Consider the following 57,671-nt stretch of genomic DNA (forward strand, 5'->3'; position numbering starts at 1 on the left):
TTTGATAATTAAATTATATCAAAGTAGGAGAGTGTCTTTTAGTAGGTAATGTCATAAAGTAATATGACAAATGTCATAAAAAATAGACTTAAAAACTTGTTTTATTTAGAAACAAAGATTTTAAGTCATCCTGAATAGTTATTTCATATCTTTTATTTCAATAATAGTTGAATCAGTGTTATCGAGAATAGCTTTAACTACTGACTCTGCTACTTTTTCAACAGGAAGAGGATAAACTTTTTTGAAAAATGTTATACCTAATTTTGAGAAGAATTTAATCGGAAGTACATTGAAATAAGAGGTAAGTCTACCTTTACCGTATATAAGTCCTGGGCGTACTATTAGATAATTTAGTTTTGAATCTTTTACTAATCTTTCTCCAGCAACCTTGCTTTCAAAATATTGTTTGAAGCCACCGTTTGCAGAAAAGTAGATGAGTTTATTGATGTTGTGTTTTTGACATAATTTAATTGTCTGTGCCACACTTTTTGTATTTAGTTTTGAATATAGATATTTATTTTTAATTGTTCCGATTAAATGAATGCTGATATCGTAGCTTTCTTTAATCATTGTATTGTTAAGGTCAAAAATATCTCCACGTATCCAAGTGGCATCTTCTTCAGTGATTAAGTGATTTTGTGTTTTAGATAAGTAGCTAACTTTTACTTTGTGTTTCTTAAATTCTTTAATTAATGCCTGACCTACAAAGCCATTGCCACCGATTAGTAATATATTCATAAGTACCTCATATTTAATTATTATTTGTTTTAAATAGTAACATAACTTGATTCTCAAGTAAATTTATTTAAACTAATGAATAAAAGATGATATAATAGTATCAATTTAAAAAGGAGTGTGATTGAATGAAAGTAGGTTTAGTATTAGAAGGTGGAGCAATGAGAGGACTATTTACAGCTGGTGTCCTTGATGTGTTCTTGGAAAATAATATAGAGGTTACAGATATCGTAGGTGTTTCGGCAGGAACACTGTTTGGAGTGAATTATGTTTCTAAGCAACCTAAAAGAGCACTTCGTTACAATGTTAATTATATAAATGATAAAAGATATATGAGTTTAAAAAGTTGGATAAAAACAGGGAACTTGATTAATAAGGATTTTACATATTACAGACTTCCTTTTCAATTAGATGTATTTGACAATAAAACGTTCAAAGAGTCTAAGACTAGTTTTTATGCGACAGTAACTAATATTGAAAATGGAGAAGCGGAATTTATAAAAATCCATGATCCATATCTGCAAATGGAGACGTTAAGAGCGACATCTGCATTACCATTCATTTCAGAAATAATAGAAGTAGATGGGAAAAAGTATCTTGATGGAGGAATAGCAAACAGCATACCGATAGATTTTTTTGAAAAACAAAATTACGACAAAATAATTGTTATACTAACAAGACCTATCACATATAGAAAGAAAAAATCAACAAGTATACAATTTAAAATGTTCTATAAAAAATATCCTCATCTAGTTGAAAAGTTAGAAAATAGATATAAAGATTATAATGAAACGGTTGAAAGGATACTTGAGTTAGAAAAGCAAGGGAAAGTATTTGTTATAAGACCTAGTGAAGATATTACTGTAAAAAGGCTTGAAAAAGATACAGAAAAACTTAATCATGTTTATAATTTAGGGGTAAAAGATGGAAGTACTATAATTCAAGATTTAAAACAATATTTAAATTATAGAGGAGAAAATTAAAATGAAAGAAGAAATTAAAATTAATCCAGAAGAATTTGAAAGAAAATCAAAAGAAGATTTAAAAAAAGAATTATCAGATCTTGAGTACGCTGTTACAATGGAAAGTGCCACAGAAACACCATATACAGGGCAATATTGGGATAGTTTTGAAGAAGGAATTTATGTGGATATAACAACAGGTGAACCACTGTTCTCATCAAAAGATAAGTTTAAATCTAGTTGTGGATGGCCTAGTTTTTCTAAACCAATAGAAAAAGAAGTTACTAGGTACTACAAAGATAATTCGCATTATGTGGAAAGAATAGAGGTTAGAAGTAGAGTGGGGAATGCACATTTAGGGCATGTTTTCCCTGATGGTCCTACTGAGTCGGGTGGGCTTAGATACTGTATTAATAGTGCGTCAATAAGATTTATTAAGAAAGAAGATTTAGAAAAAGAAGGGTATCCGGAATTGGTAAAAATATTCGAATAATTGATAAAAAAGAGAAGTAAATGATAGATGATATCGTTTACTTCTCTTATTTTGAAGAAAATAATACTGTTTTTTATAAAATTCCACTTCTAAAACATAAGTGACATAGCCACAGTATGATAACAGTTTTTTAAAACCTTGAAACAGACTTTAAAAATACAAACCTTAAAAGTTAACGTTTTCATAGTTTTTACAAAAGGATTTTCAACACAATTAATAGAGAATTGACTATTAATTTAAGGTCGAAATCTGACTATTTAAAAACTGTATTAGCACTTTTGTACACAAATTGTACACATTTTGAATGAGAAAAATATTGTCTTAATAATATGCTTGAGGTACACTAAGAGTGTAACAAATAGTTTAATTAATAAATTTATTTATCACAATAATAATAAAAAATTTTAAGGAGTGACATTAATATGACAACAGTTGCAGAAAAAAAAGCATTCGTTGGTGGTAAATGGCAAACAGAAGTAGACTTAGTAGATTTTATTAAATCTAACTATACAGAGTATAGAGGAGATGCATCTTTCCTTGCTGGGCCTACTGAAGCTACTACTAAATTAGTAGAAAAATTTAATGATTTAATGCGTCAAGAACGTTTAGCTGGTGGAACATTAGATATGGATACTAGTATTCCTTCAACTATCCTTTCTCACGGACCAGGATACATCGAAAAAGATTTAGAACAAGTTGTTGGTTTACAAACTGATAAACCACTTAAACGTGCTTTAATGACTTTCGGTGGAATTAACATGGCTGTTAACAGCTGTAAAGCATACGGATATGAAGTAGATGAAGAAGTTATCAAAATTTTCACTGACTACCGTAAAACACACAACCAAGGTGTATTCGATGCTTATACACCAGAAATGCGTTTAGTAAGAAAATCTGGTGTTATTACAGGACTTCCAGATGCTTACGGACGTGGACGTATTATCGGGGACTACCGTCGTGTAGCTTTATACGGTGTTGACCGACTTATCGCTTGGAAAAAAGAAGATTTAGCTAAAATCGGAGCAGACGGTGTTATGACTGAACACGTTATCCGTGACCGTGAAGAAGTTAACGAACAAATTCGTGCTTTAGGTGAATTAAAAGAATTAGCTAAAATCTACGGATTCGATATTTCTGAACCAGCTACAACAGCAAAAGAAGCTGTTCAATGGTTATACTTCGGTTACTTAGCAGCTATCAAACAACAAAACGGAGCTGCAATGTCAATCGGTAACATCGCTACTTTCTTAGATATTTATATTGAAAGAGATTTACAAGATGGAACAATTAACGAGTCTCAAGCTCAAGAATTAATTGACCACTTAGTATTAAAATTACGTTGCGTTAAATTCGCTCGTACTCCAGACTACAACCAATTATTCTCAGGAGACCCAATCTGGGCTACATTAATCGTTGGTGAAATGTTAGATGCTGAAAGATCATTAGTAACTAAAACTGACTTCCGTTTCATCCACACATTAGATAACATGGGTAACTCTCCAGAGCCAAACTTAACTATCCTTTGGTCAACTAAATTACCTACAGGATTCAAAGAGTACTGTTCTGAATCTTCAATCAACCACAGTGCTATCCAATATGAAAGTGATGAATTATTAGCAGATTACCTAGGAACTTGTGATAAATCTATCGCATGTTGTGTAAGTGGTATGACTACTGGTAAAGATATGCAATTCTTCGGAGCTCGTGCTAACTTAGCAAAAGCTTTATTATACACAATCAATGGTGGACGTGATGAAAAATTAGGTATCCAAGTTGGACCTAAAACTGAACCTCTACGTGGTGTATTAAACTACGATGAAGTTTGGGCTAAATTCGATGTATTCATGGAATGGTTATGTAAACTATACATCAATACATTAAACGTAATCCACTATATGCACGATAAATACTCTTACGAAAGCTTAGAAATGGCATTACACGATACTAAAGTTAGAAGATTCATGGCAACAGGTATTGCTGGATTCTCAGTAGCAGTAGACAGTTTATCAGCTATTAAATATGCTAAAGTTACTCCAATCGAAGATGAAACTGGATTAGCAGTTGATTACAAAATTGAAGGTGAATTCCCAACATTTGGTAACAACGACGATCGTGCAGACGAAATCGCAGTTGAATTACTTAAAGTGTTCATGACTAAACTTAGAAAACACCCAACTTACCGTGCAGATGAAACTACAACTTCTATCTTAACTATTACTTCAAACGTAGTATACGGTAAGAAAACTGGTAACACTCCAGATGGACGTCGTGCAGGAGAACCATTCTCTCCAGGTGCTAACCCAATGAACGGACGTGACCAAAGTGGAGCATTAGCTTGCTTAAGTTCAGTTGCTAAATTACCATACGAATACAGCCGTGATGGAATCAGTTTAACTGCTGCATTCACACCAAGCTCATTAGGTAAAACTAAACAAGATCAAATCAAAAACTTAACAGCAATGATGGACGGATACTTCAGAAAAGGTGGTTACCACTTAAATACTAACGTATTCAATAAAGAAACATTACTTAAAGTTATTGAATCTCCAGAAGATTATCCAAACTTCACAATTCGTGTATCAGGATACGCTGTACGTCTAATCAGTTTAACTCCAGAACAACAACGTGACGTATTAAGCCGTACAATGCACCAATTCATGTAATTAAGTAAATAATTAGAAAGAAGGTGGAGGCTATAAGCCTCCACTTTTTTAGATTAATAAAATAAAAACATAAATGTAAAAGTGTTTACACAGTAGCGATGAATACGATATAATTAAACTATAGAATGGCAAAAGGAGGAAATCGCATATAATGGAAAAAGTAGGAATGAATTCTGTAAAAGAGAAAAAAGAATTAACAGCTAATGTTCACTCAGTAGAATCTTTCGGAAATGTTGATGGCCCTGGGATAAGATATGTAGTATTCTTTCAAGGGTGTATGTTAAGATGTAAATACTGCCATAATCCAGATACTTGGAAGATGCATAATCCTGATGCTAAAGTTATGACAGTGGATCAATTAACAAAAGAGATAGTAAAATATCGTGATTTCTTTGAAGCTAGTGAAGGTGGAGGAGTTACAGTTAGTGGTGGAGAATCACTTCTGCAAATTGATTTTATCTTAGAGCTTTTTAGAAAACTAAAAGAATTGGATATTAATACATGCGTTGATACATGTGGAGGATTCTATGTTAATGCACCTAGCATGAATAAAAAAGTTTTGGAATTAATTTCACTAACAGATTTATTCTTAGTGGATATTAAACATATTGATGATGAGCATCATATGCGTTTGACAAAACGAACTAATAAAAATATAATTCAGTTTACTAATTTCTTAAGTGAACATGGGGCGAAAATGTGGATAAGACATGTACTTGTTCCAAAGTGGACAGATGATGATTATTATCTACAAAAACTTCGTGAATATATAGATACATTACACGGAGTTGAACGTGTAGAAGTATTACCATATCATGACATGGCAAAATTCAAGTATAAAGAATTAGGAATTGATTATGAATTAAATGATATTAATCCACCAACAAAAGATCGTATAAAAAATGCTATCGATATTCTAGGTGCGCGTGATGATATAAGCTAATAAAAAATAAGTGAGTAATTCAAAAGTTGTAATTTCATTGAAATCAATTTTTGAATTGCTCACTTTTATTAATTAGTGTGAAGCAGTTCCCTCTAACATAGATTTAATGTATGCTTCAACATCGCTATTGCTTGATTTTACATTATATTCTTCAAATAATTTTTTAAGAGCTTTACTTACAATTGTAGAGTCTTTTTTAACAGCCTCTTCTGCAGCTTTTTCTGCTAAAATAGGTTTCATTTCATCAAATGAAGAATCTTTTTCATCAATAACTTTGATAATATGATATCCAAATGAAGTTTTAACTACGTCAGAAACTTTATCTTTAGATAATGCATATGCTGCATCTTTGAATTCTTTTACAAATGAATTATCTTCTTTAGATGACCAACCTAAGTCTCCACCGTTAGAAGCATTTGCAGTATCATTAGAGTTTTCTTTTGCTAGAGTAGCAAAGTCTCCACCATCCTTAAGTTTTTTAAGAACGTCCTCAGCTTTCTTCTTAGCTTCTTCATCGCTTAATCCATTTGGATTTGATTCGCTTTTAACGCTAACTAAAATGTGTGCTAGGTGATATTGGTGTTTATTTTTTTCATAGCTTTCTTTTAGTTTATCATCATTTGTTCCAGCGTAATCATTGATTAATAATGTCTGAGCTGATTTTACTTTTAATCCATCTTTATATTTATCAAGTGTAAATCCTTGTTGTTTTAAAAGTTGTTCAAATTTATCTTTTCCACCATATTGTTCTTGTGCTTTTTGTAGTTGTTCATCTATAGCTTTTTGATCAATTTTATTTTTATATTTATCTAAAAGTACTTTTTGAATCATCATACTTGTAGCAGTTTTTGAAAGTTGGCTAGCTCCAATGCTTTCAACTATGTCTTTTTCAGTTACATCTCCTGCTTTACTAGAAATATATTTAGTTCCTCCAGCAGAGCATCCTGCTAAACCTATAACAGAAATACTTAGTGCTATAGGTAAAATAGCTTTTTTAAACTTTTTCATTAAATTTTGTCCTCCTATATGTACATATGTATTAATATACCATATTTTTCAATATAAAACAACTATAGAATCGGTGAAATCAACCTTGCAAAGGCTTCTTTAATTTTAATTAATAAGCTTCTTTGTTGATACCTTGAAAAAGAAATTAAGGTAGATTTTTCTATGTCATTTAAGAAATAATTTCTAAATTCTTTTGTTGTTTTATGATCATACATAAATGCATTAAGTTCGAAGTTTAGCTTAAAACTTCTATAGTCAAAGTTTGCACTACCTAAGCTTGCAACCTCATCATCAATTATAATCATTTTAGTATGAATAAATCCATTTTCATAGATATAAGTTTTAGCACCTAACTCGGCGAGTTCTCCTATAAATGAATAGGTAGCCCAATAAACGAAAATATGATCAGGTTTATTTGGAACCATTATTCTAACATCAATACCAGATAATATCGCCATTTTAAGAGCATCCATTACACTTTCATCGGGGATGAAATAGGGTGATTGGATATAAATATATTTTTTTGCTCTTGAGATCATATATAGGTAGCCATATTTAATTTTTTGTATTTTATTGTCTGGTCCACTAGAAACCAATTGAATTGGCAAATAATTATCCACATGGGTAGCAACGTGGTCTGAAGTTAATTTTAGCTGATCTGATTTCTTAGTAGTTTGAGAATTCCAGTCATCAATGAACCGGTATTCTAAAGAACCTACCGCTTCACCTTCTATTCGGAGGTGAGTATCTCTCCAATATCCAAATTTCTTATCTAAACCTAAGTATTCATCACCAACGTTGAATCCCCCTGTATATCCGATATTACCATCAATTATAACGATTTTTCTATGGTTTCTATAGTTCATACGAAAATTGATAAGGGGTAATTGTGATTTAAAGAATTTTTTAATCTTTGCATTATTTTTTGTAAGTTTTCTTAACGAAGAGATGCTGAGTTTTCTTGAACCGATATCATCATAAAGTATATATACATCGATACCCTCTAATAGCTTTTGCTCTAAAAGATCAAAAAGTTGCTTACCAATTCCATCTTTCCTTAGAATATAGTATTGGATGTGAATATAATTCTTCGCGTTTTTTATATCTTCAAAAAGTAATCTAAATTTTTCTTTTCCATCTGTAATAATCTGAACACGGTTATTTTTTGATAAAAATGACTTATCAGTCTCAAAGTTTAATTCTATTAGATTTCTGTGTTTGTATATTACTTCTTCATTTTTGGTTATTGCATAAGGTACAGTTCTTTTTAATAAATTTTGTTGATATACAATTTTCTCCTCATCTGAACAAGGGAAGATTTTTTCTCTGTAGATTGGTCTTCCGAATATTAGATATAGAACAAATCCCAGATATGGTATTAGAAATAGCACTAATATCCATGCCCAAGAAGATGTTGTTGTTTGATATTCTATAAACACAATAGAGAATGCTAATAATGTATTGATTATTAGAAATATAGTCAGTACAATATCAAAATTTATATCATTAAAAATAGAAGTTATATAGTAAAAAATACTAGAAATATTAATACTTAATAATTGTAAATTTATATAATTCATAATATATCACTCCTAACTTAATAGTACCTTAAAACTTTCAAAAAGTCTATTGATAAAGCTTATAGGTAAGTAATTTAATTTTATACTATTAAATTTAAAATAACACTAAAATAGAAAAAACGAACAATGTTGAATATAAAGTAATATTTGTTATTTAAAATAATTTATAATATTTTAGTGTTATGAGTTGAATTTTTATAAATTTATATTATAATGGAATAGAGAACAAAAAAGGAGAATGTTATGCCTAATAATATTTTAGAAGAATTAAAAACGAAATTTGAAGATTTTGCAAGTGAGTTAGAAAATATTGAACCTGAAAAAGTTGATTTAACTCAAATTGATAGATTAATTGCATTAGTAGAAGAATTAGATAACGAAATTAAAACTATAAAATAATAGTAGAAATGGATAAGCTGAAGTGGGAGTGTTTTGCTTTTACTCAGCTTATCTTCATGAATGAGGATATGATGAAAAAGAAAAATGGTATAAAAAAATTAAATGTCTTACTTACAATTAAAAAAATTGGTATTAATGGTGAGGGGATAGGATATTATAAAAAGAAAATTACTTTTGTAAAAGGTGCTTTACCTGATGAAGTTATTGTTTGTGAAATAGTAGAAGAGACACCAAAATATATTATTGGAAAACTTGTTAAAGTAAAAGAACCAAGCCCACATAGAGTAGAAATTAAACGCGAGTATGCAGAAAGTGGTGCCTATGGCTTAGCTCACGTTAGTTATGAAAAGCAACTTGAGTATAAACGTATAATTTTATTAGATGCTTTTGATAAATATTATAGACTACCAAAACCTGATAAGTTAGTATTAAAAACATTAGCGAGTCCTGTAACAGAAGGGTATCGTAATAAAAATCAATTTCCACTAGCTGTTAGAAATGGGCGAGTTATTGCAGGGTTATATAAAGAAGGTTCTAACGATTTAGTTGAAATTAATGAAGATTTAGCATTACATGAGAATGGTAATAAAATAACAAACTTAGCTAAGAAGTTACTAGGAAAATATAAAGTAGAGATTTCTACAAATAAAAAGAATTATGGTGTGAAATATATTGCGACAAGAACTTCATTCTATAATGGAGATGTTCAAGTAACATTCGTAGCTAATACTGATAAGATTAAGAATATGGATAAGGTCGTTAATGAACTTAAGCGTGAAAGAATCGTTAAAAGTATAATATTAAATATCACTAATGATAAAGATCACCTGGTAATGGGAACAGAAAGTGTTACTTTATATGGTTCAGATTATATCGTTGAAAAAATTGGAGATATTAAGTACGAACTTTCAGCTAAATCATTCTTCCAATTAAATCCACCAGCAACTAAAAAACTTTATGATAAAGTAGTTGAGTTTGCTGCGCTGAAAGAAACAGATGTCGTTTTAGATGCATTCTGTGGAGTTGGAACAATTGGACAGTATGTCAGCCGTAATTGTAAAGAAGTATACGGTGTTGATATTATTCCAGCTGCAATTGAAGACGCTAATGATAATGTTAAATTAAATAACTTAAAAAACTGTACTTATGTTGCAGGAGATGCTAATAAAATAGTACCACGTTGGAAGAAAAAAGGAATCAACTTCGATGTAGCAATAGTAGACCCACCTCGCGTAGGTCTTGGACCACTAGCTAAAAACTTATTAGCGGTTGATGCTAAGAAGATTGTCTATGTGAGCTGTAATCCATCTACATTAGCACGTGATTTAAAAGTTCTAACAAGAAAATATAAAATTAGACGTATTCAACCAGTAGACATGTTCCCAGGAACAGCGGCAGTTGAAGCGGTAGTTGAATTAGTTAGAAAATAGTGAGAAAAATAGGAGATTATGAAATTAGAAGAGTTTAAAGCAAATATTGAGATAATAAATAATAAACTAGAAAGTAGAGAAAATTTTTCAGAGGAATTTGATAATTTAAACTTGCTAAATTTTGAAGTAACTAAAAGTGTACATTTGTAAATGATGTGAGAGAAAAAAAGCTAAAAATAAATACCTGATATGATAGAGTTACAGAGAAACTAGCTTCTCTGTAACTCTTGCCTTTTCTCAACAGGAGTTAGCCACCCTAAAGTCTGAATAGGAAGTCGATTAGAACGATATAGATATTTCTTCATTTAGTTAATAAGGTCATCATAAGAATAAAAAGATAAGTATTTATAAAAGCGCTCATTATCATTTCTATGACTTCTTTCAACTTTACCATTATGGCATGGAGTTCTAGGATGTCTATTATATCATTTGTTAAATTTTAGTTTTGCATATAGTTCAATTATAGAAATATTAGGATTTCATTTAATTAGATTTAATTCTTCTGAGGTATGAGCATTTGGATGTTGAGAATGTGGTTTGTGAGACTTATCCATAAGTGATTCTTTAGTTCCATCATATTTTTTATTCTAACGCATTAAAGATGCTTTAGAAACTTTGTAACGTCTACAAATAAAGTTAATAGAGTTTTTATTTCTATATGTTTTTACCGCAGCTAATCTTGTTTCTAAAGTATGAGGTATATATCGTTGTGTTTTTTGTAAGTCTTCTGTTATAATAGTTTTCATAAGAGTAAATTCCTTTTTTGATTTGTCGTAATTTCATTATACAGGATTTACTCTTCTTTTTTTATATTTTGTCTCACATCAATTGTAACACTACAATAAAACTCAAGAGAAATGAGAAAATGCAATTGACAAAATGTCAGTTATGTGATATTCTTTAAATAGGAGGTATAAAATGCGAGATGTGAAAGAACCGGAAATACGACGTGCTGAAATTATGGATGCTGCAATGCTACTATTTATAGAGCAAGGGTATACTAATACAACAACTCAGGATATTGTTGACAAAGTAAATATATCAAGAGGCTTGCTGTACTATCACTTTAAGAATAAAGAAGATATCTTATATTGTCTTGTGGAACAATATTCAGATAAATTATTGAAAGATATTCATGTTATTGTCTATGATGAAGATAAAACTGCCATTGAAAAAATTAGAGCTTTTATAGATGCCACAATTATATCTTCGGAAAATATTTCAGCAGAGGGAACAGCGTTACAAAAAACAGTTGATCTTGAAGAAAATCGATATATGATAGATAAGTTATCCCATAAGATTATTGAAAAACTGACAATATATTTTGAAAGGATAATAAACCAAGGAATATCAGAAAAAACACTTTTTGTAAAATATCCGTCTGAGACAGCGGAATTTCTTATGACAGCTTATGTTTTTGTTTCAAATAATATAAGTATAATATATTCAAAAAAAGAGTCTGTCAATGAGTATTTAAACGCATTTAAGATAATGCTTGAACAAAGCTTAAATGCAAAAAAACTCTTTAGCAATTGAAAAAGAATAGAATGTTTGTAAAAATAATAATGTTCCGATAGCTAATGCTAAAAAAGCTATCGGTATTATTTCAAAGAATAACTGACAAATTGTCAATGGAGGTAAAAGCATGTTAGAGATAAATAATTTTAGTAAATTTTATGGAGACAAAAAAGTTGTTGATAACCTATCCATTTCAGTACAGTCTGGAGATATTTATGGATTCATTGGTGCAAATGGAGCCGGAAAAACTACAACAATAAAAGCAGTAGTTGGGATTCATGATTTTGAGAATGGAAGTATAACGATTGATGGGCATTCCATTAAAGAGGAGCCTGTTATTTGTAAAAAAATGATGGCATACATTCCGGATAATCCAGACTTATATGAACATATGACGGGATTTCAGTACATCAATTTTATTGCAGATTTATTTGAAATTTCTACTGAAATACGCAGAGAAAGAATTCAAAAATATAGTGATTTATTTGAAATGACTAAGCATCTTTCGGGGATGATATCTTCATATTCACATGGTATGAAGCAACGAACAGCGATTATTTCTGCACTGGTTCATTCTCCAAAGTTACTAATTTTAGATGAACCTTTTGTAGGACTTGATCCAAAAGCAGCTTTTCTACTAAAGAAAGTAATGCACGAATGCGTGTCAGATGGAGGAGCTATTTTCTTTTCAACACATGTTTTGGATGTTGCAGAAAAATTATGTAATAAAATTGCAATTATAAAAAATGGAAAGTTAATTGCAAGCGGAAATACAGAAGAAGTCAAAGGTGATAAAACTTTGGAAACTTTTTTCATGGAGGTACAAGATAATGAGCAAAATTTGGATACTAATTAGAGCCCAATTGATAAATTTTTTTCCAATCAACGAAATTAGAGAGCCGAGAAATAAAAAGCAAAGCTCTGTTGTTATTGCAAGTTTTGGAATAATAACTCTTGCTATATTTTTCTGTGTCTATAATATTATGACAGCCAAAACACTGGTACAAGTTGGACAGCAGGAATTGATACCGGCTTATATGGTTGCGGTATCAAGTTTTTCAATATTATTTTTGACAATATTTTATTCTAATGGAATTTTATTTGGTAGTCGTGATATAGAAACGCTTTTATCGCTACCTTTAAAAAGCTCAGACATTATAAGTAGCAAGTTTATGTTTATGTATTTATTGAACTTTTTAATAGGATTCATATTTATGCTTCCGGGGGGCATTGTTTGGGTATTAAACGGAAGCTTAAATGTATTACAGATTATATTGTATTTTATCTCCATGATTTTTGTTCCATTGATACCTATGTGCATAGCAGCATGTATGGGAATGATTGTTGTTGCTGTTTCATCTTATTTTAAGAGGAAAAATGTTATTGCTCTAATCTTTTCATTTGCAATGATAGGCATAATTGGATATATTGCAGTGTCAGCTATGAAATCAGGTAATGAAGACAGCATTGAGATCATGCTTTCTAAGCAAATTACAGGACTGTACCCAATATCCGGGTTATTCGTGCAACACACAAATTTTCCAATGTATATTGGAATGGGATTATTTATTGCTTTTTCAACAGCAGTTTTTTATATATTTGTAAAAATTGTTGCGATGAAGTATGGATTGCTTAATACTCTTGCTAAAACAACATCAAGATATTCTGATAACAAAAAATCTTATAATAGAAAATCGATATTTCTTGCCTTGTATAAAAAAGAAATGGGACGCTTTTTAAGCTCGTACATGGCGGTCTTGAATGCAGGCCTCGGTGTAATACTTTTATGTGTTTTTAGTATATTTTTGCTTTTTAATTCTGTAGAACAAATAGGAGAGTCTTCAGGGATAGAAAATATAAATGAATATCTCTCAAATTTTGCTCCATTATTTATTGCATCTATGCTCTCGCTCAGTTGCCCGGCAGCTTCAGCGATATCTTTAGAAGGAAAAAACATTTGGATTTTGCAAAGCTCTCCTGTTAAGGTAAAAATGATCTTAAATTCCAAGATAGCTGTAAACCTTACACTTCATTTGATTGGGTATATGATTTCCATATTTGCATTTACGCTAAAACTTGATATGAACTTTATTCAAGTTATTAACCTAATAATTGTTCCTATATGCTATTCGATCTTTATAACAGTGATAGGAATTTCCCTAAATAAAAAGTATCCAAATTATGAATGGGAAAGCGAGATGATGGTTGTAAAGCAGAGCATGCCTGTTATTGTGTCTGGACTTATTGGGATAATTGCACTCATTACACCAATTCTTCTTAATTGGTTTTTAAATCTTTCGATAACACCAGTTTTGCAGATAATATCAGTTACTTTACTTGTTATTTCAAGCGAAGTTTATATAAAAGTTAGCAAGTTAAATTTTATTTAGTTCAAGGAGGAAAAATGGTATGAAAGATGGACTGTTAAAAGATGTCTTGGTGTTGATATTAATGATTGTTGTAATATTTATTATTTGCATATTTCTCCCAGAGAAAGTTCCTGTTCATTTCAATGCAAAAGGAGTTGCAGATTTATTTGCTAATAAATATTATCTTCTGTTTGCTACGGTTATTCCGTATTCTGCTTATTGGAAATTTATGCGAGGAAGGAAAAATAAAAAGGCTAAGTAAATATGTATCCATATTTACAAATAGTATCTGTGATAAGAGCAACTGTTTTAAGAGATAAGTATGTACCGGGGCAACAGATGCCTCCCATAAGGACTTTAGCAGAGAGGGAAGAATGTAATCCTGCAACCGTCCAAAAAGCATTAAAAGTTCTTGAGAAACAGGGGTTGATTGTTAGTCGTGGAAGTAAAGGATTTTTGGTTATTGAAAGTGAGAAGAAAATAATTGAGTTAAGAAATTAGAATTTTAACAGGCTAACAAAAATATTGTTTAAAAAACTATATGCCTTAGGATTTTTCGGATTCTGAGATTATCAAACTATTTGATAGAATAGAAACTTAAAAAATGAATAAAAATCAATTATGTGTGAAGAAGATAAAGATACTGACTATTTAGATTATTGATAAAATGGAGGAAACGAATATGGAAGAATCTAAACATCTAATGTTAGAAATACCAAAGAAACAAAATATTCCTCTTTTCTATAATCTCTATAGTAGGTTATTGTTTCAGATGCAAGCTGAAATACGCAAGCGTAGCTAAAGGAGTATTCTTATTCTTCCGTTTTAGAGGACTTCGTATGCCAAAGTGTAGAAGTCCTCCTTTTTTTGCCTGAAAAACAGTCGGCTAAAAGAAACGGAGGACTTCAAAATGAAAAAAGAATATTATCTATATGTAGATGGACAAAAAGTCAAAGTCAGTGAGGATATATACAAAGTCTACTGGCGGGAAAGAGAACATGAAAAGTATTTAGAGTGGAGGAGGTGTATTAGTGGATAATGATTGGAATGGATTGGCTGATTTGATAGCCAATCTGATTACAAAGTATGCTGGAGTTTTAGATTTAGATAACCTTCCAAATCCAACTCCAGTAAAAAATATAGAAGATAAAAATAAATTTGACATGGCAAAGACATGGATTGAGAAAAAGAAATAAAAGTGATATAATATACTTCATATATAAGTCAAAACCATAATTGGTAAAAATATAAAGATATAGAAAAAGGATATTGAGGTTAATGCTATGTCAAAAGAAAAAATAAAAGTATACCTCTATACAAGAGTATCTACATAAATACAGATAGACGGTTATTCTTTAGAGACACAAAAATCAAGAATGAAGGCTTTTGCTCTCTATAATGATTATGAGATTGTTGGTGAATACGAAGATGCAGGTAAGTCTGGAAAATCTATAGAAGGTAGAGTTCAGTTTACTCGTATGATGGAAGATATAAAATCCGGAAAGGCTGGAGTGTCTTTCGTTCTTGTATTTAAATTATCGAGATTTGCAAGAAATGCTGCTGATGTACTTTCGACTTTGCAAATAATGCAAGATTTTGGAGTAAATCTTATTTGCGTTGAAGATGGAATTGATTCATCTAAAGATGCAGGTAAATTGATGATTTCTGTTTTATCAGCAGTGGCTGAAATAGAAAGAGAAAACATTCGTGTCCAAACAATGGAAGGCCGTATTCAAAAGGCAAGAGAGGGTAAATGGAATGGTGGATTTGCTCCATAGTTCAAATTTATGAAGAGAAACAGGCGAGTGGGCAATGGCTAAAATCCATTACTTTTAAGCTACCTATTATTGATGAAAATCTAAATATAAGTTTGGACAATGATGAGTAAGTTGAAGCGGTAGTAGAATTTATTAGAAAATAAATTTTAGAGGAAAAATATGGATAGTTTTGAACAATTGAAACAAGAAATAATGGAAGACAGTGATAATAAAAAATACACGGATGAAGGAATAGAACCGTTATTTTCTACACCTAGTACAGCTAAAATATTAATAGTAGGTCAAGCTCCTGGTATTAAAGCTCAAGAGAGTAAAATCTTCTTCAATGATAAAAGTGGGGTTAAACTTCGTGAGTGGATGGGAATAGACGATGAAATATTTTATAAGTCTGGTTTAATAGGTGTAGTACCGATGGATTTCTATTATCCTGGGAAAGGTAAGAGTGGAGATTTACCACCACGAAAGAACTTTGCAACTAAATGGCATGCTAAAGTTTTGGAACTCATGCCTAATCTTGAACTTATTATTCTTGTAGGAAAATACGCACAAGATTATTACTTGGGAAATGATAAAAAAGAGAATTTAACAGCAACAGTGTTTAACTATGAACAGTATTTACCACGTTATTTTCCAATTGTTCACCCTTCACCATTAAATTTCCGTTGGCATAATAAAAATCCGTGGTTTATCGAAAAAGTAGTGCCGGAATTACAAAAAAGGGTGAAGGAAATATTACAGAAATAAATTTTTAAAAAATAAAGGCTGAGATAATTTGAAGACTCCATAGAAATTATGGTTTCGAATTACCTCAGTCTTTTTAATTTTCTATTATTTCAAACCTAGTCTGCTCACCGTAATATATAAGCAGTGAAGATAGTATTGTTTTTAACTGTTCTAAATTATCTGTTTTTAAATTAATTTCTGCCTTACCAGAGATTACATTAAAAGCATCACCACTTTTGACGGATATTATTTCTATATTTTTATATTTTGTAGTTTTTCTTACAAATTCACCAGCGATAACTGTTGTATCAATGGCTTCATGAGGTTCAGCACCGTGTCCACCTTTACCATAAATAGTAACTAAATATGTATTCATAGCTATTGTTCCTCCTTAAGATTTTTTATTACATTGGCAGAATCAAATGCTAGTGTTAAGAATATTGAAGCTGTTTGTTTCATTACTTCTTCTTCAAAATCGAAGTTTGGATGGTGGTGTGGATATTTAGCGAAGGTAGAATTCCCTGCACCGATTAAGAAAAATGCTCCGGGAACTTCTTCAACATAATATGCAAAATCTTCTCCAATCATAAGTGGTTCAATTTCCAACTGTTTAATATCCGGAAGAATCTTAGAAGTTGCTTTTTGAATTTCTATTGTTCCTTTTTTGTGATTTATAAGAGGTGGATAACCTCCGTAATAAATAAATTCTATATTAGTGCTAGGATATTCATTTTCTAGAGCTTTGCATAGATTTTGAAATTTAGTTAGCACCATTTTATGAAGTTCTTTGTTGAAGTGTCTGATTGTTCCAGTAATACTTGCTCCTTCAATAGAACTCTCTAATTTTCCTAAAGTGATGACAAGAGTCTCTCTCGGTTTAGAAAATCGTGAAACTATTTGTTGAGTCATACTAACAAATTCTGCAGCAATGATATTAGCATTTTCCTTAGTGTTGATTTTTACTTCAAATCTATCTGCAGCAGCACACAGTTCTTTATAGCAATAACCGATAGTTCCAAGTGGAAGTGGTGTCCAAAGATGAGCTCCAAATATTGCATCAACACCTTGTAAACAACCAGCATCTATCATAGGTTTTGCTCCACCTGGAGCTTGTTCTTCACCGTATTGGAAAACTGCAACAACATCGTGTGGGAGATCTTCTTGATGATCTATTAGAACTTTACACGTTGCAAGCAATGCTGTTGTGTGACCATCATGCCCACAAGCATGCATTACGTTGAGGATAGTAGATTTATATGGAGTATCTTTTGCATCGTTTATAGGGAGAGCATCAAAATCTGCTCGAAAAGCAATTGTTTTTGAAGAATCTTGTCCCTTAATTCTTGCAACTACACCATTTAAGCCGACATTTGTTTTAATATCAGTGATTCCAATCTTTTCTAAATATTCTTTAATGAATTTTGCTGTATTTTTCTCGTTAAATGAAACTTCAGGATGCATATGCATATAGCGACGAAGTTTAATCATTTCTGGATAAAATTTTTCAAGTTCATCTTGTATAATTTTTTCAATCATAAAAACCTCCAGATTACGTTTATAAATTATAAGTTTAATTATAGCATAAATATTATTATTAAATAGAGAATTGTTAAAGAAAATTTTTTTAATTCTATTTTTTGTTATACTATGTGTAAAAGGTTATAAACGTTACGAATAAAGAAGTACTGAAATTTGAATGAATTATAAATTACTAAAACTATTCAGGTGGAAAGTTATGATAAAAATTATTATAGCTACATTCTTATATAGTAGGCTTTATCTCGGCTGCGATTGCTAGTGCGAGATGGGGAAGAAAAGGATGAGGATGAGAAAATGTAGCATGAAGTCATTGATTAGTCATCAAGGAGAAATTTCACTGATGGGAGTAACTCAGAAGTACAAAGTAAAGAATATAAATAATCGCCTAAATCTTTAACAATCGCCTAAAACTATGGTATATTTAGGCGGAAAACAAAGGGTTTGATTCAAAATTTTTATGAGAATTCATAGACGCAGTGGTTTATTGATATGTAAATACAACTTTATAAAAGCTTTTTTAGAATTACTCTATTATTTGAGAAATTAATAAGTTTGTCTAGCTTTTTGGCGAATTTTCTTTACCCTTGACATGTTTATTGAATTTATAATATAATTCATATATTATTTAATTTTATTTGTAAAGGAGATTGAAAATGAAGATTAACTTACCTTTTAATGAAAATATTTTACCTAAACGATTTGGGAAAGAAGCAGAACCTGGTAATGTTATTAAGAATAATCCAGTACGTTCATTTCCGTTTGAGATAACAGAGTTGCCAGAAGGAACAAAGTATGTAGCTATTACATTAATAGACTATGATGCTATTCCAGTTTGTTCGTTCCCATGGATTCATTGGCTTGTCACTGATATAGAGGTAGTGGATAATAAGGTTATTATTCCTGAAAACTATAGTTTAGACTATAAAAATTCTATTAAACAGGGGAAAAATAGTTTTTCTAGCCCACTATTGGGGATGGATTTTACTGAAATTGATTCAATTTTTGTTGGACCAACACCACCTGATAAGGATCATAGATACACAATTGAAGTTTTCGCATTATCAGATAAAACAGGTTTAGAGGGTGGTTTTTACTATAATGAATTATTAGATGCAGTGAATCCAATCACATTAGATAGAGCTGCTGCTGTTGTTATTGGTCAATTTTAAATTAAGAATTATCATTAACATTTGAAATCAAAGGACTTTTAGAAAAATTGTAGTAAATAATAAAGAAATCTATTAGTATTTTATTATCTAGCTCTTTTTAGGATACTGGGAATGACAACATTGAAGTCTCAACTTAAGTTTCAGTTAAAAAATAGTTTTAGGTTAAATTCCAGTTTTTTATTTGAACTGGAATTTACTTTGGGAATTAACAACTTCGAAAAAATTCAAAAAAATAGAAAAAAACACTTTCAAATTGACTATTCATGTGATATAATTATGAAAGTTTGAATATAAAAAAAGGAGAAGAAGAATGGCAGAAAAAACAAGAGTAAAACCAATTCTAGATGTTCATGAAAAGCCTAACTTAGCTCTATGGGTAACGTTAAGTTTACAACACTTATTCGCAATGTTTGGAGCGACGGTGTTAGTGCCGATTTTAACAGGATTACCAGCAAGTACTGCTTTAACGACATCAGGTATTGGAACGCTTACGTATTTATTAATAACTAGAGGTAAAATTCCTGCGTATTTAGGATCTTCATTTGCCTTCATTAATCCGATTATTGTGCTTTCAACTACTCACAGTGTTGAAACAGCAATGCTTGGTGCATTTTTAGCCAGCTTAGTTTATGGTGTTGTAGCAATGTTAATTTATAAATTTGGTGTAAATTGGCTACTTAAACTTTTACCACCGGTAGTAGTTGGACCTATTATTATTGTTATTGGACTTGGAATTGCTCCTACAGCAATAAATATGGCTATGTACAAAACTGTAAACGGAGCTAAAGTTTATGATTTAAAATACTTCTTAGTAGCTCTTATCACATTAGCAGCAACAATCTTCTGTTGTGTAGCTTTAAGGGGATTTGCTAAACAAATACCAGTACTATTAGGGATTGTGTTTGGATATATCGTTGCTGTAATTGCAGGATTAGTTGATTTCCAGCCAGTTATCGATGCTCCTTGGTTTAGCTTACCGAAGTTCACTATTCCATTTGTAACATATGTACCTGAGTGGAATGTAGCAGCATTAGCAATGGTACCTATTGCTATAGTAACTATTAACGAACATATCGGTCACCAAATGGTATTATCTGAAGTAGTAGGAAGAAACTTCTTAAAAGATCCAGGATTACACCGTTCAATTTTAGCTGACGGAACAGCGATGATGTTTGCATCACTTTTAGGTGGTCCACCAAGCACAACATATGGTGAAAACATTGGAGTTCTTGCCATTACTCGTATCTTTTCTGTATTCGTGTTAGGAGGAGCAGCGGTATTTGCACTTATCTTAAGTTTTGTAGGTAAGTTTTCTGCTCTAATCTCTACAATTCCATCACCGGTTATGGGTGGTGTATCGATTTTACTATTCGGTATAATCGCTTCAAGTGGACTTAGAATGTTAGTAGATGAAAAAGTAGATTTAAGTGTCAACAGAAACTTAGTAATTTCATCAGTAATCATCGTTTTAGGTGTAGGTGGAGCAATGTTGAAATTCGAAAGCATTAACTTCGAACTTCCAGCAATGGCTCTTGCAGCAATCAGCGGTGTGTTATTAAATGCATTCTTACCGAAAGAAGATAAAAAATAAATAAAAATTTAAAGGGTTAGTCGACAATAGTTTGACTACCTCTTTTTTATCTGATATAATTTACTAGGTGTATAATATTAGTAAAAAATATTAAAACTACAAAGTAGAAATAAAATATAAGGAGAATGAAATTGAAAAAACTATCAGCAATTTTATTAGGTTTGCTTGGGATGGTAACATTGTCAGGTTGTTCAGCGTATGACAGATCTGGAACGTTTTATGAAACATTCGTAAAACCGATGGATATATTCTTAGCAAAAATTTATGAGTATACAGGAAGTTGGGGATGGTCAATTGTAATTATTACGTTGATTATCAGATTATTAGTACTTCCGTTTATGTTAAATAATTATAAAATACAAAATAAATCAAGAAAAGGACAAGAATTAGCTCGTCCAGAGTTAGACGTAGTTCAAAAGAAACAACAAGCTGCCAAAGAAAAAGAAGCAAGAGCTATATCTAATGAAGAAAAAATGCAAGCGCGTAGCGAACTTATGGAATTACAAAGAGAACAAATGGCTATTATGAAAAAATATGGTGCGATGCCATTAAGTCTTGGTGGATGCTTACCAGTTCTTATACCAGCGCCGTTCTTAATGGCGATTTTCTATACGCTGACTAACCCGCTATATTCAGCAGGAATTATTGATTCTACATTCCTTGGAGTATTCAGTCTTGGTACTCGTTCATATACATTACCATTAATCGCATTTGTTGTGTATGCTATTCAAACAAAATTACAGATGAGTTTAATGCCAACACCAAGTCAACCAGGTCAAGAACAAATGCAAAGCATGATGCAATGGCTATCACCGATAATGATTACAGTATTTTCATTCTGGGTAGCTGGAGCGGTAGCTGTGTACTATATCGTAGGGGGATTATTCATGATATTCCAAACTTACTTAGGACATGCTTTATATCCACCGTATAAACCAGAAAAACAAAAGAAACAAGCATTTGATCCAGAAAAAGTTACATTAGTTTCTAATAAGAAAAAACGTAAATAATAGATTAGATCAGTGAATATCAGTATTTAAGTTCACTGATCTAATTTTTTTGAAAAAAAAGTAAGAAAAGTTATCAATATAGTTGACGTTGGGGTATATATATGTTAGAATTGTATTGTTGTGTAGCTCCTAAATAGCTACTACAACCGCACGTATAAGGTAAATAAGAGAGAAATCCACCTTGTATGGCGAGTCTTAGTAAAAAATATTTAAGGAGGTGCAGATATGTACGCAGTAATTAAAACAGGTGGGAAACAACTACGTGTTGAAGAAGGACAAACAATCTTAGTTGAGAAGTTAGCAGCTGAAGTAGATTCTACAGTTACTTTTGACGAAGTAGTATTAGTAGGTGGAGAAACTACAAAAGTTGGTGCTCCTTTAGTAGCTGGTGCGACAGTAACAGCTAAAGTAGTTGCTCAAGGTAAAGGTAAAAAAATCACAGTATTTAAATACAAACCTAAAAAGAACAATCACCGTAAATTAGGTCATCGTCAACCTTTCACTAAATTAGTAGTTGAAAAAATTAACGCTTAATCATGATTAAGGTGGAAATCGTAAAAGAAGTTGAATTTATTAAACAAGTAACAGTTGATGGGCATGCTGATTATGCAGAGCATGGTTCTGATATAGTTTGTGCAGGTGTTTCTGCTGTTGTATTCGGTTTAATAAATGCAGTAGATGAACTAGATGAAGATGTAGAGTTTGACATTTCGGCTAACGAAGATGTGACTGGACATATAACATATAGATCGTTAAAATCTACAGATAAAGAGCAACTTCTACTAAATGCAATGTTAGTTGCATTAAAAACAATTGAAGAAAATTATTCAGATTATATAACTATTGAAGTAAGAGAGGTGAAATAGACATGATGTTACAATTAAATTTACAATTCTTCGCATCTAAAAAAGGGGTAGGTTCTACTAAAAACGGACGTGACTCTGAATCAAAACGTTTAGGTGCTAAAAGAGCTGATGGTCAGTACGTAACTGCAGGTTCTATCTTATACAGACAACGTGGAACAAAAATTTGGCCAGGAACTAACGTAGGAAAAGGTGGAGATGATACACTATTTTCACTAGTTGACGGAGTTGTACGTTTCGAAAGATACGGACGTAGCCGTAAAAAAGTTTCTGTTTATCCACAAGCTTAATAAGCATAATAAAAAGAGGTGTTTACATTATATGTAAATACCTTTTTTATTTTTGAGAAAATATTATAGTTATAAGGCTTTGATATTAAGTAATTAATGTAAACATTTGTAATAATATTTTAATATTTCTAGTTTCAGATTTTTGTTGTACTTTTAAAATTTATATGGTAAAATTTACTTGTGTGTTTAATGATACACATAACATATACTAGGAGGACAAAAAAGTGTCAGCGCTTTTGCAAGAAATTTTATTTTCATTTTTAGGAGGTCTGGGATTATTCCTATTCAGTATCAAATACATGGGTGACGGACTTCAATTAATAGCTGGAGAAAAAATGCGATATGTTTTAGACAAATATACAGCGAAACCTCTTATGGCTGTTTTGGCTGGGATTATAGTTACGATACTTATTCAGTCAAGCACAGGAACAATTGTAATAACAGTTAGTTTAGTAGGGGCTGGTTTATTAAAAACGAAACAAGCAATCGCTATTGTTATGGGGTCCAATATCGGAACAACATTAACATCGTTTATTATTGGTTTTAACATTTCTAAATATTCACTTCCTTTAATATTTTTAGGAGCAGCGTTTTTATTCTTTACTCGTGCTAAATTGGTAAATAATATAGGTCGTGTTATATTTGGTTTTGGGGGTATTTTCTATGCTCTTAAAATGATGTCAACAGCTATGGGGCCGATGAGAGATATGCCGTGGTTTCAAAATATTTTAACGCACATAAATGATAGTGCGGTAGTTGGGGTAGGAGTAGGTACATTTTTAACTGTTTTAATTCAATCATCAGCAGCGACTATCGCTATATTACAAAACTTATATGCTGATGCTGCCCTAAACCTACACGGAGCATTACCAGTTATATTTGGAGATAACATCGGAACAGCTATTACAACTGCTGTGCTAGCTATGATAGGTAGTAATATTGCGGCAAAACGTGTTGCGGCTTCTCACGTGTTATTTAACGTTATTGGTACTATAATATGTTTAATAGCAATAGTTCCTTATGAAGCATTTATTCAATATTTAGAAATAACATTAGGTTTAGAACCGAAAATGACTATTGCATCAGCACATGGTACATTTAATGTTTTAAATACTATATTACAATTTCCATTCATTAGTGTCTTGGTTATTATTGTAACTAAGATTATTCCAGGAGAAGACGAACAAATCAAGTACAGTACACAGTATCTTGATAAATCACTTATTGCAAGTGCGCCTGCAGTTGCCTTAGGTCAAGTGCAAAAAGAATTCGTAGAAATGTTAATCTTATCTAAGAAAAGTTTACGTAACTCAGTAGAATACTTTATGAATCGTGATGAACAACTTCGTGAAAAAGGTGAGACTTACGAAGATGCAATAAACACCTTTGATGAACAAATGACAGACTACTTGACTCTATTATTTAGGGAAAAACTTAGCCCTAAAGAAGGGTTAATAGCTTCAACATTATTAGATGGAACTCGTGATATAGAAAGAATCGGAGACCATGCTAGAGATATCGTACTATCAGTAGATTATCAAATTAGAAAAAAATTAAAATTCTCTGATGGTGCAAAAGCAGAAGTACAAGAAATGTATGAGCTTTGTAATGATATAATTTTAAAAACTATTAAATCGTTAGAAGAAAACAATATAGCTGTTGCTGGTGCGGCGTTAGCAGCATGTGAAAATATTTATGCTTTAGAAAAAGCTGCGCGTAAAAAACATACTCAACGTATGAAAGACGGAGATTGTGAGATTCCAGCAGGTGTAGTTTATATGGACTTAATCCAACACTTTACTCGTGTATGTGAACATACTAGAAACATACTAGAAAAAGAAATTCAAGGAAGCATGTAGCTATGTCTAATAAACAAAAAATATATATTATATTATTTGTTATAATGCTTTTAATAATTTTAGTTTTATATAAACTATATCAGATACAATTAGTTTAAAAAAAGATAAACGAAAATATAGAGAAGTCAACTGTATTTCTACTATGTTTTCGTTTTTTTCTTTGTAAATGATAGTATTCGTGATATAATAAAGTAGTCGATTTATATAAAGTTTAAGAAAAAATATTGAAAGGAAATAAACATGTTTCAAGATAAAAAAGTTTATACAACACAATGGGCTGGAAAAACACTAACAGTTGAGTTAGGCGAGATGGCTCGTCAAGCTAATGCAGCGGTAGTAGTAAAATATGGAGATACTGTTGTATTAACAACAGCAGTTGCTTCTAAAGAAGCAAAAGATGTAGATTTCTTCCCATTAACAGTTAACTATGAAGAAAAAATGTATGCAGTAGGGAAAATTCCAGGAGGTTTCCTACGTCGTGAAGGTCGTCCTGGGACTGAAGCAACATTAGCAGCACGTCTTATTGATAGACCGATTAGACCATTATTTGAAGATGGTTTTAGAAATGAAGTACAAGTTATTTCAACTGTATTATCAGTTGAGTATGATTGTGATCCTGTAATGGCAGCAATGTTAGGAAGTTCATTATCATTATCTGTATCAAATATCCCATTTAAAGGACCGATTGCCGGAGTTACAGTTGGATATGTTGATGGAGAATATGTAATTAATCCAACAGTTGAACAAATGGAACGTTCTACAGTTGACCTAAAAGTAGCTGGAACGATTGATGCGATTAACATGGTAGAAGCAGGTGCAAAAGAAGTTTCTGAGGAAATTATGTTAAAAGCCATTATGTTTGGTCATGAGGAAATCAAACGACTAATTGCATTCCAACAACAAATTGTTGATGAAATTGGTCAAGAAAAAATGGCAGTTGAGTTAAAAGTGATTGATGAAACTATCTATAATGAAGTTCTTTCAATGGCATTATCTCAAATGAAAGAAGCAATTGCTATTAAGGATAAACAAGAGCGAGATGAAGCTATTTCGGCAGTAAAAGAAAAAGTTCTTGAAATTTTTGAAGAACGTGCTACAGCTGAAGATGAGCTTGATATAGTTAAAGAAGCAAAATTATCATTAGATAAAATTGTAAAAGATGAAGTTCGTCGTGAAATTACTGAAGATAAAGTTAGACCAGATGGACGTGCATTAACAGAAATTAGACCATTAGCTTCAAGAGTAGATGTGCTTCCAAGAACACACGGTTCTGCATTATTTACTCGTGGACAAACACAATCGCTAGGTGTTGTAACATTAGGTAACTTATCTGATGAGCAAATTATTGATGATTTAACTCAAGAAGAAAACAAGAGATTTATGTTACACTATAACTTCCCAGCATTCTCAGTTGGTGAAGTAGGATTCAGTCGTGCTCCAGGACGTCGTGAAATTGGACATGGTGCATTAGGAGAACGTGCATTAGCTCAAGTGATTCCTTCTAAAGAAGATTTCCCATATACTATCCGTATTGTATCTGAAATCTTAGAATCAAATGGGTCAAGTTCTCAAGCTACAATTTGTTCAGGTTCGATGGCATTAATGGCTGCAGGGGTACCAATTAAAGCTCAAGTAGCTGGTATTGCAATGGGGCTAGTTAAAAAAGATGAACACTACACTATTTTAACAGATATCCAAGGTATGGAAGACCACCTTGGAGATATGGACTTCAAAGTAGCAGGAACTTCTGAAGGTATTACTGCACTTCAAATGGATATTAAAATTGATGGACTAAGTGAACAAATCTTAAAAGAATCTCTAGAACAAGCACGTGTTGGTAGATTACAAATTTTAGAGCATATGAACAGTGTAATTGCTGAACCTCGTAAAGAAGTTTCTACATTTGCACCAAAAATCAAAATTATTAAAATTAAACCTGAAAAAATTAAAGATGTTATCGGTTCAGGTGGTAAAGTTATCAACGAAATCATCGAGAAAACAGGTGTTAAAATTGATATCGAACAAAATGGAGATGTATTTATTTCTTCACCTGAAATTGAAGGAATTAATAAAGCAATCGAAATTATCGAAAATATTACTCGTGAAGCTGAAGTTGGTGAAATTTACCTTGCTGAAGTTAAACGTATTGAGAAATTCGGTGCCTTTGTTGAATTATTCCCAGGGGTTGATGCTTTAGTTCATATTTCTAAATTAGCTGAAGAAAGAGTAAATAGAGTTGAAGATGTTGTTAAAGTGGGAGATACTCTGAAAGTTAAAGTAATTAAAATTGATGAGAAAGGTCGAGTAGACGCAGCAGCTCACTTCTAGGAGAATTTTATGGAGTTATTTGAAAAAGAAAGACGTGGAATATATGTCTATTTTAAAAGTTTTAAAGACTTAAATAAATTAGAAAAATATGGGAACTTTATTTCTTATTCTAAAAGAGGACGATATGCGTGTATCTATGTTGATGAGACTAGAGTAGATAGTATTGTTGCAGATCTTAAGAAAAAGAAATTTGTAAAAAAAATAGAGTTATCTGGAATGTCAGACTTACACTTAAGTTTTGAACATTTAGATTCAAGTCTACTAACTAAGCAATAATAAAAATAAGGGAGAAGTTCTAAAAATTCTCCCTTATTTTAAGGAAGTATCTAAAAATATGATATTTTATGGCGAGGACAAATGAGAGTTATAGCAGGAAAATATAGATCTATAAAATTAAATGCAGTTGAAGGAATGAATACAAGACCTACAACCGATAAGATTAAAGAAAACTTATTTAATATGATAGATTGTTATGATTGTAAGGTACTGGATCTTTTTGGAGGAACTGGTGGCTTAGGTATAGAAGCCTTAAGCCGCGGAGCTAAACACGCTACATTTATAGACGGTAGCAATAACGCTATTAAGGTTATTAAAAGTAATATAGAAAAATGCAGAATAGATACATCAGATTATTCACTGTATAGAAATGATTTTAAGCGTGCATTAAAAATCTTTGGTAAAAAGGAAGAAAAATTTGATATTATCTTCTTGGATCCTCCGTATGATAAAGGATTGATAGATGACGCATTAAAGAATATTTTTGATAACCAGTTGTGTAATGAAGGAACTTTGATTATTTGTGAGAAAAGTAATACTGAAGAAATTACTATTCAAAATAAAAATATTGAAGTTGTAAAAGAAAAACAGTACGGAATAACAGACATAGTAATTTTTGAATATATGGAGAAATAAAATGAAAAGAAAAATAGCGATTGTACCAGGTAGCTTTGATCCTATTACTTATGGGCATATTGATATAATTAAAAGAAGTGCTGAGTTATTTGATGAAGTAATAGTAGCTATTCTGGTAAATCCTGATAAAAAATATTTATTTTCACTTGAAGAAAGAGTGGATATGATAAATGAAACGATTAACGACATACCAAATGTTAAAGTTGACTCATTTTCAGGTTTATTAGTAAATTATGCTAAAAAAGCCGGTTCAAATGTTATCGTAAGAGGATTGAGAGCCGTATCTGACTTTGAGTATGAGATGCAATTAACGTTTATGAATAAGGCACTGGATGAAAATATTGAAACTTTTTATATGATGGCCAATAAGCAGTATTCGTTTATTAGCTCTAGTATTGTAAAAGGTGTATCTGGTTTTGGTGCTGATTTATCTAAATTTGTTCCGAAGTGTGTGGAACAACGTTTAGAAAAAAAGATGAAAGAGAGAGGATAAAAGTGAAAAAAGTCCTATTTACTGGAGGAGGTTCAGCAGGTCATGTTTCGGTGAATGTTGCACTTATTCCAGAATTCAAAAAAAATGGATATAAAATTTCTTATATCGGTAGCAAAACTGGTATAGAAAAAGATATGATAGGTAAACTTTCAGATGTAAAGTATTATAAGATTAGTTCTGGGAAGTTACGAAGATACTTTTCGTGGGAAAATTTTATTGATCCATTTAAGGTTTTAAAAGGAATTATCGACTCATTAATTATATTAAAAAAAGAGAAGCCAAATTTTGTCTTTTCGAAAGGTGGATTTGTAAGTGTGCCAGTATGCGTGGCAGCAAAGTTACTTAGAATACCAGTTTTATTACATGAATCTGATTTGACACCAGGGTTGGCAAATAAAATTAATATTAGATTTTGTAATCATATTTTTACAACTTTCGAGGATACCAAAAAGTATCTTCCAAAAGGAAAAGCTAGTTTAATAGGAGCGATAGTTCGTGATGATATTTATACTGGAGAAAGTAAAAAGGCATTTGAACTAACTAGTTTTAATAATGAAAAACCCGTTATACTTGTTATGGGAGGGTCATTAGGTTCAAAAATCTTGAACGACTTTATTTGGAATAATATCGATGAGTTAACTAATAAGTACCAAATCGTTCATCTTGTTGGTAAGGGGCTATTAAATAATAATATAGAAAAAGAAGGATATAAGCAATTCGAATTTTTATCTAAAGAGTTATTTGATATTCTGAAAATTATAGATTTTGCATTTTCAAGAGCTGGAGCAAATTCTTTATATGAATTTTTAGCGTTAGATTTGCCACCTATTTTAGTACCATTAGGAACTAATCAAAGTAGGGGAGATCAAATTGAAAATGCTAGATTTTTTGAAAAAAATGGTTTTGCAAAAGTTGTTACAGAAGAAGATTTACCAACACTATCAGTTGCACAAATTAATGAGTTTTATGATAATATAGATACTTACAAAAATTCAATGAAAATTTATAAAGAAGAGAAACGTGTCATTAACGACGTAAATGACTTTTATAACAAGATACTTGAGAAAATTGGGGGTGTAAACTAGTATGAGACGATTAAGTGTATTTACTTATTTAAAAATATTAGTTTTTGTTGCACTAGCTATTGTTGCAATAAAATTTCCGAATAATGATTTTGATAGGGTGTTAGCTGATTTAATTGAAATAAAGGTCTTAGTTCAAACAGCTAAAATAATTTCACTTGTTTTTAATGATAAGTTATTATTATTATTAATGATATTATTATCAGCATTTTTAGTATGGATTAAAGAAGTTAAGAAAGCTGTATTTATTTTCTTTACCGCAGGGCTAGGAGGTTTCTTTTTAGCGTTATTAAAATACAGTATACAAAGAGTTAGACCACTACCAGAAATTCATGATGGTTTTAGTTTTCCGAGTGGTCACTCCACTTTTGTTGCATTATTTTTCTTAGCATTAATTTTTGTAATTAATAAAAAGGAATTATTAACTGTTTTTGCTACCTTTGCAATTATTGCAGTACCAATTTCAAGAATGGTTTTAGGTGCACATTTTCTAAGCGATGTAACAGCAGGATTATTACTTGGAAGTATTATAGTGGATTTTATGAAAGTATACTATTCAAGTATTTATAATATTATAATGAGGTTATTAGGAAAAAAATATGAATAAATTAAAAAATAAAGAAGGGATAATTGCTATTTTTCTAGCAATTATTCACTTTGCCTTATGGTATTATTTTGCTTATGTAAAATTTGATGTAAACAATGTTAAATCATATAAGTATATTTTAGGATTACCTGAGTGGTTTTTCTATAGCTCGGTAGCAGTAAGTATTTTTATAATTATATTAGTAATAGTATGTACGAATCTTTTACTTAATAATGAGATAAAAGAGGAGGAAAAATAATGGTAAATACGTTAGATTATAAAATATTATTGTTGTTTGTAGTGATTTTCTTAGCGATTATTTTATTACCACTAGTCACAAATCGTTTAAGTAGAACAGAAAATCATGGAGGATTTTTTGAAAAATACTATTTAGCAGATAGAAATGTTAGTGGAATAGTACTTGCGATTACATTAATGTCTACATACGGTTCGGCTTCTACGTTTTTAGGAGGGCCGGGAGTTGCGTATAAATTAGGTTATGGTTGGGTACTTCTAGCCGTAATTCAAGTAATTACTGGGTATTTTGTATTACTTGTTTTAGCGAAAAAATTTAAAAGTGCTGCACAAAAAATAAACGCAATAACAATTAGTGATTACTTAAGAACAAGATACCAATCGAAATTAGTAGCTTATCTTTCTACCTTAGCTATGATAGTCTTTTTAATTGCTGCTATGAGTGCTCAGTGGGTAGGAGGAGCAAAATTATTAAAAGCATTTATGGGAATTGAATATAAGACAGGAATATTTCTTATTTCAATAATAATAATCTTCTGTGTTGTATTTGGAGGATTAAAAAATATTTTAATAACAGATATGATTCAAGGTTTAATAATGATTTTTTCTACTATAATTTTACTTTTTGCTATTATAAATTATGGCGGTGGTATCGACCAAATAACAGCCAATTTAATTAATATCAATGAGAAAATATTAACGCCGTTTGGAGCAAATGGAAGTTTAACACCAAGTTATGTTAGTTCATTTTGGGTATTAGTCGGAGTTGGGGTAATAGGTATTCCTCAGATTGCTATTAACTCGATGTTGTATAAGAATAAGAGAAGTCTAAAACAATCCATAATTGTTGGAACAATAGTAATATTTATAGTTATGTTTGGAGTTCATTTAATAGGAGTTATGGCTAGAGGAGTATTTCCTGATATTACAGACTATGATTCTGTAATACCTATAATCACATTAAAAGTACTGCCATGGTATTTAGCGGCTTTAGTTCTAGCAGCTCCAATGGCTGCTATAATAACAACAGTTAACGCTCAATTTTTATTAATTTCATCGGCGTTAATAAAAGATTTACTATTCAATAGTAAAGTAGTCAAAGAAAAAATTACAGGAAGAAAAGTTCCAATATTCGTATATGGTGTAAATATCTTGGTAATAATGTTAATCATGCTTCTGAGTATGAGACCACCTAGTTTAATAGTTAATGTTAACTTATTTGCTTTCGGGGGATTAGAGGCAACATTTCTATGGCCAATATTATTAGGATTATATTGGAAAAAAGCAGAGAAATATGGAGCGATTAGTTCAATATTATTAGGTTTAATAAGTTATATACTTATTAAAACAGTTTATATAATTAAGTTTATAGAACCTGTTGTAATTTCGCTATTAATTTCATTTATAGCTTTTGTAATAGTTTCATATATAATGAATAAAAAACAATTGAAAAAATAGTTATATTGTAATAAAATAAACATGTAAAGAGTAAGGAGGAACAAAAAATGTCAAAAAAAGTTATAGTAAAACACACAGATGCTGAAAAATTCACTGTTAGTAATATGCTTACAGTAGGTAAGGAATATGAAGTTGTTAATGAAACTGAGGAATATGTTTTTGTAGTAGATAACAGCGGAAAAGTTGGTGGTTATTATCACGAATACTTTGAAGAAGTAAAATAATTTTAGAGGCGATAAAATGAAAAAAAATACTATAAAGAATACAGTCCTAGTTGTATTATTTATAATACTAGCCCCATTAATTCTCGTAGGAGTAACAACTTTGGGAAATTCACTTGGCGGTAAGTCAAAAGATAAAGTAGTACAACAAACTACAGAACAGACAGCTAAAGTTCCAGAAGAGACAAAAGCAGAAAAAAATGATATACCTAAAGCTAATGATACAAAAGTAACTGATGAAAATACTACTAAGAAAGAGAAAGAAAGCAATAATTCAGAGAAAATTAAATCTGAAGGAGTTGTAAGTTCCACACCCGTAGCGGGTCAAGATTATATAGTTAAATCTGGTGATTCATTATTTACAATTGCATCTATCGCTTATGGAGAGGGAAATTCTCAAAGTGGTGTAGAAAAAATTAAAGAAGCTAATAATATTAGTAATAATAATATAGCGGCTGGACAAAAAATTCAAATACCGAAAATATAAACAGTATAAAAGGGGCTGATTTAGAAGTCCTAAAATTTAAAAAGTTTATATGAGAACTCATAGATACAGGGTTTTATTGATATCTAATAAACTGTGTGGGAGTGACTTGATAGAATTGATTTTTTAAGAAATCATGATTTTCGAGTCACTCCCTTTTTTTTAATATTATAGATACACTACTTAGATATTAAATAATCGATAGTTCTATTTAAAACTAAAATGTCAGTGTTAATATGTATACTCTATCACGGATCACTATTTAAAGCAATCTAAAAAAACTTCAAATAAGAGTATTAAAAAATAATATAAATTTGCAGAGTGAAAAGTAAGCTATTTAAATTATAATAAAATAATTACATCATAATAGGTAATACGAATCATTAAAAATTTGTTGCATTAAACCTTTTATGATATAATGAAGTGTGTTACATAGGAGGAATTATGTTTAAATTTTTAAAAAGAAATAAATTAGTGGAAAAAAATGAAAAACAAGAGTTGAAGAAAATTCCGACACATGTTGCTATTATAATGGATGGCAATGGACGTTGGGCTAAAAAAAGAAATATGCCTAGAATAAAGGGACATTATGAGGGAATGCAAACAGTAAAGAAAATTACTAAATATGCTTCGCAATTAGGAGTTAAGTATTTAACATTATATGCATTTTCAACAGAAAACTGGGCTAGACCTAAAGAAGAAGTCAGTTACCTGATGGATTTACCAGAAAAAATGTTCAATAGTTTCATGCCGGAACTTATGGAAAACAATGTAAAAGTTGAAGTAATTGGTTTTGTAGAAAGACTTCCAGAAAATACAAGAAAAGCTGTAAGTGATGCAATAGAGCAAACTAAGAATAATACAGGATTAAAATTAATTTTTGCACTTAATTATGGTTCTAAAGATGAAATTTTAAAGGCTGTTAAGCAGATTGCTAAAGATGTACAAGATAATAAATATAGTATAGAGGAAATTTCAGAGGAACACGTTAGTAGTAATTTATTTACATCTGATACTCCTGATCCCGACTTATTAATTAGAACTTCTGGAGAGCAAAGAATTTCAAACTTTTTACTTTGGCAAATTGCTTACAGTGAATTCTTATTTACCAAGGTAGCGTGGCCAGATTTTACAGAAGAGGAATTTTATCATGCTTTACTTGAATATCAAAGTAGAGATAGAAGGTTTGGAGGTTTAAATGAAGACTAGAGTAATAACAGCTGTAGTAGCGTTAATTGTTTTCTTACCATTATTATTTTTAGGTGGGGATTACTTTAAATTTACAACATACGCATTAGGTGTAATGGCAATGTACGAAATTGTAAGGATGACATTTAAAGAAACTAACATTGTTATTCTAACATTATCATCAATAGTAGGAGCATTATTATTTTTACATAAAGATATTTCAAGCCTGTTGCAATACGCACTAGTGTATTTAATATTAATAGCGATGCTAGCAACTATTGTTTATACGGGTCATAAGATTAAAATAGTTGAAATCGGTGTAATAATATTTGTAACAGCATACATATTTGTAGGATTTTATTGCTTATTTATGTTAAGGAATTTTAGCTTATCTCACGTTGCTTACTTGTTACTTACAATTTGGTTTACAGATAGTTTTGCATATTTTGGTGGAATGAAGTTTGGGAAAAATAAACTTTCGCCGAAGATAAGTCCAAATAAATCTATTGAAGGCTCTGTAATTGGTAGCCTATCATCAATAGTAATAGCAGTTTTATTTTTCAATATAACTAGCATATTTTCAAATTTACTTATTGCAATTATTGTAACTTTAATAGTTAGTGTTATTGGTCAATTTGGTGATTTAATTGAATCAGCTTATAAGAGAGAATATCAAGTAAAAGACAGTAGTAACTTATTACCTGGACATGGTGGTATTTTTGATAGGTTTGACTCAGTTATTTTATCAGCACCATGCTTAATAATTTTACTAAATATATTTTAGAGAATAGAAAGGAGTAATAGATGCAAGGTATTATAGCATTTATATTAATATTTTTTGTAGTTGTAACTATACACGAATTTGGACACTTTATTGCTGCGAAAAGAGCGGGGATTTTATGTCAGGAATTCGCAATAGGAATGGGACCTAAAATATTCCATAAAAAAATAGGAGAGACTAATTTTACAATAAGACTTCTTCCAGTCGGAGGATATGTTAAGATGCCAGATAATGTTTTTGATTTTAACAATGACGTGTCCGTATACGACTTAAAAAAAGGAATGAAAGTTAGTTTAAAACTAGATGAGAACGATAAAGTTGAAAAAATTGTTTTAGATAGAAGTAATGATATGGATTTACTTCCATTAGAATTAAATGAATTCGATTTAACTGAAAAACTTTTTGTTGAAGGTTTTGTTGGAGATAAATTAGAACGTTATGAAGTTAGAAAAGATGCATGTGTTGCCTTTGGTGGTATGGAAGAACAAATAGCACCAGTAGAAAGAATGTTCTCTTCACACTCATGGGGAAAAAAATTCTGGACATTATTTGCTGGTCCATTAATGAATTTTATATTAGCACTAGCAATTTTCTTAGGCATTTCAATATATAGTGGTGTTCCATCAAATACTACACGTTTAGGAGAACTTGCATCTAATTATCCAGCTTATTCATCAGGATTAAAACAAGGTGATGTAGTTGAACAGGTAAACGGTAAAAGTGTTAATACATGGAAAGAAATGACTAATGAGATAGTTAATTCTAATGGAGCTGAACTTACATTAAAAGTTTCTCGTGATGGTTCACAACAAGAAATTAAAGTTACACCAAAAGAAGAAGTAATTGTTAAAAAAGGTAAAGAAGTTAAAACATATAAACTTGGAATAGACCAAGCATATGAAAAAGATTTATCAGGCTCAATTAAGAGTGGTTTTGAACAAACACTATTCTATGGAACTAGAATTTTTATGGGAATAATTAATTTATTCGTTTCATTATTTAGTGGAGGATTTAGTTTAAATCAACTTGGAGGACCGGTAGCGATTTATGAAGTGTCATCTGCTGCGGCACAAAGTGGATTAATAACGACATTAAAATGGACAGGAATTTTAAGTGTTAACTTAGGTCTTATGAACTTAATTCCAATTCCAGTTCTTGATGGTGGTCGTATAATATTCGTAATTTATGAAGCAATCTTCAAGAAACCAATTAATAAAAAAGCCCAGTACTACTTAACTGTGGCATTTGGATTATTAATGGTTGCTTTAATGTTAGCAGTAACATGGAATGATATTCAAAGATTATTTGGAAAATAGAGATGACGAGGGGTTGAAATAACTCCTCGTTATTTTTAGTAAATATCGGCAGATGAACTAGAAATTACTTTTAATTTAAACGATTTTAATATATAATAATCAGTGGGTATTTAATACCTATTAAATAAACTATTTGTACAATTTTATAATATTAAAGGGTCATGCAGTATTGCACGCCCTTTTTTATTTGGTTAAGATAATTAAGGTAGAATTTATATGTTTATTTAAAACTGTTTCAAAAGTAAGTAATCTGTATGAGGATGATATCTCTATGAAAATATGATTATTGATTAGTTCTCTATTAATTTAAGGTGTTTTAAGATATAATATAGTATATAACATAGAGAAAAAGGTGATTATATGGTTAAATTTTTACACACTGCAGATTGGCATATTGGAAGAAAATTACAAGGGAAAGACTTATTAGAAGATCAACAATATGTAATGGAAGATCTAATTAATAAAATAGATGAAATTAAACCTGATTTTTTAATCATTGCTGGGGATTTATATGATAGAAGTGTTCCTAGTAAAGAAGCGACATCAATTTTACAAGAACTTTTAGTAAAAATTAATATAGAATGTAATGTGCCTATTTTTGCAATAAGTGGAAATCACGACAGTAGAGAAAGATTAGCGATTGGGGAAGCTTGGTTTAGTAAACATAAATTTTATCTTCACACGAGATTAGAACAGGCTTTTGAAAGAATTTCTTATGAGAATGCTGATATATATTTATTACCATATTTTGAACCTTTTGAGGCAAGAGAATATTTTGAAGATATTACATTAACTACACATAATGCTGCAACAAAAAGGGTAATTGATGAAATTTATAAAAATTTAGATACTAATAAAACTAATATTTTAGTAGCTCATACTTTTGTATCTGGAGGATTAGAAACTGATTCTGAAAGAGAGATTTCAGTAGGAACAGTAGAAAATGTTGCTGTAGAAATTTTTGATAAATTTGATTATGTTGCTTTAGGTCACCTTCATAATCCAAATGCTATTAGCGAGGAACGTTTGAAATATAGTGGTAGTCCAATGGCATATTCATTTTCAGAAGCTTCGCAAACTAAAGGGATGAGGCTTGTAGAGGTAACAAAAGATTGTTATAGTGAAAAGTTTATTCCTTTAAAACAAAAACGAAAGTTTCATAATATTAGTACATCATATGAAGATGTTTTTTCAAAAGAATTTCAACAACATTTTGATTGTAAAAAAGATTACTTTAGCATGGAGTTAAGTGGAATGGAGGGAATAACAGATCCTCTTCCTAGAATTAAGGAATATTATCCTAATACATTGATATTAAAACAAAAACGAAAAGCAATAGCTGAAAGTGAAATGAAAATAGATAGAGAAATGCTGACTAAGAGCCCTTTTGATTTAATAGAAGGCTTTTATACTGAACAGACTGGTAGTGAATTAACGGTGGTACAAAAAAGGCTATTAGTAAATATTATAGATAAGGTGAATCAAAATGAAACCAATTAGATTAGAGTTAAAAGAGTTTGGTCCGTATAAAGATGAAATAATAGAATGGGACAAAATAATTAATGAGCCGATATTTCTAATTACTGGAAAAACTGGTTCGGGAAAATCAACGTTATTTGATGCTATTACTTATGCACTATATAATAAAACAACAGGTGGAAAAGATATAGCTTCATTAAGAACAAAAACAGCAGCTGATAAAGATAAGACACAAGTAAATTTTGATTTTGAATTAAGTGGTAAAAGATATAGAATTGAAAGAACCTTGGCTTATTTAAAGACTGGTAATAAAAATTTAACTTCAGGGAAAGTTGTTTTAATGGAATATAATTCTGAAAAGCAGGATATAATCGCAACAAAAGAACAAGAGGTTAAAGAAAAGATAGAAGAGTTAATTGGTTTAGATGATAAACAGTTTTGTCAGATTATTATCTTACCTCAAGGTAAATTCAAAGAATTCCTATTGTCAAAATCTAGTGAAAAGAAAGAAACATTGAGATCGCTCTTTAATACATATTTCTATCAAAAGTTTGTAGATTTAGTACAAGAACAGGCAAAAAATTTAGACAGCAAGCACAAACAAAAAGAAAAAGAATTAATAACTAGATTTGAGCAGTTTGATATAGAGGGCGAGCTAACAAAGTTTGAGTTTTTAAAAGATGAAAACTTTGAAGAAATAAATAATCTAATTTTATCTCAAGAAAATGAGATAAAATTAGAAAAAAAAGAACAAGTAAAATTAGAAAAAAATCTTCAGAACTTTAAAGATAATTTTATAGAGTTAAGTAAACTTAATGATAAATTTTTAAACCTAGAAAACTATAAATTAAATTATGAGGTATTGCATAAAAAAGAAGATTACTTTAGTAATTTGAAAGAATTAGTTGGTAAGTTAATTGAGTTACAAAAGAGTAAAGATAAAATTAGAGAATACAGAGGTTTAATTAATAAACACCTTCAACTTAAAGAACTTGAAATGACACTTTTAGAAGAAGAGAAAAAATATAAAATAAACTTAGAAAACAATATTAAATTAGAATCAAAGTTAACTGAACTTAAAGATGATATTGAAATATATAGACAAATAGCTGCTGATCAAAAATTCTTTTATAATAATATCAATGAATTTATAACAGCTAAAAATAATATGAGTGTATATAATAAAAAATTAGAAGAATTAAGTTATAAGAAGGATTTTCTACAGGAACTAGAAGCCAATTTGAAAATTAAAAATGATATTCTTTTGGAATCTAATGAGGAAAAGAATGTATTAGATGGTAGTATCGGAAAATTAAAATTAGAAATTTTAAAGAAAACACAAGAAGTAGATAAGTTTAAAGCATTTGAAAATAGTCAAACGGAGCTTATAGAAAAAAAATCAAAATATGAAGTTGCTAAAAAACAGTTAGAAGAATTTCGTATATCTAGAGAAGAACTAGAAAAAGGATTTTTACTGTTGAAAAGTAATAGAGAAAAAGAAATTTTAAATAGTTTCATATTGAATTTACACGAAGGGGATGATTGTCCTCTGTGTAAGCAAAGAATAGAGCATCTTCCGGATATAACATCAATAGTTCAAGTTGATGAAAATATAGAAGAATCTCTTCAAGATGTTACCACAAAAATAATTAAATTAGAAACACTGTTACAAAAAGACGAACAAGAAATTAGTAATTTAAGTAAACTTATAAAAGAGCAAGAAGAGATGGTAAACCTCAAAGCTTTAGAAGAATTAACTCAGTTAGAAGAAGAATTAAAGCAAGAGACGGTTAATTTGGAACGTGTAATTGGTGAAATAAAATTAGTAGAAAAAGAGATTAAAAGATTAAAAAAAGACATAGAAGAATTATCAATTCTGTTAAAAGAGGAAGATCAGTTAAAACAAAGTCACTTAGAAGCAAAAAATAAAATTAATCAATTTGAAAACAATGTCGAAGTTAAGTTAGAAGAATTTAAAGGTTATTATGAAAACATCACTTCTCAGGTTGATGAGTACGATAATATGTACAAATCTTTTCAAAATAATAGCAATGATTTATTGATTAGAAAAACGAAAATAGAAACTGAGCAGAAAAATAATATTAAAAATATAGAAGAAGTTACTAATGAAATTGTTCTTCTAACAAATAGTTTTACTAATTCTAAGCTTAGTAAGTATTACAGTTCTTTAGAAGATGCAGAAGAAAATGTTGTAGAATTAGATAAACTAGAACAATATCAAGTTCAGATTGATGAGTTTGAAGATAGTAAAAAAATATTACTAAATTCTATTGAAAAACTTGAACAAGAACTAACTGGAATAAACCAACCTGATTTAGAACAAGAGCGAGAAAAATTGCAGAGTTTTGAAAATGAAGTTTCTAACTTTATAGAAAAAATGGCTGTACTTACTACTAGATTAGATAATAATAAGAAATTATATAAAAAAATCCATGATGACTATCTTGAATTATTAGATTCATCTAAAGATATTAGAGAAATAATAGAATTTAGTGATGTAGTTAATGGGAAAACAGAAAGTAGAAAATCATTAGAAACCTATGTTCAAGGTTATTATTTAGATTTGATACTTTTAGCAGGAACGAAAAGATTATTGCAGATGACAAATGATCGCTATAGATTTATTAGACGAGAAGAAAAATCTAAAGGTGGAGGTCTTCAGGGTCTGGAGATAGAAATTCATGATGTTTATCTAAATAGCACACGTATTATAAGTTCGCTTTCAGGAGGAGAATTATTCTTGGCCTCATTAGCTTTAGCGTTAGGGTTAGCTGAAGTAATTCAAAATGAAAGTGGAGGAATTTCGTTAGAGACAATCTTCATAGATGAAGGATTTGGTTCATTAGATGCAGAAACTTTAGATACAGCGTTAACAACTCTAATAGACTTACAATCTTATGGAAGAAATATAGGAATAATTTCTCATGTTAGTGAGTTGAAAGAGCGAATCAGACCGAAAATAGAAGTGTATGCTCAGGAAAATTATGCTAAAGTTAAAATGACAGGAATATAATAAATAACAAAAGAAAGGAGAAAAAATGAATTTAGAATTATTAATTGGACCAAGTGGTGTTGGTAAAACAACATATATTTTAAATGATATTGAATTGAATAGAGATAATAGTAAAATAATAGTGCTAACACCTGAGCAAAACAGTTTTAATTTTGAAAAAGCATTATGTGATAAGTTTGGAGGCACATTTAATATAGATGTTGTAAATTTTTCAAGCTTAACTAGAAGATTAGCAAAGCAACTTGGAATGGATAGTCTGAGAAAACTTGGAGATAATATTAAACCATTTTATTTCTATAAAGCTGCAAGAAACTTAGAAAATAATGGGAATTTTTTAGTGAAGAGAATTCTACAAGATATAAGTTTTATAGAAGTTGTTGAAGAGATTATCAGTGAGTTAAAAGAATACACAGTAAGTATAAATACATTGGGAGATTATTTAGAAAAAAACACTAACTTAGATGAAAGCCATAGAGAAAAATTAGAAGCCATACTAGAAATTTATGTCGAGTATACAAAATTATTAAAAGAACATACAATTCTTGATAAGGTTGATTATATAAAAGAACTATTATTATATTTAGAGTACGTAGATTTAAGTGATTATATCTTTTATGTAGATGCATATTATAACTTTACAGCGCAAGAGTATAATTATATTGAGAAATTAGCTGAGAAATCAAAAAAATTAGTAGTTAGTGTAGTTAGCGATGCAAATAGATATTTCAACTTCAATCTTTCTCAGTTATTCCAGGGGTACGAGTTAGATAAGATGAAATATAATAGCTTTTATCTATCTGATCTTTACAGTAATGAGAAGTATAAATTAGATATTTTTAGAAAATCTCATGAAATTGTTGCTAGTATAAATGAGATAGTGAAAAATAATAAAGATGTTAATCTTTCGATTGTTGCCTTTATTAATAATGAAAATGTTAATGTCATAAAATTTGATATCAAAGATAATAAAGTTGAAAATTACAGTGTGTTAAAAAATCATTCTGGACGATATAATGGTATTTCTAATAGTATTTTGGCTGAAAAATACTATGATAATTTTACTTCACAGTATGAGATTGATGATAGTATTAAAATAATATGTGCTAAAAATAAGGAACTGGAAGTAAAACAAGTAGCTCGTGAAATAGTTAAGTTGAAGACTAAAAATAATATTGACTATAATGAAATAGCTGTATTATATCGAGATAATATATATGAGAACTATGTGAATATTTTTAAAGACTACAATTTAGAAGTTCACTTAGATAAGAATATTGAAACTAATAACCACCGTTTAGTTAAATTTATCCAAGAAACATTAAGTTTTGGTGAAGGGAGTTTTAAATCAAAACTATTAAATTTATTAAAAACTAGGTTAACAAATTTCGAGAATATATATCGTCAAAAAATAATTTCTTATGTTTTATTAGAAGATTCAACTATTAATGAAAAGCAGCTAGAAAAACTTATAGATGAATTAGCTGAAAATGAAGTTAGAGAAAGAATTTCAAAAAGTAATTTAGTTAGCAATGTTAGTAGTAACTATTCTTATAAAAATTTATTAGAAAAAGTTAAAGTAATCTCTGTTGATGATGTTGAAAATATATTGAATGAGAAATTGGTAAATTCAGCTGAAGACATTCTAAAAGATTATTTTATTGAAGAAACAAATAAATATACAACAAAACAACTTGAAATTTGTAAAGAAGTCTTATTAGAACTCATTAGTAAAGTATCCGAAGTTTCTGTAAAAAATAATCTTCAAGTTAAAAGATATGTAAAAAAATTAATAGATGTGTTTGATTATTGTAAAATTCGAATGTATCTTGATAAAGAAGATGGGGAATATGACGACATAGAGGAGTTGAAAATTGACAGTATTGATAGACAAGTTTATAAAAAAGTTCTTGAATATATATATGAATTAAATGAGAATTTTGGAAATGAAAAGTTTAAATTTCAAAAGTTTACAGCATTATTTAATGTAGGCTTGACTACTATCAAGTACCGTTCAATACCTGAAATAAACAATTCAATAATAATGTCTACAATGGATTTAGCTAAGGTAGAAAATAAAAAGGTTGTTTTTGTTATAGGTTTTAATAAAGACATTTTGCCGGTTTCTAAAAGTACGGGATTAATAGATGATAAGGATAAAGAAGAACTTATATTAAGGGACATCTTCTTGTCTCCGACAAAAGAAGCGGCACTTATTGATGAGGAATTTGTAGCGTATATAGCACTAACGCGAGCTAAAGAAAAAACATATATAAGTTATAGTTTATTAGACAAAAGTTTTAAAGAGAATTTTGCTTCTCCGTATTTAAATACAGTGAAAAAACTGTTTCCTAAATTAGAAGAAATTCAAACTTCAAAAATATTGGAATTTTCTATTTCGGATTATAGTTACTATTTAGATAATTTCTCAGAAATTCTTTCGGATAGAGAATTTAGTTATTTGTTTTCAAAAATTTATCGTAGATTTATGGAAGTGAAGGATAGTAAGACAAAAGAAGTTGAAGTTTTAGCAGAGCTGATGATTAAGTTTTTAGAAAAGTATCAGTTTATAACATCTTCTGAAAATTATAAAAACTATGAAGTATTAGATGAATTAAATGATAGAATATACTTTGCAAAAGAAGTGGGTATTAAAAATTATCTAGCTAAAATAATAAAAGATTATAGATTTGAACTTAATCAAAGAACAATCGATAAATTCTTAGAAGTTAAGAAAGATAGCTTTTCTAAGTTCAGTATATCTAAAGTTTCTGATTTTGAGAAGAATCCTTATCAATTTTTTATAAAAAGAGTGTTAGGTATAGCAGAAGAAAGAGATATCGATCTTGATAATTTGGTTTCTGGAAGATTCTTTCATGCTGTAATGGCGGAAGAAAGAATTATAAAATTTATTACTGAATGCGGTGAAAAAATAGATTTAGAAGTGGTAGAAGATGATGATATTGCTAAAAAATATAAGATTAAAGAAACAATAGAATATGTTATTTATTCGAGTGAGAATAAAGATATATTAGAAACTTTGAAATTAATAGATTTATTAAATACGCATAGATATATTTTAAATAATATGATTTATAGATTAGAGGTAGCTATAGCTATTGAGATAAAGTATTACTCTTTAACGAAGTTTATGCCAACATTCTTAGAAAAACCATTTAGTCTGGAAATAGTAGACAATGTTATTACGTGTGAAAATGTCGAAACTAGGGAAATTAATAAGAAAGAACTGAAAAAGAAATATAATATACCACAAATTAAATTCACAGGGGTAATTGATAGAGTAGACGTTAATGGAAAGAATATTACTATAATTGATTATAAGAGTAGTCAAACTGATTTTACACTAGATAGCATTGAATTAGGATTTATTTCTCAAATTTTAACTTATGCATTAGCGTGTGAATTGATGTTTAATAAAAAATCTGAGGATATACTAGGGATATTTTATAGAGAAATAGCTAAGCTAGGAAAAGGTTTGAAAAACTATAGATTACGAGGATTAGCTAATAGTGATTTAATATTGAAAGATGATTTTTGTGGAATAGCTTCGGAAGTTATGTATATCAGGACTACTCAGAAGGGAGCTATTCATGGATCGGATGTACATAAAGCATACACTAGTCCAGAACTAGAAAAACTAGTTGATATAAATCTCCATAATGTAATGAGTTTATTAGAAAAAATATTTTCTTTTGACTTTTCATTAAATAGCTATGAAATTGAAAGTCAATATTCAGCAGAAAAACAAACATTATTTAATTATGCGACTAATAATGACACACGATTAAATTTAAAAAATAAAGTTAATCTTAAGCCGAAAGAATTAAAAGAGAAGTTGTTGAAAAAGTAACACCTTATAGCAAGATATATTTGTTGCTGTAAAAGAAGGATTACTAGAATTTTAAAAAAGTAATATGTAAAGGTAACTTGATAAAATTGATTTTTATAAGAGCGAAATTTTGTTGAGTTACCTTTAATTTTTTTATTTTTTTTATTAATTTTTAAGCACATTTGGTTAATTTTATATTATAATAGTATATGGAGCAAAATGTCATTTTTTTAATTTTGGAAAATTTGTATAAAGACATTATAGCGTGTTAAAAAATAGTGATAAAGGCAAGGATATAATAGATATGAAATTAACATTTTTTGAAAAACTAGAACAGTATAAAAATAGTTCTAAAGAAGTATATATTAATAATATATACCGAAATGAAAATTTAACATACAAAAATTTAATAGAGTATTCAGATAAACTTGCGTTTTATCTTGAAGAAAAATTAGGAAATGATAAGAATCCAATAGTAGTCTATGGGCATAAACATCCATTTATGTTAGTGTACTTTTTAGCGTGTGTAAAATCAGGAAGAGCATTTTGTCCGGTTGATATAAATACACCAAAAGAAAGAGTAGAAGAGATAGTAGAAACAGTGGACTCAAAAGTAGTACTAGTCACAGAAGAAATAGAACTGACTAGAGAAATGCTAGGAGTTGAGTCAGTTAAAGAAATAATCGCGAGTACTCAAAATGCTATTTCAAAAGAAAATTATGTGAGAGATGAAGAAATATTCTACATAATTTTCACATCGGGAAGTACTGGTAAACCTAAAGGAGTATGTATCACATACAACAACCTAAATAACTTCTTACACTGGTATACAGGATACTATGATGAAAAAGAAGAATTAGTGTTTTTAGGGCATCCACCATTCTCGTTTGATCTATCGGTAATGTCATTATGGCCAAGTATTTATCTAGGAGCTTCATTAGTGCAGATAGATAAAAAACACCAAGAAAATTTCAAAGTAATGTTTGAAGAGTTAAATAAATCAAATGCAACAATATGGATTTCAACACCATCATTTATAGAAATGTGTTTTATAGATAAAAACTTCAATCAAAGTTTAATGCCAAAAGTAAAACAATTTGTCTTTTGTGGAGAAAAACTATTCAGCACAACTGTAGAAAAAATTCATGCTAACTTTGAAGAAGCACAAGTTATAAATACTTATGGACCGACAGAATCGACAGTAATGGTAACATGGATAGAAATAACAAAAGAAGTGAATGAAAAATATTATGAGAATCTACCAGTAGGAGAAGTAAAATGGGGTACGAAAGTACACCTAGAAAATCCAGATGAAGAAAACAAAGGTGAAATAGTAATTACAGGAAACACAGTCGCTAAAGGATACTTCAAAAATGACGCTATAACAAGCGAAAAATTTGGTATAGGAGAAGTAGACGGAAAAGAAGAAAGAAGTTACCTAACAGGAGACTTAGGATACTTCAAAGATGGCATGTTGTTTTGTGAAGGACGTATAGATTTCCAAGTAAAACTTCACGGACACAGAATAGAACTTGAAGACATAGATAATAATCTACTAAAAAATAAAAAAATACGTCAAGCAGCCACAGTACCGAGTTATGAAGATGGAAAAGTAAAAGCACTGACATCATTTGTAGTATACAACGAAGAAATAGAAAAACGCTTTGAAGTAACCAAACAAATAAAACAAGAACTAAAAAAATTAGTACCAGAATACATGATACCTAAAAAAATAGTATTTCTAGAAGAAATGCCACTAAACAATAATGGCAAAATAGATAAGAAGAAGTTAAAGGAGTTAGTATAAAATGAGCTATTTTGACGGAAATGAATTTTTCTTTTTCTTAGCTATGGCTCTGGTGATAGGTTTTATAATAAACTACCTAGGTAAAAAAATTGAATATTATATATTGGCTCTGTCGTTAATATTCGCCGCGTTTATATATGGTAAAAATACAACGATGTTATCTTATCTAGTAGGTTTTATTATCTATGAGTATGTATTAGTAGAAATAGCACAAAAAACAGAAAATAAAAAACATCTAAAAATATTAGTAGTATTATCAATATTACCGCTAATAATAAACAAAGTATTCGCAATCACGAACTTACATCTATTAGCCTTTATTGGAATATCATATATGTCATTTAAGACGATACAAATTATGATAGAAATATCAGATGGTTTGATAAAAGAGAAAATTAGCGTTATTGACTATGTACAATTTTTACTATTTTTCCCAACTGTAAGCGCAGGCCCGATAGATAGAAGTAGACGTTTTATGAGTGAAGTAAAAGAAGTGATGCCGAGGACAGAGTACTTAGAATTAGCTGGAGAAGGTATATATAGACTAATTTTGGGATTATTATATAAAGTAGTATTCTCAACATTAAGTTATCACTATTTAGTAGGACTTGGGACTCATACATCATTTACACATTCTGTAAAATATATGTACTTATATACACTGTATTTATTCTTTGATTTTGCAGGATACAGTTTAATGGCTGTAGGAAGTAGTAATATTTTAGGAATAAGAACACCGATGAACTTTGACAAACCATTCCTAAGTATAGACATAAAAGACTTCTGGAATAGATGGCATATTACATTATCAACGTGGCTTAGAGACTTCGTATTCTCGAGAGTCTTTATGGAAGCAACAAAGAAAAAAAGATTCAAGAAAAGGCTGAATACAGCGATGTATGCCTACATGGTAAACATGGTACTTATGGGATTTTGGCATGGTTTAACGATAAGCTATATAGTATATGGATTCTACCATGGAATACTTATGGCAGGATTTGAATACTATCAGAAGAAAAGTAAATTTTACAAAAAGAATAAAAATGAAACATGGTACAAAGTACTTAGTTGGTTCATAACGATCAACTTAGTAATAATAGGTTTATATATCTTCTCAGGAGAACCATATAAACTATTAAGCCACGTACTTAAAAAATAAGATCAAGTTAGGAGAAAAAACATGATAAAAGAGGAAGTATTAGAAATGTTAGAAGAAATCTGTGAAGATGAAGTAGTAAGAGAAGACTTAGATATAAATATGAAAGAAGAAGGTCTTATGGACTCATTGGCTTTTGTCGAAATGTTAGTGAAAATCGAAGAAATCTTCGGACTAAGCATAGCTCCTACAGAAGTGACATATGAAGAAATAGACACACCAAATAAAGTAATTTCGTACATAGAAAATAGGAAGTAAAGATGATAAGATTAAAAGCCTTTTTAATATCAATTATACTGGTATTAATTACACTTGTAATTTTAGATAAGACGTATATAAAAAAGATAGAAGACTATTATAAAGTAAATGATAATAGTGTTAGATATAGTACGTCTTACGAAAAGTACAAGAGTAAGGATATAATATTAGAAAACATGACACCTAAAACACTTTTACTTTTAGGATCGTCTGAATTAACTACAACAATAAATGAAGATTATCATCCTAAGAAAATATTTAATTATAATGATTTTAATATTATGCAGGTAGGAGTAGGAAACTCTCAAAATATTATACATGCAGCAACGATAGGTTCTATCGGAAATGATGTGGCGAATAATCAAATCGTAATGATTCAATCTATTCAATGGTTTGATAATAAGAATGGTATTTTGAAAGATGCATTTTTATCAAGAATATCTAGTGAGCATGTTTATAATACTATGGCTAATGATAGAATTAGTAAAGAAACTAAAGAAAAGTTTATCAATAGAGTTATTGAACTATCAGCTACAAATAAAGAGTTAAGTAAAAAGTATAGAAGTTATAAACGATACTTTCTAAAAGAAAGGGGTAATTTCTTCACTGGAACATTTTTGAAGATAGATAATTATGTCTTTAGTCTAAAAAATAAATATAATTTTTATAAAAATAAAGGAAGAGAAAATTATCCTTCAAGCGGAGATGTGACGCCAAATTACAATTGGGATGAATTAGATAAAAAAGTAACGGAAGAAGCAAAAGAAAGAACTAATAACAATGATTATCAAATTGATAATACTTATTATGATAAATACATAAGATCGAAATATGATCAATTAAAAAACAGTTCTAAAAATGCCAAATATGATGATGCTAAGGAATATGAAGATTTAGATATATTTTTATCAATTGTTAAAGATTTGGGATTAAATATCAAATTTGCGATTCTTCCAGCTCATGGTAGATGGAGTGATTACACAGGAATTGATAGTTCAAAAAGAGAAGTTGTTTATAAAAAATTAAAAGAAATTGCATCGAAAAATAATATTGAAGTTATGGATTATTCAGGTAAAGAATATGAAGATTACTATATGTATGATGCGATGCATTTAGGTTGGAGAGGATGGATTGATTTTGAAAGAGATCTTTACAAACTTAAAAAGTAAACTAAGCTATAATCAAAGTCTTGCACTTTGGGTGCTATTCTTTTATATAGTTATAATGGGAATAATAATATATTGTTTTGTGACTGATTTTTCAAATGTCCAAGAATATGTATATAGTGAATTTTAATAGTGAGAAGGGACTGACTCAAAAGTCCTAAAATTTAAAAAGTTTATATGATAACTCATAAACGTAGTGGTTTATTGATATCTAAATTCTCTTTATGAAAGTTTTTTAGATATCTAATAAACTTTGCGGGGGTGACTCGACAAAATCTTGTTTCAAAAGGAATCATGATATTGTTGAGACGCTCCTTTCTTTATTGGCTCTTTATCAAGTTCGGGGCATGGGAAAAATTCACTCTAGAAATCTAGGCAGCATTTTTGGATATTTGTCTTTTTGTATATAAAAATTGAAATTCGGAGCTGGAATTTTTCCATGCCCCGGATTTAGTATACAACCAATATTTCCCAGTTACTACTACTTGGCTTAGCATTAAAGTTGTTATGCAGCCCTTGAGCAGTTTTTTTTATGTACCTGCTCGGCAGTTAGTTCGTGCAATTTTTTATTGATATTTACAATTATTTTGATTCTTTATGAATGAACTATTTTCTTATAAAAAACGATTGATTTTTTTTTTTTTTTGATATAATAATGGCTAGAAAAGTATAAAAGATAATTATTTTTTTAAAATTAAATAAAAAATTATAATTTAATTATAAAAGAGATAATTTATGGAGGTATATATAATGAACAAAAATACAAAAAGAGTTTTATCGGCAATAACGACTGCAAGTTTAGCAGGAGTACTTGGTGGGGTAGCTCCAGCAGTAGCTCCGTCAGTGCTTAATTTAAATGGTGGGGTGGTTCACGCTGCTGAAGAAACTCACAAAGTAACGATCACATACAATTTTTACGACGATCCAATGAGTCCATTCAGTAGCAGTAGTAGTAGCAAAGTAGTTGACGTTACTCCTAATCAACCATTGTCAGATCATATCCCAGAAACATTCCCTGGTGGATATGTATTTTATGGTGCAGGTGGATATATAGGTGCACATGGTGAAGGAGGCAGCAGTAAGGAACTCCTAAAACGTAACGATCTTTTTGGTAACTGGACTAATGTCAGTGTCACATACCCTAGAAGAAGCAATGGATCTAGAACTAACCTTAGCAACGCTGGTACTAACAATAATGAAAAACCTCACAAAGTAACGATCCACTACAGTCTTTACAACGGTTATCATCCAGTAAATTCACCTAGTAGCGAAGTATTTTATGTTACTCCTAACCAACCATTGTCAGATCATATCCCAGAAACATTGCCTGGTGGATATGTATTTACTGGTGCAAGTGCATTTGTTGAAGGCAGTGAAGGTGTAACCCTAAGCTCACGTAACGATCTTTTTGGTAACGAGACTACTTTCTATGCCCGCTACTTACCTAAAAGTATGATATCTAGAACTAACCCTAACAACGCTGGTACTAACAACAACGCTGGCACAAACGCTGGTACTAACAACAATGCTGGCACAAACGCTGGTACTAACAACAATGCTGACACAAACGCTGGTACTAACAACAATGCTGGCACAAACGCTGGTACTAACAACAATGCTGGCACAAACGCTGGTGCTAACAACAATGCTGACACAAACGTTGGTACTAACAACAATGCTGGTACTAACAACAATGCTGACACAAACGCTGGTGCTAACAACAATGCTGGCACAAACGCTGGTGCTAACACTAATGCTGGCACAGAAGTGAAACCTGGAAATAATGATAACACAGGAAATAATAAACCTGAAAACAAACCTGCTCCAGAAAATAAACCTAATAATAATTCAAATGCAGAAAACACTAACACAAACAACAACGTAACTCCATCTGAAGATATAATAAACAATATATTCTCAAATGATGCTTCAGGGGTTAAAGTTACTTTAACTGATAAAACAACTGCAGCAAAACTTTCTGCAACTCCTGTAGAAGATAAAGCCTTAGCAAGTTCAGTTTTAGAAAAATTAAACTTACCTGCAGACAATCAAATCAGAATATTAGATTTAAAACTTCTAGACAAAGACAATCAGGTAGTTAATTCAAATGCAAAACGTACAGTTGCCATTGTCTTAAAAGAAGATGAAAAAAATGTAGATGTTTATCACATAAAAGATAACGGAGAGTTAAAATTAATAGACTCTACTACAAAAGATGGTGTTGTAACATTTGAAATAGATCACTTCAGTAAATTCGCAATAGTATCTAACGCAAACAAACCAGCAATTAACGAAGTTCCTGAATTCAATGGTGGTGTAAACGGAACAGAACCAGCTGTATTAGAAAAACCTGAATTCAAAGTTGAAAAAACTAACGAAGGTAAATTTGTAGTTGAAGAAGGAAAAACTGAAGCTAAAGAAGAAGCTAAAGAAGGTTCTCTACCAAACACAGGTATGACTACTTCTAGCACTGCAGCATTAGGATTAAGCTTAATCGCTTTAATAGGTCTTGCTGTAAGACGTAAATTAAACAACTAATCGTTAATTAGTGTATAAAAAACATTAGAGAGTGTGGAAATTTTTCCATACTCTCTTTCTGGTTCTTTGTCAAATACGGTTGATTTTGAAAATTAGGAAGAAGGGGCTGATCCAAAAGCCCTAAATTTTAACAAGGTTTATATGGAAACTCATAGACGCAGTGGTTTATTGATATCTAAATTCGCTTTATAAAAGCTTTTTAGATATCTAATAAACTTTGCGGGGGTGACTCGACAAAATCGATTTCTACGAAATCACGATTTCTGAGTCACTCCCTTTTTTCCTATTTTTTCGTTTTATCTATTATTTAAATATAAACATTACACTAGTATGAAAAATAATATGAAAATATTAATTTTCAGAAAAATCATGAAAAAACACACTCAATTAATTGATTTTATGTGAGAAATAAGGTAGAATTATACTTATAACAAAAATTAAAAGGAAAATATAAATGGAAAGAGATGCGTATTTTTATTTAGAGATGAAGGAGCATGAGTTGAAAGTTCCTTATACGGGGAAAAATCGTCGTATTAGAGTTCTTTTACCGAAAGGTTATGCTCAAGACGAACACAAACACTATCCTGTAGTATATATGAATGACGGTCAAAATGTTTTTTATAGTGGAGAATCATTTAGTGGACATTCATGGAAAGTTATACCAGCAATAAAAAGAAATCCAGATATGCCAAAAATGATAATAGTCGGAATTGATAATGACAACGAGGGAAGAATGAATGAATATGCACCTTGGAAGTTTTCAAGTTTACCAATATTAAATTTTGGACTAACTTTAGGTGGACTAGGTTCTGAGTATGCTGACTTTTTTGTGAATGTTGTTAAACCATTTGTAGATAGTACGTATCGAACAAAGCCACAACGTGAATATACGGCGATGATAGGTAGTTCTTTAGGAGCTAATATTTCACAATATATTGGTTTAGAATATAAAGATGTCGTAGGCTGCTTAGGAGTATTTTCATCTGCGAATTGGTTAAACAAACCTGAATTTGATAGATTTATTTCGAAACATAAGATTTCAGACCAGAGAGTATATATAGAAGTTGGAACTAATGAAGGTGATGATACAGATCAACAATTAGCAAATGGTAATTTAAAACAATTATATATAGATGCAAGTTTAGATTATTATCGTCAGTTAATTGAGGCAGGATTATCAACAAGTGAGTTGAAATTAAAAGTTGTGGCTAATGGCGAGCATAGTGAAGAGTGTTGGTCGAAATATTTGCCAGAGTGTTTAAGATTTATTAGTGAAAACTGGTAAAAGAAATTTATAGAAAATGGAGGTTTTTAATTTGAATATAGAGTATTTAAGTCATTATAGTGGGAATTTAGGAAGAGAGATGGTACTTAATAGGTATGGTCATGCAGGATTACCTATTGTTGTGTTCCCATCGTCAGGAGGGACACATAATGAATACTATGATTTTGGAATGATTCATGCATGTGAGAGATTTATAAATGAAGGTAAGGTTCAATTTTTCACTTTATCAAGTGTTGATAGTGAATCATGGTTATGTGATTGGAAAAATGGTCATGATAGAGCCTTAGCCCATACGCAATATGAAAAATATGTTATAGAAGAAGCTATACCGTTTATTAAGCATAAAACAGGTTGGTTTGGTCAAATGATGGCGACAGGTTGTAGTATGGGAGGATATCATTCATTTAATATCTTCTTACAGCATCCGGATGTATTTGGAAAAGTAATCTCACTTAGTGGAGTATACGATGCTAGATTTTTTGTTGGTGAATACGGAAATGATGAATTAATATATAGAAATTCACCGAGTGATAATATTTGGAATCAAAATGATGGATGGTTTATCAATCATTATAGAAATGCTGATATTATTGTTTGTACTGGTTTAGGTCCATGGGAACATGACGGTTTACCATCATTTTATAATCTTAAAAGAGCATTTGAAGAGAAAAATATTCCAGCGTGGTTTGATATATGGGGCGAAGATGTTGCTCATGATTGGCCTTGGTGGAGAATACAGATGCCATACTTTTTAGATAAGTTAAATTTATAATAAAGTCAAAAGGAGAAAAAATTTATGAATTACATAGTTATATCACCATATTACCCACACAATTTCCAAAAATTTTCTATTGAGTTAAAAAATCAGGGGATTAATGTATTAGGAATTGGGGAAGAACCATATGAACAGTTAGATCAAAGACTTAAGGAAGCATTAACTGAGTATTTTAGAGTTAATAGTCTTGATGATGTTGACGAAGTAAAACGAGCGGTTGCATTCTTATATCACAAACATGGTCATATTGACAGAATTGAATCACAAAATGAGCATTGGATGGAATTAGATGCAGCCTTACGTACACAATTTAATGTGTTTGGTTTAAAAGAACGCGATCTTAAGAAAACAAAACATAAATCAGAAATGAAAAAATACTTTGAAAAAGCTGGAGTACCTGTTGTACCAGGTTTCTTAGTGAAAAAAGAAGATGACATCGAAAAAGGTGTGAAAAAATTGAAACTTCCATTAATTGCTAAGCCTGATAATGGAGTTGGAGCTTCTGCAACTTATAAACTTAAAGATAAGAAAGATGTAGAAAACTTTAAAAAAGAATGGGATGGAACTACACATTACTTCTTAGAACCATTCGTTGATAATTCTGACATAGTAACTTTTGATGGATTAGTAGATGCTAAGGGGAATATTGTATTTTATACTAGTATCATTTATTACCACACTCCATTAGACTTATTGAATAATAATACTTTAGATTGGGTATATTATATCGATAAAGATTTAGATCCAAAACTGGTGGAGTATGGTAAACAAGCTGTTAAGGCATTTGGTATGAAGGAAAGATTCTTCCATATTGAATTTTTCAAAACAAAAGACGATTATATAGCAATTGAATATAATAACCGTCCAGCGGGAGCTTTTGCAGTAGACGTATATAATTTTGCTCATTCAACAGATTATTTCAGAGTTTATGCTGAAGTGGCTAATGGAACATTTAATGGTTTAAATGTTGATGAAAAATATGGATTAGCTTCAACAAGACGTGATTATAAAGATTATGTTTACTCAGATGAAGATATTAGAAATAAATATCAAGACAAATTAAAAGCAGTTCTAAGAATGCCTGAAGCTTTCGCTGAACTTCAAGGAAATACAATGTATGTTCTTGTAGCTGATACTCTTGAAGAAATGAAAGAGATGGAAAGATTTGTAGGGAAATTAAAATAGAATTAGGTCATAGCAATGTGAAATTAATTTTAGAAAATCTAGTTTAACATTGCTTTGATTTTGTTTTGTTAAATTTAGTAAATTAGAAATTTAGCGAAATAGTGGATTTGAATATGAAATTATAAGTGAAAAATATTTTTAATACACTGTTTAGAAAAACTTCAATAAGAAATATAGGATTTCAAGAGTGAATTTTTAGAAAATTTTAATTTTTTTATTGACAATATTTTAAAAGTATATTATACTATTTTTATTAATTGAATATATACCTCACAAAATAAGTGAGGTAGAGGTTGCGATTTTTATTAGTAAGGTAATTGAAAGTATAGGACTTGATGACATTACTTGAAAGGAAACGTCGCCGAAATGATATTAATCCTATGTTAATATTGTTGGGTCTATACTGAACTAAGTATAGAACTGTCATAGTCGCGAGGCTATGTTGCGCTACTAATATCTTGTTTTGGAGAGATAATGTCAAGTATAACTCCGTGCAAATATGGTAGAAGTTATGCTTTTTTATTTTATCAAGGAGGTTTTTATTATGACAAACAACAGCAATAACAATAATGCAACAGAAGTAAAAAGAAATTTACGATCACGTCATATTAGTATGATTGCTATCGGTGGATGTATTGGTAGTGGATTATTCATGACAAGTGGTCAAGCAATTCACAGTGCCGGACCTGGGGGGGCTATTGTAGCTTACCTATGTATCGGACTTATGGTATATTTCTTAATGACATCACTAGGGGAAATGGCAACATATCTTCCTACATCAGGGTCATTTAGTACATATGCTACACGTTATGTAGATCCTTCATTAGGATTTGCATTAGGTTGGAACTATTGGTTTAACTGGGTAATTACAGTAGCGGCTGACGTAGAATTATCTGCATTAGCTATTAGTTATTGGGAGCCTATGCGAGTGCTTCCTCACTGGGCTTGGAGTTTATTATTCTTAGTAATTATCGTTGCTTTAAACTCTCTTAGTGTTAAAGTTTATGGTGAGAGTGAATATTGGTTCGCACTTATTAAAGTAGTAGTAGTTATCATCTTCCTAGTAGTTGGATGTTTAACAATTTTTGGTATTTTAGGTGGAGAATATATCGGATTTAAAAACCTTACAGTAGGAGATGCACCATTTGTCGGTGAAGACTCATCATTATCAGGGCAAATTCTTGCTACTCTTGGAGTATTCTTAATCGCAGGATATTCATTCCAAGGAACTGAGTTAATAGGTATTACTGCTGGTGAAAGTGAAAATCCAGAGAAAAGTATACCAAAAGCTGTTAAACAAGTATTCTGGAGAATTTTAATATTCTACGTGCTAGCTATCTTAGTAATTGGTTTATTAATTCCTTATACTTCACCAGATTTATTAGGAGCTGAAAGTGCTGAAGAAATTGCTAAATCACCATTTACAATTGTCTTTAAAAATGCAGGGTTTGCATTAGCAGCAAGTGTTATGAACGCAGTAATCTTAACATCAATCCTATCAGCAGGTAACTCAGGTATGTATGCATCAACAAGAATGCTTTATGCAATGAGTAAAGAAAAATTAGCATATCCAATTTTTGGACGTGTTACTAAATATGGAACACCGGTTATTTCATTAATCGCAACTTCAGTAGTAGTGTTCTTAATCTTCTTAATCCAACTTACAAGTGCTAACGCTTATACTTATATCGTAGCAGCAAGTGGATTAACAGGATTCATTGCTTGGTTAGGTATTGCAATAAGTCACTACAGATTTAGAAGAGCTTATATTGCTCAAGGTAAAGATTTAAATGCTCTTAAATATAGAGCTAAATGGTTCCCAGTAGGTCCAATCATCGCTTTAGTATTATGTATCATCGTTATTATCGGTCAAGATACAGAACTTATTACTAAAGGTGTTGTTAACTGGAGTGGAATGTTAACTACATATATGGGAGTTCCAATCTTCTTATTCTTCTACCTATATCACAAAGTTAGATATAAAACAAAAATGATACCTTTAGATAAAGTTGATTTATCACAAGATGTAGATTAACTAATAGAAAAATCCTAGTTCGATTATGAACTGGGATTTTTTGTTAGTTTAATCAAATTTGGTATAGTAGGTTAAACTTTAAATACATATCATTAAATTACTTAAAATTTGAAATATTATAGTTAAATTACGGGAAATTTTCTTGTTTTTGTGGTATTATAGAGGGTAGATTAAATTTATAAAGAGGAGGAATTTCTGTGAATCTTGAATATCCATATAGTTATCAAAATGTAGAAGATATGGCGAGTAAATATTTACCAGAGGAGCAAATAGTAGTCATGAGAAAAGCATATGAATTTGCTAAAGTTGCTCATGAAGGACAGTTTAGAAAATCAGGGGAACCTTATATATTACATCCAGTTCAAGTCGCAGGAATTTTGACTGAACTTAAATTGGATTATTCAACGATTTGTGCAGGTTTTTTACATGATGTAGTAGAAGATACTAAATTTACATTTGATGATATTAAAGAGGCGTTTGGGGATGATATAGCCGTAATAGTTGATGGAGTTACTAAGTTAGATAAGGTGAAATTCCGTTCTAAAAAGCAATCACAAGCGGAAAATCATAGAAAACTTTTTGTATCAATAGCGAAAGATTTACGTGTTATTTTTGTTAAACTTGCTGATAGACTTCATAATATGAGAACAATGAAGTATATGAGAGAAGAAAAACAACGTGAGATTTCTAGTGAAACTCTTGAAATTTATGCTCCTTTAGCACATAGATTAGGGATTAGTTCGGTTAAATGGGAATTAGAAGATACTTCACTTAGATATCTGCATCCATCTCAATATTTCTCAATTGTGGGGATGATGAAACAAAAGAGAAGCGCTAGAGAAGAGAGTATAAAAGACGCTTGTTCTAGTATTACATCAATTTTAGCTGATAATAATATAGAAGCACAGGTAACAGGTAGACCAAAACATATTTATAGTATTTATAAAAAGATGGTTAAACAAAATAAAACGTTTGACCAAATATATGATTTGCTTGCGGTGCGTGTTTTAGTAGATAGTGTAGCTGATTGTTATGCCACTTTAGGACTTGTAAATAATCTTTGGGTTCCAATTCCAGGAA

Annotated in this window: 55 protein-coding genes, 2 pseudogenes, 1 riboswitch and 1 other annotated feature (1 of these 59 running past the window's edge); of the genes and pseudogenes, 50 read left to right on the forward strand and 7 right to left on the reverse strand. The window is 30.3% G+C overall.

All coding sequences use genetic code 11. The features are described 5' to 3' along the window. Positions 1-138: 138 nt before the first annotated feature. On the reverse strand, positions 139-738 hold the full coding sequence (locus RWS90_RS00005; protein ID WP_314547819.1) for an NAD(P)-dependent oxidoreductase: 600 nt from the start codon (positions 736-738) through the stop codon (positions 139-141). A gap of 125 nt (positions 739-863) precedes the next feature. Between RWS90_RS00005 and RWS90_RS00010 the strand changes: the two genes are divergently transcribed. From RWS90_RS00010 to pflA, 4 genes are all read left to right on the forward strand, one after another. Next, positions 864-1,718 carry a patatin family protein gene (locus RWS90_RS00010; RefSeq protein ID WP_314547822.1) on the forward strand — a complete coding sequence of 285 codons (855 nt, stop codon included), beginning with the start codon at positions 864-866 and terminating at the stop codon, positions 1,716-1,718. Position 1,719: 1 nt separating this feature from the next. Then, the gene (msrB, locus tag RWS90_RS00015; RefSeq protein WP_314547824.1) at positions 1,720-2,190 is read left to right on the forward strand and encodes a peptide-methionine (R)-S-oxide reductase MsrB; all 471 of its coding nucleotides are present in this window, start codon (positions 1,720-1,722) and stop codon (positions 2,188-2,190) included. Positions 2,191-2,612: 422 nt separating this feature from the next. Beyond that, a complete protein-coding gene (gene pflB / locus RWS90_RS00020) occupies positions 2,613-4,853 on the forward strand; it encodes a formate C-acetyltransferase (RefSeq protein ID WP_314547826.1) in 2,241 nt (746 codons plus the stop codon). Positions 4,854-5,004: 151 nt separating this feature from the next. Beyond that, positions 5,005-5,796, forward strand: coding sequence for a pyruvate formate-lyase-activating protein (pflA, locus tag RWS90_RS00025; protein ID WP_314547828.1), 792 nt, complete (start codon positions 5,005-5,007; stop codon positions 5,794-5,796). Between the two features lie 72 nt (positions 5,797-5,868). Here the strand turns inward: pflA and RWS90_RS00030 are convergent, their stop codons facing one another. Both RWS90_RS00030 and cls read right to left on the reverse strand, forming a co-directional pair. Next, complete coding sequence (locus tag RWS90_RS00030; protein ID WP_314407026.1) at positions 5,869-6,804, reverse strand: peptidylprolyl isomerase; 936 nt, start codon at positions 6,802-6,804, stop codon at positions 5,869-5,871. Between the two features lie 62 nt (positions 6,805-6,866). Beyond that, positions 6,867-8,384, reverse strand: a complete 1,518-nt coding sequence (gene cls, locus RWS90_RS00035; RefSeq protein ID WP_314547831.1) for a cardiolipin synthase — start codon at positions 8,382-8,384, stop codon at positions 6,867-6,869. A gap of 243 nt (positions 8,385-8,627) precedes the next feature. Between cls and RWS90_RS00040 the strand changes: the two genes are divergently transcribed. The 3 genes from RWS90_RS00040 to RWS90_RS00050 all read left to right on the forward strand — a co-directional run bounded on the left by RWS90_RS00040 (position 8,628) and on the right by RWS90_RS00050 (position 10,363). Continuing rightward, entirely contained in the window at positions 8,628-8,783 is a 156-nt protein-coding gene (locus tag RWS90_RS00040) for an SE1561 family protein (RefSeq protein WP_003144715.1), read from the forward strand. Positions 8,784-8,854: 71 nt separating this feature from the next. Further along, on the forward strand, positions 8,855-10,213 hold the full coding sequence (rlmD, locus tag RWS90_RS00045; protein ID WP_314547833.1) for a 23S rRNA (uracil(1939)-C(5))-methyltransferase RlmD: 1,359 nt from the start codon (positions 8,855-8,857) through the stop codon (positions 10,211-10,213). Between the two features lie 18 nt (positions 10,214-10,231). Further along, complete coding sequence (locus RWS90_RS00050) at positions 10,232-10,363, forward strand: hypothetical protein (protein WP_314547835.1); 132 nt, start codon at positions 10,232-10,234, stop codon at positions 10,361-10,363. Positions 10,364-10,527: 164 nt separating this feature from the next. On the opposite strand, the pseudogene RWS90_RS07820 reads toward RWS90_RS00050, so the two are convergent. Both RWS90_RS07820 and RWS90_RS07825 read right to left on the reverse strand, forming a co-directional pair. Next, positions 10,528-10,620 (reverse strand): annotated as a pseudogene (locus RWS90_RS07820) (IS481 family transposase); the annotation flags it as partial. Positions 10,621-10,800: 180 nt separating this feature from the next. Then, a complete protein-coding gene (locus RWS90_RS07825; RefSeq protein WP_399541368.1) occupies positions 10,801-10,959 on the reverse strand; it encodes a hypothetical protein in 159 nt (52 codons plus the stop codon). A gap of 172 nt (positions 10,960-11,131) precedes the next feature. Here RWS90_RS07825 and RWS90_RS00060 point away from each other — a divergent pair, with 172 nt between their 5' ends. From RWS90_RS00060 to RWS90_RS00105, 10 genes and pseudogenes are all read left to right on the forward strand, one after another. Further along, positions 11,132-11,749, forward strand: coding sequence for a TetR/AcrR family transcriptional regulator (locus RWS90_RS00060; protein WP_314547837.1), 618 nt, complete (start codon positions 11,132-11,134; stop codon positions 11,747-11,749). 109 nt (positions 11,750-11,858) lie between these two features. After that, entirely contained in the window at positions 11,859-12,587 is a 729-nt protein-coding gene (locus RWS90_RS00065) for an ABC transporter ATP-binding protein (RefSeq protein ID WP_314547839.1), read from the forward strand. Continuing rightward, positions 12,562-14,121: a hypothetical protein gene (locus RWS90_RS00070; protein ID WP_314547841.1), complete on the forward strand. Its 1,560-nt coding sequence runs from the start codon at positions 12,562-12,564 to the stop codon at positions 14,119-14,121. Before RWS90_RS00065 ends, RWS90_RS00070 begins: the two co-directional genes overlap by 26 nt. A gap of 19 nt (positions 14,122-14,140) precedes the next feature. Then, complete coding sequence (locus RWS90_RS00075; protein WP_314547843.1) at positions 14,141-14,362, forward strand: DUF1648 domain-containing protein; 222 nt, start codon at positions 14,141-14,143, stop codon at positions 14,360-14,362. Positions 14,363-14,364: 2 nt separating this feature from the next. Then, positions 14,365-14,601 (forward strand): GntR family transcriptional regulator, encoded by a 237-nt coding sequence (locus RWS90_RS00080; protein ID WP_314547845.1) that lies wholly within the window; start codon positions 14,365-14,367, stop codon positions 14,599-14,601. Positions 14,602-15,010: 409 nt separating this feature from the next. Continuing rightward, a pseudogene (locus RWS90_RS00085) lies at positions 15,011-15,115 on the forward strand (sigma-70 family RNA polymerase sigma factor); the annotation flags it as partial. Positions 15,116-15,131: 16 nt separating this feature from the next. Then, the gene (locus tag RWS90_RS00090; RefSeq protein ID WP_314547846.1) at positions 15,132-15,296 is read left to right on the forward strand and encodes a hypothetical protein; all 165 of its coding nucleotides are present in this window, start codon (positions 15,132-15,134) and stop codon (positions 15,294-15,296) included. 180 nt (positions 15,297-15,476) lie between these two features. Next, the gene (locus RWS90_RS00095) at positions 15,477-15,878 is read left to right on the forward strand and encodes a recombinase family protein (RefSeq protein WP_314547848.1); all 402 of its coding nucleotides are present in this window, start codon (positions 15,477-15,479) and stop codon (positions 15,876-15,878) included. Beyond that, a complete protein-coding gene (locus tag RWS90_RS00100; protein WP_314547851.1) occupies positions 15,854-15,988 on the forward strand; it encodes a hypothetical protein in 135 nt (44 codons plus the stop codon). Before RWS90_RS00095 ends, RWS90_RS00100 begins: the two co-directional genes overlap by 25 nt. A 49-nt stretch (positions 15,989-16,037) precedes the next feature. Next, positions 16,038-16,622, forward strand: a complete 585-nt coding sequence (locus tag RWS90_RS00105) for a uracil-DNA glycosylase family protein (protein WP_314547852.1) — start codon at positions 16,038-16,040, stop codon at positions 16,620-16,622. A gap of 73 nt (positions 16,623-16,695) precedes the next feature. Here RWS90_RS00105 and RWS90_RS00110 read toward each other — a convergent pair whose 3' ends face one another. After that, the gene (locus RWS90_RS00110; protein WP_314547854.1) at positions 16,696-16,977 is read right to left on the reverse strand and encodes a peptidase dimerization domain-containing protein; all 282 of its coding nucleotides are present in this window, start codon (positions 16,975-16,977) and stop codon (positions 16,696-16,698) included. Positions 16,978-16,979: 2 nt separating this feature from the next. Beyond that, entirely contained in the window at positions 16,980-18,137 is a 1,158-nt protein-coding gene (locus RWS90_RS00115) for an amidohydrolase (protein WP_314547855.1), read from the reverse strand. A gap of 656 nt (positions 18,138-18,793) precedes the next feature. Between RWS90_RS00115 and RWS90_RS00120 the strand changes: the two genes are divergently transcribed. The 33 genes from RWS90_RS00120 to RWS90_RS00280 form a co-directional block, all read left to right on the forward strand. Then, a complete protein-coding gene (locus RWS90_RS00120; protein ID WP_314547856.1) occupies positions 18,794-19,309 on the forward strand; it encodes a YbhB/YbcL family Raf kinase inhibitor-like protein in 516 nt (171 codons plus the stop codon). Positions 19,310-19,619: 310 nt separating this feature from the next. Next, on the forward strand, positions 19,620-20,900 hold the full coding sequence (locus RWS90_RS00125; RefSeq protein WP_314547857.1) for a solute carrier family 23 protein: 1,281 nt from the start codon (positions 19,620-19,622) through the stop codon (positions 20,898-20,900). 125 nt (positions 20,901-21,025) lie between these two features. Beyond that, positions 21,026-21,910: a membrane protein insertase YidC gene (locus RWS90_RS00130; RefSeq protein ID WP_314547858.1), complete on the forward strand. Its 885-nt coding sequence runs from the start codon at positions 21,026-21,028 to the stop codon at positions 21,908-21,910. 134 nt (positions 21,911-22,044) lie between these two features. After that, positions 22,045-22,116 (forward strand) — a sequence feature (ribosomal protein L21 leader region). Positions 22,117-22,135: 19 nt separating this feature from the next. Next, positions 22,136-22,444: a 50S ribosomal protein L21 gene (rplU, locus tag RWS90_RS00135; RefSeq protein ID WP_003144981.1), complete on the forward strand. Its 309-nt coding sequence runs from the start codon at positions 22,136-22,138 to the stop codon at positions 22,442-22,444. Between the two features lie 2 nt (positions 22,445-22,446). Further along, positions 22,447-22,776 (forward strand): ribosomal-processing cysteine protease Prp, encoded by a 330-nt coding sequence (locus tag RWS90_RS00140; RefSeq protein ID WP_314547859.1) that lies wholly within the window; start codon positions 22,447-22,449, stop codon positions 22,774-22,776. Between the two features lie 5 nt (positions 22,777-22,781). Next, positions 22,782-23,063 (forward strand): 50S ribosomal protein L27, encoded by a 282-nt coding sequence (gene rpmA, locus RWS90_RS00145; protein WP_003145565.1) that lies wholly within the window; start codon positions 22,782-22,784, stop codon positions 23,061-23,063. A gap of 224 nt (positions 23,064-23,287) precedes the next feature. Further along, a complete protein-coding gene (locus RWS90_RS00150) occupies positions 23,288-24,922 on the forward strand; it encodes a Na/Pi cotransporter family protein (RefSeq protein ID WP_314547861.1) in 1,635 nt (544 codons plus the stop codon). Positions 24,923-25,162: 240 nt separating this feature from the next. Beyond that, positions 25,163-27,250, forward strand: a complete 2,088-nt coding sequence (gene pnp / locus RWS90_RS00155) for a polyribonucleotide nucleotidyltransferase (RefSeq protein ID WP_314547862.1) — start codon at positions 25,163-25,165, stop codon at positions 27,248-27,250. 9 nt (positions 27,251-27,259) lie between these two features. After that, positions 27,260-27,526 (forward strand): DUF2129 domain-containing protein, encoded by a 267-nt coding sequence (locus RWS90_RS00160; protein WP_314547863.1) that lies wholly within the window; start codon positions 27,260-27,262, stop codon positions 27,524-27,526. Between the two features lie 81 nt (positions 27,527-27,607). Further along, complete coding sequence (rsmD, locus tag RWS90_RS00165) at positions 27,608-28,162, forward strand: 16S rRNA (guanine(966)-N(2))-methyltransferase RsmD (RefSeq protein ID WP_314547865.1); 555 nt, start codon at positions 27,608-27,610, stop codon at positions 28,160-28,162. Between the two features lies 1 nt (position 28,163). Further along, the gene (coaD, locus tag RWS90_RS00170; protein WP_314547866.1) at positions 28,164-28,655 is read left to right on the forward strand and encodes a pantetheine-phosphate adenylyltransferase; all 492 of its coding nucleotides are present in this window, start codon (positions 28,164-28,166) and stop codon (positions 28,653-28,655) included. A 2-nt stretch (positions 28,656-28,657) separates the two neighbouring features. After that, on the forward strand, positions 28,658-29,740 hold the full coding sequence (locus RWS90_RS00175) for an undecaprenyldiphospho-muramoylpentapeptide beta-N-acetylglucosaminyltransferase (RefSeq protein WP_314547867.1): 1,083 nt from the start codon (positions 28,658-28,660) through the stop codon (positions 29,738-29,740). 1 nt (position 29,741) lies between these two features. Beyond that, positions 29,742-30,344 (forward strand): phosphatase PAP2 family protein, encoded by a 603-nt coding sequence (locus RWS90_RS00180; RefSeq protein ID WP_314547869.1) that lies wholly within the window; start codon positions 29,742-29,744, stop codon positions 30,342-30,344. Continuing rightward, positions 30,337-30,582: a YhdT family protein gene (locus RWS90_RS00185; RefSeq protein ID WP_314547870.1), complete on the forward strand. Its 246-nt coding sequence runs from the start codon at positions 30,337-30,339 to the stop codon at positions 30,580-30,582. Before RWS90_RS00180 ends, RWS90_RS00185 begins: the two co-directional genes overlap by 8 nt. Further along, entirely contained in the window at positions 30,582-32,036 is a 1,455-nt protein-coding gene (gene panF / locus RWS90_RS00190) for a sodium/pantothenate symporter (protein WP_314547872.1), read from the forward strand. The genes RWS90_RS00185 and panF overlap by 1 nt, the downstream gene beginning before the upstream one ends. Before the next feature lie 47 nt (positions 32,037-32,083). Further along, complete coding sequence (locus tag RWS90_RS00195) at positions 32,084-32,260, forward strand: DUF6501 family protein (RefSeq protein ID WP_314547873.1); 177 nt, start codon at positions 32,084-32,086, stop codon at positions 32,258-32,260. Between the two features lie 16 nt (positions 32,261-32,276). Continuing rightward, positions 32,277-32,744: a LysM peptidoglycan-binding domain-containing protein gene (locus RWS90_RS00200; RefSeq protein ID WP_314547875.1), complete on the forward strand. Its 468-nt coding sequence runs from the start codon at positions 32,277-32,279 to the stop codon at positions 32,742-32,744. Positions 32,745-33,185: 441 nt separating this feature from the next. After that, a complete protein-coding gene (locus tag RWS90_RS00205; RefSeq protein ID WP_314547877.1) occupies positions 33,186-33,950 on the forward strand; it encodes an isoprenyl transferase in 765 nt (254 codons plus the stop codon). Beyond that, positions 33,940-34,713 carry a phosphatidate cytidylyltransferase gene (locus RWS90_RS00210; RefSeq protein ID WP_314547879.1) on the forward strand — a complete coding sequence of 258 codons (774 nt, stop codon included), beginning with the start codon at positions 33,940-33,942 and terminating at the stop codon, positions 34,711-34,713. Before RWS90_RS00205 ends, RWS90_RS00210 begins: the two co-directional genes overlap by 11 nt. Positions 34,714-34,733: 20 nt before the next feature. Continuing rightward, on the forward strand, positions 34,734-36,026 hold the full coding sequence (gene rseP / locus RWS90_RS00215) for an RIP metalloprotease RseP (RefSeq protein ID WP_314547881.1): 1,293 nt from the start codon (positions 34,734-34,736) through the stop codon (positions 36,024-36,026). Positions 36,027-36,386: 360 nt separating this feature from the next. Next, on the forward strand, positions 36,387-37,526 hold the full coding sequence (locus RWS90_RS00220; protein ID WP_314547882.1) for an exonuclease SbcCD subunit D: 1,140 nt from the start codon (positions 36,387-36,389) through the stop codon (positions 37,524-37,526). Next, complete coding sequence (locus tag RWS90_RS00225) at positions 37,513-40,539, forward strand: SMC family ATPase (protein ID WP_314547883.1); 3,027 nt, start codon at positions 37,513-37,515, stop codon at positions 40,537-40,539. The genes RWS90_RS00220 and RWS90_RS00225 overlap by 14 nt, the downstream gene beginning before the upstream one ends. A gap of 25 nt (positions 40,540-40,564) precedes the next feature. Beyond that, positions 40,565-44,407 (forward strand): PD-(D/E)XK nuclease family protein, encoded by a 3,843-nt coding sequence (locus RWS90_RS00230; protein WP_314547884.1) that lies wholly within the window; start codon positions 40,565-40,567, stop codon positions 44,405-44,407. A 283-nt stretch (positions 44,408-44,690) separates the two neighbouring features. Further along, on the forward strand, positions 44,691-46,193 hold the full coding sequence (gene dltA / locus RWS90_RS00235; RefSeq protein WP_314547885.1) for a D-alanine--poly(phosphoribitol) ligase subunit DltA: 1,503 nt from the start codon (positions 44,691-44,693) through the stop codon (positions 46,191-46,193). A 1-nt stretch (position 46,194) separates the two neighbouring features. Beyond that, a complete protein-coding gene (dltB, locus tag RWS90_RS00240; protein ID WP_314547886.1) occupies positions 46,195-47,352 on the forward strand; it encodes a D-alanyl-lipoteichoic acid biosynthesis protein DltB in 1,158 nt (385 codons plus the stop codon). A gap of 21 nt (positions 47,353-47,373) precedes the next feature. Further along, positions 47,374-47,607 carry a D-alanine--poly(phosphoribitol) ligase subunit DltC gene (gene dltC / locus RWS90_RS00245; protein ID WP_314547887.1) on the forward strand — a complete coding sequence of 78 codons (234 nt, stop codon included), beginning with the start codon at positions 47,374-47,376 and terminating at the stop codon, positions 47,605-47,607. A gap of 2 nt (positions 47,608-47,609) precedes the next feature. Continuing rightward, positions 47,610-48,776: a D-alanyl-lipoteichoic acid biosynthesis protein DltD gene (dltD, locus tag RWS90_RS00250; protein ID WP_314547888.1), complete on the forward strand. Its 1,167-nt coding sequence runs from the start codon at positions 47,610-47,612 to the stop codon at positions 48,774-48,776. 747 nt (positions 48,777-49,523) lie between these two features. Next, positions 49,524-51,311 carry an SIALI-17 repeat-containing surface protein gene (locus tag RWS90_RS00255; RefSeq protein WP_314547889.1) on the forward strand — a complete coding sequence of 596 codons (1,788 nt, stop codon included), beginning with the start codon at positions 49,524-49,526 and terminating at the stop codon, positions 51,309-51,311. 454 nt (positions 51,312-51,765) lie between these two features. Then, the gene (locus RWS90_RS00260; protein ID WP_314547890.1) at positions 51,766-52,596 is read left to right on the forward strand and encodes an alpha/beta hydrolase-fold protein; all 831 of its coding nucleotides are present in this window, start codon (positions 51,766-51,768) and stop codon (positions 52,594-52,596) included. A 31-nt stretch (positions 52,597-52,627) separates the two neighbouring features. Continuing rightward, positions 52,628-53,368, forward strand: coding sequence for an alpha/beta hydrolase-fold protein (locus RWS90_RS00265; protein WP_314547891.1), 741 nt, complete (start codon positions 52,628-52,630; stop codon positions 53,366-53,368). 24 nt (positions 53,369-53,392) lie between these two features. Continuing rightward, entirely contained in the window at positions 53,393-54,556 is a 1,164-nt protein-coding gene (locus RWS90_RS00270; protein ID WP_314547892.1) for a carbamoyl phosphate synthase large subunit, read from the forward strand. A 279-nt stretch (positions 54,557-54,835) separates the two neighbouring features. After that, a riboswitch (Lysine riboswitch) is annotated at positions 54,836-55,014 on the forward strand. Positions 55,015-55,100: 86 nt separating this feature from the next. Further along, on the forward strand, positions 55,101-56,591 hold the full coding sequence (locus RWS90_RS00275; RefSeq protein ID WP_314547893.1) for an amino acid permease: 1,491 nt from the start codon (positions 55,101-55,103) through the stop codon (positions 56,589-56,591). Between the two features lie 197 nt (positions 56,592-56,788). After that, positions 56,789-57,671, forward strand: the start of a protein-coding gene (locus tag RWS90_RS00280) for a bifunctional (p)ppGpp synthetase/guanosine-3',5'-bis(diphosphate) 3'-pyrophosphohydrolase (RefSeq protein ID WP_314547894.1). The gene runs 1,295 nt beyond the window's last position; the window shows 883 of its 2,178 coding nt (coding positions 1-883); its start codon is at positions 56,789-56,791; its stop codon lies beyond the right edge, outside the window.

Origin of the sequence: uncultured Gemella sp. (genome assembly GCF_963529685.1) — a bacterium.
GTDB lineage: Bacteria > Bacillota > Bacilli > Staphylococcales > Gemellaceae > Gemella.

Bases quoted from the DNA above. Each gene is read 5' to 3' on its own strand.
- RWS90_RS00110 (WP_314547854.1), bottom strand. From the start codon at position 16,977: ATGAATACATATTTAGTTACTATTTATGGTAAAGGTGGACACGGTGCT.
- RWS90_RS00010 (WP_314547822.1), top strand. From the start codon at position 864: ATGAAAGTAGGTTTAGTATTAGAAGGTGGAGCAATGAGAGGACTATTT.
- RWS90_RS00185 (WP_314547870.1), top strand. From the start codon at position 30,337: ATGAATAAATTAAAAAATAAAGAAGGGATAATTGCTATTTTTCTAGCA.
- RWS90_RS00060 (WP_314547837.1), top strand. From the start codon at position 11,132: ATGCGAGATGTGAAAGAACCGGAAATACGACGTGCTGAAATTATGGAT.
- RWS90_RS00005 (WP_314547819.1), bottom strand. From the start codon at position 738: ATGAATATATTACTAATCGGTGGCAATGGCTTTGTAGGTCAGGCATTA.
- RWS90_RS00270 (WP_314547892.1), top strand. From the start codon at position 53,393: ATGAATTACATAGTTATATCACCATATTACCCACACAATTTCCAAAAA.
- RWS90_RS07825 (WP_399541368.1), bottom strand. From the start codon at position 10,959: ATGAAAACTATTATAACAGAAGACTTACAAAAAACACAACGATATATA.
- RWS90_RS00070 (WP_314547841.1), top strand. From the start codon at position 12,562: ATGAGCAAAATTTGGATACTAATTAGAGCCCAATTGATAAATTTTTTT.
- RWS90_RS00115 (WP_314547855.1), bottom strand. From the start codon at position 18,137: ATGATTGAAAAAATTATACAAGATGAACTTGAAAAATTTTATCCAGAA.
- RWS90_RS00195 (WP_314547873.1), top strand. From the start codon at position 32,084: ATGTCAAAAAAAGTTATAGTAAAACACACAGATGCTGAAAAATTCACT.
- rsmD (WP_314547865.1), top strand. From the start codon at position 27,608: ATGAGAGTTATAGCAGGAAAATATAGATCTATAAAATTAAATGCAGTT.
- RWS90_RS00130 (WP_314547858.1), top strand. From the start codon at position 21,026: ATGAAATTGAAAAAACTATCAGCAATTTTATTAGGTTTGCTTGGGATG.
- RWS90_RS00230 (WP_314547884.1), top strand. From the start codon at position 40,565: ATGAATTTAGAATTATTAATTGGACCAAGTGGTGTTGGTAAAACAACA.
- RWS90_RS00050 (WP_314547835.1), top strand. From the start codon at position 10,232: ATGAAATTAGAAGAGTTTAAAGCAAATATTGAGATAATAAATAATAAA.
- RWS90_RS00200 (WP_314547875.1), top strand. From the start codon at position 32,277: ATGAAAAAAAATACTATAAAGAATACAGTCCTAGTTGTATTATTTATA.
- coaD (WP_314547866.1), top strand. From the start codon at position 28,164: ATGAAAAGAAAAATAGCGATTGTACCAGGTAGCTTTGATCCTATTACT.
- RWS90_RS00205 (WP_314547877.1), top strand. From the start codon at position 33,186: ATGTTTAAATTTTTAAAAAGAAATAAATTAGTGGAAAAAAATGAAAAA.
- RWS90_RS00100 (WP_314547851.1), top strand. From the start codon at position 15,854: ATGGAATGGTGGATTTGCTCCATAGTTCAAATTTATGAAGAGAAACAG.
- rlmD (WP_314547833.1), top strand. From the start codon at position 8,855: ATGAAAAAGAAAAATGGTATAAAAAAATTAAATGTCTTACTTACAATT.
- pflA (WP_314547828.1), top strand. From the start codon at position 5,005: ATGGAAAAAGTAGGAATGAATTCTGTAAAAGAGAAAAAAGAATTAACA.
- RWS90_RS00160 (WP_314547863.1), top strand. From the start codon at position 27,260: ATGGAGTTATTTGAAAAAGAAAGACGTGGAATATATGTCTATTTTAAA.
- dltA (WP_314547885.1), top strand. From the start codon at position 44,691: ATGAAATTAACATTTTTTGAAAAACTAGAACAGTATAAAAATAGTTCT.
- RWS90_RS00095 (WP_314547848.1), top strand. From the start codon at position 15,477: ATGAAGGCTTTTGCTCTCTATAATGATTATGAGATTGTTGGTGAATAC.
- dltC (WP_314547887.1), top strand. From the start codon at position 47,374: ATGATAAAAGAGGAAGTATTAGAAATGTTAGAAGAAATCTGTGAAGAT.
- RWS90_RS00275 (WP_314547893.1), top strand. From the start codon at position 55,101: ATGACAAACAACAGCAATAACAATAATGCAACAGAAGTAAAAAGAAAT.
- RWS90_RS00220 (WP_314547882.1), top strand. From the start codon at position 36,387: ATGGTTAAATTTTTACACACTGCAGATTGGCATATTGGAAGAAAATTA.
- RWS90_RS00225 (WP_314547883.1), top strand. From the start codon at position 37,513: ATGAAACCAATTAGATTAGAGTTAAAAGAGTTTGGTCCGTATAAAGAT.
- dltB (WP_314547886.1), top strand. From the start codon at position 46,195: ATGAGCTATTTTGACGGAAATGAATTTTTCTTTTTCTTAGCTATGGCT.
- RWS90_RS00210 (WP_314547879.1), top strand. From the start codon at position 33,940: ATGAAGACTAGAGTAATAACAGCTGTAGTAGCGTTAATTGTTTTCTTA.
- pnp (WP_314547862.1), top strand. From the start codon at position 25,163: ATGTTTCAAGATAAAAAAGTTTATACAACACAATGGGCTGGAAAAACA.
- rseP (WP_314547881.1), top strand. From the start codon at position 34,734: ATGCAAGGTATTATAGCATTTATATTAATATTTTTTGTAGTTGTAACT.
- msrB (WP_314547824.1), top strand. From the start codon at position 1,720: ATGAAAGAAGAAATTAAAATTAATCCAGAAGAATTTGAAAGAAAATCA.
- pflB (WP_314547826.1), top strand. From the start codon at position 2,613: ATGACAACAGTTGCAGAAAAAAAAGCATTCGTTGGTGGTAAATGGCAA.
- panF (WP_314547872.1), top strand. From the start codon at position 30,582: ATGGTAAATACGTTAGATTATAAAATATTATTGTTGTTTGTAGTGATT.
- cls (WP_314547831.1), bottom strand. From the start codon at position 8,384: ATGAATTATATAAATTTACAATTATTAAGTATTAATATTTCTAGTATT.
- RWS90_RS00140 (WP_314547859.1), top strand. From the start codon at position 22,447: ATGATTAAGGTGGAAATCGTAAAAGAAGTTGAATTTATTAAACAAGTA.
- RWS90_RS00125 (WP_314547857.1), top strand. From the start codon at position 19,620: ATGGCAGAAAAAACAAGAGTAAAACCAATTCTAGATGTTCATGAAAAG.
- RWS90_RS00040 (WP_003144715.1), top strand. From the start codon at position 8,628: ATGCCTAATAATATTTTAGAAGAATTAAAAACGAAATTTGAAGATTTT.
- dltD (WP_314547888.1), top strand. From the start codon at position 47,610: ATGATAAGATTAAAAGCCTTTTTAATATCAATTATACTGGTATTAATT.
- RWS90_RS00260 (WP_314547890.1), top strand. From the start codon at position 51,766: ATGGAAAGAGATGCGTATTTTTATTTAGAGATGAAGGAGCATGAGTTG.
- RWS90_RS00120 (WP_314547856.1), top strand. From the start codon at position 18,794: ATGAAGATTAACTTACCTTTTAATGAAAATATTTTACCTAAACGATTT.
- RWS90_RS00255 (WP_314547889.1), top strand. From the start codon at position 49,524: ATGAACAAAAATACAAAAAGAGTTTTATCGGCAATAACGACTGCAAGT.
- rplU (WP_003144981.1), top strand. From the start codon at position 22,136: ATGTACGCAGTAATTAAAACAGGTGGGAAACAACTACGTGTTGAAGAA.
- RWS90_RS00065 (WP_314547839.1), top strand. From the start codon at position 11,859: ATGTTAGAGATAAATAATTTTAGTAAATTTTATGGAGACAAAAAAGTT.
- RWS90_RS00030 (WP_314407026.1), bottom strand. From the start codon at position 6,804: ATGAAAAAGTTTAAAAAAGCTATTTTACCTATAGCACTAAGTATTTCT.
- RWS90_RS00105 (WP_314547852.1), top strand. From the start codon at position 16,038: ATGGATAGTTTTGAACAATTGAAACAAGAAATAATGGAAGACAGTGAT.
- rpmA (WP_003145565.1), top strand. From the start codon at position 22,782: ATGTTACAATTAAATTTACAATTCTTCGCATCTAAAAAAGGGGTAGGT.
- RWS90_RS00075 (WP_314547843.1), top strand. From the start codon at position 14,141: ATGAAAGATGGACTGTTAAAAGATGTCTTGGTGTTGATATTAATGATT.
- RWS90_RS00080 (WP_314547845.1), top strand. From the start codon at position 14,365: ATGTATCCATATTTACAAATAGTATCTGTGATAAGAGCAACTGTTTTA.
- RWS90_RS00180 (WP_314547869.1), top strand. From the start codon at position 29,742: ATGAGACGATTAAGTGTATTTACTTATTTAAAAATATTAGTTTTTGTT.